The 57,671-nt window shown below is 62.9% G+C and carries 50 protein-coding genes and 1 pseudogene (2 of these 51 only partly in view); 31 read left to right on the forward strand and 20 right to left on the reverse strand.

The features are described 5' to 3' along the window. Nucleotides 1-241, forward strand: the 3' portion of a protein-coding gene (locus FJ936_RS30710; RefSeq protein ID WP_210245826.1) for a hypothetical protein. It extends 2 nt beyond the left edge of the window; only the last 241 of its 243 coding nucleotides appear in the window; the start codon is cut by the window's left edge — 1 of its three bases falls inside, at nt 1; it ends in the stop codon at nt 239-241. A 189-nt stretch (nt 242-430) separates the two neighbouring features. Here the strand turns inward: FJ936_RS30710 and mutL are convergent, their stop codons facing one another. Then, nucleotides 431-2,320: a DNA mismatch repair endonuclease MutL gene (mutL, locus tag FJ936_RS17495; RefSeq protein WP_015318340.1), complete on the reverse strand. Its 1,890-nt coding sequence runs from the start codon at nt 2,318-2,320 to the stop codon at nt 431-433. A gap of 43 nt (nt 2,321-2,363) precedes the next feature. Continuing rightward, a complete protein-coding gene (locus FJ936_RS17500; protein ID WP_015318339.1) occupies nt 2,364-3,266 on the reverse strand; it encodes a LysR substrate-binding domain-containing protein in 903 nt (300 codons plus the stop codon). Nucleotides 3,267-3,358: 92 nt separating this feature from the next. Here FJ936_RS17500 and FJ936_RS17505 point away from each other — a divergent pair, with 92 nt between their 5' ends. The 6 genes from FJ936_RS17505 (at nt 3,359) to FJ936_RS17530 (ending at nt 11,037) form a co-directional block, all read left to right on the forward strand. Then, nucleotides 3,359-4,909, forward strand: coding sequence for a trimethylamine methyltransferase family protein (locus tag FJ936_RS17505; protein ID WP_141906833.1), 1,551 nt, complete (start codon nt 3,359-3,361; stop codon nt 4,907-4,909). 44 nt (nt 4,910-4,953) lie between these two features. After that, nucleotides 4,954-6,603 (forward strand): ABC transporter substrate-binding protein, encoded by a 1,650-nt coding sequence (locus FJ936_RS17510; RefSeq protein ID WP_015318337.1) that lies wholly within the window; start codon nt 4,954-4,956, stop codon nt 6,601-6,603. A 73-nt stretch (nt 6,604-6,676) separates the two neighbouring features. Further along, entirely contained in the window at nt 6,677-8,659 is a 1,983-nt protein-coding gene (locus FJ936_RS17515) for an FAD-dependent oxidoreductase (RefSeq protein WP_140792057.1), read from the forward strand. A 52-nt stretch (nt 8,660-8,711) separates the two neighbouring features. Then, nucleotides 8,712-9,821 carry a mandelate racemase/muconate lactonizing enzyme family protein gene (locus FJ936_RS17520; protein WP_140661892.1) on the forward strand — a complete coding sequence of 370 codons (1,110 nt, stop codon included), beginning with the start codon at nt 8,712-8,714 and terminating at the stop codon, nt 9,819-9,821. Between the two features lie 126 nt (nt 9,822-9,947). Further along, complete coding sequence (locus FJ936_RS17525; RefSeq protein WP_140792061.1) at nt 9,948-10,424, forward strand: DUF3828 domain-containing protein; 477 nt, start codon at nt 9,948-9,950, stop codon at nt 10,422-10,424. A gap of 4 nt (nt 10,425-10,428) precedes the next feature. Then, nucleotides 10,429-11,037, forward strand: a complete 609-nt coding sequence (locus FJ936_RS17530) for a hypothetical protein (protein WP_141906834.1) — start codon at nt 10,429-10,431, stop codon at nt 11,035-11,037. A gap of 8 nt (nt 11,038-11,045) precedes the next feature. Here the strand turns inward: FJ936_RS17530 and queF are convergent, their stop codons facing one another. Continuing rightward, a complete protein-coding gene (queF, locus tag FJ936_RS17535; RefSeq protein ID WP_015318332.1) occupies nt 11,046-11,507 on the reverse strand; it encodes a preQ(1) synthase in 462 nt (153 codons plus the stop codon). A gap of 57 nt (nt 11,508-11,564) precedes the next feature. Between queF and FJ936_RS17540 the strand changes: the two genes are divergently transcribed. Further along, nucleotides 11,565-13,610 carry an NADH:flavin oxidoreductase gene (locus tag FJ936_RS17540; RefSeq protein ID WP_140720884.1) on the forward strand — a complete coding sequence of 682 codons (2,046 nt, stop codon included), beginning with the start codon at nt 11,565-11,567 and terminating at the stop codon, nt 13,608-13,610. Nucleotides 13,611-13,710: 100 nt separating this feature from the next. On the opposite strand, the gene FJ936_RS17545 is transcribed toward FJ936_RS17540, so the two are convergent. Beyond that, nucleotides 13,711-14,118 (reverse strand): hypothetical protein, encoded by a 408-nt coding sequence (locus tag FJ936_RS17545; protein WP_015318330.1) that lies wholly within the window; start codon nt 14,116-14,118, stop codon nt 13,711-13,713. A 175-nt stretch (nt 14,119-14,293) separates the two neighbouring features. On the opposite strand from FJ936_RS17545, the gene FJ936_RS17550 reads away from it, so the two are divergent. Further along, a complete protein-coding gene (locus tag FJ936_RS17550; protein WP_224530094.1) occupies nt 14,294-14,692 on the forward strand; it encodes a MarR family transcriptional regulator in 399 nt (132 codons plus the stop codon). A gap of 33 nt (nt 14,693-14,725) precedes the next feature. Here the strand turns inward: FJ936_RS17550 and FJ936_RS30920 are convergent. After that, nucleotides 14,726-14,902, reverse strand: a pseudogene (locus FJ936_RS30920) (polysaccharide deacetylase family protein); the annotation flags it as partial. Between the two features lie 68 nt (nt 14,903-14,970). Then, nucleotides 14,971-17,043, reverse strand: a complete 2,073-nt coding sequence (locus FJ936_RS17560) for an EAL domain-containing protein (protein WP_015318328.1) — start codon at nt 17,041-17,043, stop codon at nt 14,971-14,973. Between the two features lie 306 nt (nt 17,044-17,349). Here FJ936_RS17560 and FJ936_RS17565 point away from each other — a divergent pair, with 306 nt between their 5' ends. After that, nucleotides 17,350-18,537 carry a glycine C-acetyltransferase gene (locus FJ936_RS17565; protein ID WP_140717673.1) on the forward strand — a complete coding sequence of 396 codons (1,188 nt, stop codon included), beginning with the start codon at nt 17,350-17,352 and terminating at the stop codon, nt 18,535-18,537. 52 nt (nt 18,538-18,589) lie between these two features. After that, entirely contained in the window at nt 18,590-19,624 is a 1,035-nt protein-coding gene (tdh, locus tag FJ936_RS17570) for an L-threonine 3-dehydrogenase (RefSeq protein ID WP_015318326.1), read from the forward strand. Between the two features lie 98 nt (nt 19,625-19,722). Here the strand turns inward: tdh and FJ936_RS17575 are convergent, their stop codons facing one another. Further along, the gene (locus FJ936_RS17575; RefSeq protein WP_181171481.1) at nt 19,723-20,160 is read right to left on the reverse strand and encodes a MarR family transcriptional regulator; all 438 of its coding nucleotides are present in this window, start codon (nt 20,158-20,160) and stop codon (nt 19,723-19,725) included. Between the two features lie 87 nt (nt 20,161-20,247). On the opposite strand from FJ936_RS17575, the gene hmgA reads away from it, so the two are divergent. The 4 genes from hmgA to FJ936_RS17595 are packed head-to-tail and all read left to right on the forward strand — an operon-like array spanning nt 20,248 to nt 24,028. After that, on the forward strand, nt 20,248-21,561 hold the full coding sequence (gene hmgA / locus FJ936_RS17580; protein WP_140661899.1) for a homogentisate 1,2-dioxygenase: 1,314 nt from the start codon (nt 20,248-20,250) through the stop codon (nt 21,559-21,561). 11 nt (nt 21,562-21,572) lie between these two features. Then, nucleotides 21,573-22,460 (forward strand): MBL fold metallo-hydrolase, encoded by an 888-nt coding sequence (locus tag FJ936_RS17585; RefSeq protein WP_181171483.1) that lies wholly within the window; start codon nt 21,573-21,575, stop codon nt 22,458-22,460. After that, nucleotides 22,457-23,470, forward strand: a complete 1,014-nt coding sequence (locus tag FJ936_RS17590) for a fumarylacetoacetate hydrolase family protein (protein WP_140792979.1) — start codon at nt 22,457-22,459, stop codon at nt 23,468-23,470. Before FJ936_RS17585 ends, FJ936_RS17590 begins: the two co-directional genes overlap by 4 nt. A 21-nt stretch (nt 23,471-23,491) precedes the next feature. Then, nucleotides 23,492-24,028 (forward strand): DinB family protein, encoded by a 537-nt coding sequence (locus FJ936_RS17595; RefSeq protein WP_140662076.1) that lies wholly within the window; start codon nt 23,492-23,494, stop codon nt 24,026-24,028. 4 nt (nt 24,029-24,032) lie between these two features. Here FJ936_RS17595 and FJ936_RS17600 read toward each other — a convergent pair whose 3' ends face one another. The 3 genes from FJ936_RS17600 to hppD form a co-directional block, all read right to left on the reverse strand. Then, nucleotides 24,033-24,410 (reverse strand): type II toxin-antitoxin system VapC family toxin, encoded by a 378-nt coding sequence (locus FJ936_RS17600; protein ID WP_140792977.1) that lies wholly within the window; start codon nt 24,408-24,410, stop codon nt 24,033-24,035. Beyond that, nucleotides 24,407-24,631, reverse strand: a complete 225-nt coding sequence (locus FJ936_RS17605; RefSeq protein ID WP_140661902.1) for a type II toxin-antitoxin system prevent-host-death family antitoxin — start codon at nt 24,629-24,631, stop codon at nt 24,407-24,409. The genes FJ936_RS17600 and FJ936_RS17605 overlap by 4 nt, the downstream gene beginning before the upstream one ends. Before the next feature lie 66 nt (nt 24,632-24,697). Then, the gene (hppD, locus tag FJ936_RS17610; protein WP_140792975.1) at nt 24,698-25,810 is read right to left on the reverse strand and encodes a 4-hydroxyphenylpyruvate dioxygenase; all 1,113 of its coding nucleotides are present in this window, start codon (nt 25,808-25,810) and stop codon (nt 24,698-24,700) included. Nucleotides 25,811-25,945: 135 nt separating this feature from the next. Between hppD and FJ936_RS17615 the strand changes: the two genes are divergently transcribed. Then, nucleotides 25,946-26,413 carry an Lrp/AsnC family transcriptional regulator gene (locus tag FJ936_RS17615; RefSeq protein ID WP_041163864.1) on the forward strand — a complete coding sequence of 156 codons (468 nt, stop codon included), beginning with the start codon at nt 25,946-25,948 and terminating at the stop codon, nt 26,411-26,413. Here FJ936_RS17615 and FJ936_RS17620 read toward each other — a convergent pair. The 4 genes from FJ936_RS17620 to aztA form a co-directional block, all read right to left on the reverse strand. Continuing rightward, nucleotides 26,410-26,748 (reverse strand): TIGR01244 family sulfur transferase, encoded by a 339-nt coding sequence (locus FJ936_RS17620; RefSeq protein ID WP_015318316.1) that lies wholly within the window; start codon nt 26,746-26,748, stop codon nt 26,410-26,412. The two genes, FJ936_RS17615 and FJ936_RS17620, sit on opposite strands and share 4 nt — an antisense overlap. Before the next feature lie 149 nt (nt 26,749-26,897). Further along, nucleotides 26,898-27,839 carry a zinc ABC transporter substrate-binding protein AztC gene (gene aztC / locus FJ936_RS17625; protein WP_140792973.1) on the reverse strand — a complete coding sequence of 314 codons (942 nt, stop codon included), beginning with the start codon at nt 27,837-27,839 and terminating at the stop codon, nt 26,898-26,900. Between the two features lie 30 nt (nt 27,840-27,869). Further along, entirely contained in the window at nt 27,870-28,745 is an 876-nt protein-coding gene (gene aztB / locus FJ936_RS17630; protein ID WP_015318314.1) for a zinc ABC transporter permease AztB, read from the reverse strand. Then, a complete protein-coding gene (gene aztA, locus FJ936_RS17635; RefSeq protein ID WP_140792970.1) occupies nt 28,745-29,536 on the reverse strand; it encodes a zinc ABC transporter ATP-binding protein AztA in 792 nt (263 codons plus the stop codon). Before aztA ends, aztB begins: the two co-directional genes overlap by 1 nt. A 220-nt stretch (nt 29,537-29,756) precedes the next feature. Between aztA and FJ936_RS17640 the strand changes: the two genes are divergently transcribed. After that, nucleotides 29,757-30,101: a RidA family protein gene (locus tag FJ936_RS17640; RefSeq protein ID WP_023773346.1), complete on the forward strand. Its 345-nt coding sequence runs from the start codon at nt 29,757-29,759 to the stop codon at nt 30,099-30,101. A gap of 41 nt (nt 30,102-30,142) precedes the next feature. Here the strand turns inward: FJ936_RS17640 and hutC are convergent, their stop codons facing one another. Both hutC and FJ936_RS17650 read right to left on the reverse strand, forming a co-directional pair. Then, nucleotides 30,143-30,889: a histidine utilization repressor gene (hutC, locus tag FJ936_RS17645; RefSeq protein ID WP_181171479.1), complete on the reverse strand. Its 747-nt coding sequence runs from the start codon at nt 30,887-30,889 to the stop codon at nt 30,143-30,145. 5 nt (nt 30,890-30,894) lie between these two features. Beyond that, nucleotides 30,895-32,250, reverse strand: a complete 1,356-nt coding sequence (locus FJ936_RS17650; protein WP_015318310.1) for a formimidoylglutamate deiminase — start codon at nt 32,248-32,250, stop codon at nt 30,895-30,897. Between the two features lie 98 nt (nt 32,251-32,348). On the opposite strand from FJ936_RS17650, the gene hutI reads away from it, so the two are divergent. The 8 genes from hutI to FJ936_RS17690 all read left to right on the forward strand — a co-directional run bounded on the left by hutI (nt 32,349) and on the right by FJ936_RS17690 (nt 50,108). Then, nucleotides 32,349-33,584 carry an imidazolonepropionase gene (hutI, locus tag FJ936_RS17655; RefSeq protein ID WP_140792961.1) on the forward strand — a complete coding sequence of 412 codons (1,236 nt, stop codon included), beginning with the start codon at nt 32,349-32,351 and terminating at the stop codon, nt 33,582-33,584. Continuing rightward, nucleotides 33,581-35,122 carry a histidine ammonia-lyase gene (gene hutH, locus FJ936_RS17660; protein WP_140720858.1) on the forward strand — a complete coding sequence of 514 codons (1,542 nt, stop codon included), beginning with the start codon at nt 33,581-33,583 and terminating at the stop codon, nt 35,120-35,122. The genes hutI and hutH overlap by 4 nt, the downstream gene beginning before the upstream one ends. After that, nucleotides 35,122-35,940, forward strand: a complete 819-nt coding sequence (hutG, locus tag FJ936_RS17665; RefSeq protein ID WP_140792959.1) for an N-formylglutamate deformylase — start codon at nt 35,122-35,124, stop codon at nt 35,938-35,940. Before hutH ends, hutG begins: the two co-directional genes overlap by 1 nt. Before the next feature lie 25 nt (nt 35,941-35,965). Next, a complete protein-coding gene (gene hutU / locus FJ936_RS17670) occupies nt 35,966-37,639 on the forward strand; it encodes a urocanate hydratase (RefSeq protein WP_181171477.1) in 1,674 nt (557 codons plus the stop codon). A gap of 3 nt (nt 37,640-37,642) precedes the next feature. Beyond that, entirely contained in the window at nt 37,643-38,221 is a 579-nt protein-coding gene (locus tag FJ936_RS17675) for a HutD family protein (RefSeq protein WP_140792957.1), read from the forward strand. A 288-nt stretch (nt 38,222-38,509) separates the two neighbouring features. After that, nucleotides 38,510-47,098, forward strand: coding sequence for a glucoamylase family protein (locus tag FJ936_RS17680; protein ID WP_140792955.1), 8,589 nt, complete (start codon nt 38,510-38,512; stop codon nt 47,096-47,098). Nucleotides 47,099-47,469: 371 nt separating this feature from the next. Continuing rightward, nucleotides 47,470-49,242 carry a glucan ABC transporter ATP-binding protein/ permease gene (locus FJ936_RS17685; protein WP_015318303.1) on the forward strand — a complete coding sequence of 591 codons (1,773 nt, stop codon included), beginning with the start codon at nt 47,470-47,472 and terminating at the stop codon, nt 49,240-49,242. A 104-nt stretch (nt 49,243-49,346) separates the two neighbouring features. Beyond that, a complete protein-coding gene (locus tag FJ936_RS17690) occupies nt 49,347-50,108 on the forward strand; it encodes a heme ABC transporter permease (RefSeq protein ID WP_140792953.1) in 762 nt (253 codons plus the stop codon). Between the two features lie 3 nt (nt 50,109-50,111). Here FJ936_RS17690 and FJ936_RS17695 read toward each other — a convergent pair whose 3' ends face one another. Next, nucleotides 50,112-51,170 carry a D-TA family PLP-dependent enzyme gene (locus tag FJ936_RS17695; protein WP_140792951.1) on the reverse strand — a complete coding sequence of 353 codons (1,059 nt, stop codon included), beginning with the start codon at nt 51,168-51,170 and terminating at the stop codon, nt 50,112-50,114. Nucleotides 51,171-51,369: 199 nt separating this feature from the next. On the opposite strand from FJ936_RS17695, the gene FJ936_RS17700 reads away from it, so the two are divergent. Both FJ936_RS17700 and FJ936_RS17705 read left to right on the forward strand, forming a co-directional pair. Continuing rightward, on the forward strand, nt 51,370-52,056 hold the full coding sequence (locus FJ936_RS17700; RefSeq protein ID WP_015318300.1) for a D-lyxose/D-mannose family sugar isomerase: 687 nt from the start codon (nt 51,370-51,372) through the stop codon (nt 52,054-52,056). Between the two features lie 72 nt (nt 52,057-52,128). Beyond that, the gene (locus FJ936_RS17705; RefSeq protein WP_140617099.1) at nt 52,129-52,530 is read left to right on the forward strand and encodes a hypothetical protein; all 402 of its coding nucleotides are present in this window, start codon (nt 52,129-52,131) and stop codon (nt 52,528-52,530) included. 30 nt (nt 52,531-52,560) lie between these two features. Here the strand turns inward: FJ936_RS17705 and FJ936_RS17710 are convergent, their stop codons facing one another. Next, a complete protein-coding gene (locus FJ936_RS17710) occupies nt 52,561-54,243 on the reverse strand; it encodes a hypothetical protein (protein ID WP_141906835.1) in 1,683 nt (560 codons plus the stop codon). Nucleotides 54,244-54,375: 132 nt separating this feature from the next. Continuing rightward, nucleotides 54,376-55,008, reverse strand: coding sequence for a hypothetical protein (locus FJ936_RS17715; RefSeq protein WP_140792945.1), 633 nt, complete (start codon nt 55,006-55,008; stop codon nt 54,376-54,378). 350 nt (nt 55,009-55,358) lie between these two features. Between FJ936_RS17715 and FJ936_RS17720 the strand changes: the two genes are divergently transcribed. From FJ936_RS17720 to FJ936_RS17735, 4 genes are all read left to right on the forward strand, one after another. Further along, entirely contained in the window at nt 55,359-55,841 is a 483-nt protein-coding gene (locus FJ936_RS17720; RefSeq protein ID WP_141906836.1) for a YidB family protein, read from the forward strand. Between the two features lie 9 nt (nt 55,842-55,850). Then, nucleotides 55,851-56,327 carry a hypothetical protein gene (locus FJ936_RS17725; protein WP_140661918.1) on the forward strand — a complete coding sequence of 159 codons (477 nt, stop codon included), beginning with the start codon at nt 55,851-55,853 and terminating at the stop codon, nt 56,325-56,327. A 277-nt stretch (nt 56,328-56,604) separates the two neighbouring features. After that, the gene (locus FJ936_RS17730; RefSeq protein ID WP_141906837.1) at nt 56,605-56,847 is read left to right on the forward strand and encodes a hypothetical protein; all 243 of its coding nucleotides are present in this window, start codon (nt 56,605-56,607) and stop codon (nt 56,845-56,847) included. Next, a complete protein-coding gene (locus FJ936_RS17735) occupies nt 56,847-57,128 on the forward strand; it encodes a hypothetical protein (protein WP_140794042.1) in 282 nt (93 codons plus the stop codon). The genes FJ936_RS17730 and FJ936_RS17735 overlap by 1 nt, the downstream gene beginning before the upstream one ends. Nucleotides 57,129-57,440: 312 nt before the next feature. Here FJ936_RS17735 and FJ936_RS17740 read toward each other — a convergent pair whose 3' ends face one another. Then, a protein-coding gene (locus tag FJ936_RS17740; protein ID WP_140794040.1) for an EF-hand domain-containing protein crosses the window boundary here: on the reverse strand, nt 57,441-57,671 show its 3' end. It continues 330 nt past the right edge of the window; 231 of the gene's 561 nt are visible here — the last part of the coding sequence; the start codon falls outside the window, past its right edge; its stop codon occupies nt 57,441-57,443.

Raw genomic sequence — 57,671 nt, forward strand, 5'->3', positions numbered from 1 at the left:
GACCGGAAGCTGGAGCAAGGGCACTGATAGATATCCCGTCACCCTCAAGAAAATAGCGAGCCTGGATGACACTGGCGAGGCGAAGATCGATGGCACGGTCGAGATTTCCTTCTGGGCGCAGACAGCCACCGACAGGTTTTCGGGAATTTACACGAATACCAGCGCCGGCCTTTGCATGAAAAATGCGTGTCATCAAAAAGAGCAGCCGCAAGGTTGTCCAGGAAATTACCTTCGCCGATGACGACGCGTGCAGTGCCGGCATGCTGATGACGACCATCTATATGAACGTCGAGAAATGGGTGGAGCGAGGCAAGGACGTCATTTCCGTGAATTTTCGAGGCGGTGGCGCTGGAACCGCGGTCGATTACGTCTTCAATTCACGGACAAGGAAATATCAGCGGAGGAAATGAGGGCTGGCCGCGCAGCCGGTTCACCGCCGCCCGAACAGCCGCTCGATGTCGGCCAGCTTGAGCTCGATATAGGTCGGGCGGCCATGGTTGCAGGTACCGGAACCCGGCGTCGCCTCCATCTGGCGCAGCAGGGCGTTCATCTCTTCGGCCTTGAGCAGCCGCCCGGAGCGCACCGAGCCATGGCAGGCCATGGTGGCGGCGATCTTGTCCAGCCGTTCCTTGAGCGTCTCGACCGTATCGTTGTCGGCAATCTCGTCGGCAAGGTCGCGGACCAATTGCTGGACGTTGGTCTCGCCGAGCATCGACGGCGTCTCGCGCACGGCGACCGCACCCGGTCCGAAACGCTCGATGCCGAGGCCGAAGCGGGCGAGCGTTTCGGAATGCACGGCCAGCCGCTCGGCGTCCTCCTCCGGCAGGTCGATAATCTCGGGCAGAAGCAGCATCTGTGACGGCACCGGCCGCGCGTGCAGCGCGTTCTTCAGCGCCTCGTAAACCAGCCGCTCATGGGCCGCGTGCTGGTCCACGATGATGAGCGAATCCCTGGTCTGGGCGACGATATAGTTCTCATGCACCTGCGCGCGCGCGGCCCCCAGCACCGCGCCGAGCAGCGTCTCCGCCGCCTCGCTTTGCCCGGCGCGCGCATCGGCGCTGGCGAGCGGGCCGGCATCGAACGCGGCTTGCTCATTTTCGCCAAATCCGCCCTGTCTTGCGCCGGTGTGTTCAAAGCCCGGGCTGTCGAATTGCATGTCGAGCGGCCGCTGCGGCGAGCGCGCGGGATCGAAGCCGGCGGCGCCTGAAGCGCGATAGGCCGCGTCGTAGCTGCGATGGCCATTGGCCGGGCCGGGATGCGCATAGGACGGGCTGCCCGGCCGAAACGCTGCCATCATGCCGGCGGCACCGGTGGTGGCCGAGCGGATGCCGGCATCGGCCAACGCCTGCCGGATCGCGCCGACGATCAACCCGCGCACGAGGCCCGGATCGCGGAAGCGGACATCGGCTTTGGCCGGGTGGACGTTGACGTCGACGATGGCCGGATCGAGCGAAAGAAACAGTACCGTCACCGCATGGCGGTCGCGCGGCAGGACGTCGGCGAAGGCGCCGCGGATCGCTCCGGCGATCAGCTTGTCGCGCACCGGGCGGCCGTTGACATAGGCATATTGCTGCAATGCGTTGGCGCGGGTGAAGGAGGGGATCGACACATGGCCGGTCAGGTGCACGCCTTCGCGCATCGCGTCGATGGCAATGGAATTGTCGGGAAAGTCGGCGCCCATCACCTGCGCGACCCGGCGCAGGCTGCCGTCCGCGCTATCGTCGGTCGCCGGCAGTTCCAGCGTCGTGCGGTCGGAACCGGCCAGCGTGAAACGCACCGTGGGAAAGGCGATGGCGATGCGCTTGACGATGTCGCTGATGGCCGAGCTTTCGGCGCGTTCGCCCTTCATGAATTTCAGCCGTGCCGGCGTGGCGAAGAACAGGTCGCGCACCTCGACCGTGGTGCCGCGATTGGCCGCCGCCGGCTTGATTGGCAGGACGCGGCCGCCCTCGATGCCGATCTCTGCGGCGCTGTCGCTAGAGGCCGTGCGCGAGCGGATCGACAGCCGCGACACCGAGCCGATCGATGGCAGCGCTTCGCCGCGAAAGCCGAGCGAACGAATGTCGTTGATATCCTCGGTGAGCTTGGAGGTGCAGTGGCGTGCAATGGCCAGCGCCAGTTCCCGTTCAGGAATGCCGAAGCCGTCATCGGTGACGCGGATCAGGTTCAGCCCGCCGCCCGATGTGACGACTTCTACCTTGCTGGCCCCGGCATCGAGCGCATTCTCGACCAGTTCCTTGACCACGCTCGCCGGACGCTCGATGACTTCGCCGGCGGCGATCTGGTTGATCATCGTTTCGGAAAGCTGGCGGATGGGCATGCTCTGATCTTACACGGATTCGGTGGGCGCGCGCGAGGCCACTTTACGCCTGCGCCAGAAGCCAATCCCTGACCTTGCGCGCATTGTCGCTGAGCTCGCGGTTCTTCGGCCAGATGACGTAGAACGCGGTGCCCGTCTTCATGATGTGGTCCGTCACCGGCACCAGCAGCCCGGTCGACAGCAGCCGCTCGACAAGGTGGCGCCAGCCGAGCGCGATGCCTTGCCCCTCCATGACCGCCTGGATCACAATCGCATAGTCATTGATGCGCAAGCCACGCTCCGCATTGCGGAGACTGGCTCCGGCCGATTGGAACCATTCGTCCCAGTTCGGGGCCTCGCGATAGGGCTCTTCCAGATGAATGAGGCGGTGTGTCGCCAGTTGCTCGACGGTCTCGGGCCGGCCGAATTTCGTCAGATAACTGGGACCCGCGACCGGAAAGATCTCTTCGTCGGAGAGCGCTAGCGAGTGGTAGTCCGGCCAGTCGCGTGGCACGCCTCCGCGCACGGCAAGCGGAATGCCTTCCGCGATGATGTCGAGATCTCGGTCGCCGGTCTGGATGCGCAGATCGATGCCCGGCAATTCATCGCGGAACCGCTGCAGGCGCGGCATCATCCAGAACGAGCCGAAGGCCGTCGAGGCGGCGAGCGTCACATGGCCGCCAGTCGCCTGCAGGCGCAGGTCCTCCGCCGACTTGCGGATGTGGGAAAGGCCGAGCGAGACGTCGGCATGGAAACGCTCGCCGGCCTCCGTCAGGCTGACCTGGCGATGGCGGCGCTGGAACAGCGTGGCGCCAAGCTGTTCTTCCAACCCGCGCACGGCATAGGAGACGGCGGCCTGAGTCATGCCGAGCTCGCGCCCGGCGGCGGTGAAACTCGACAGCCGACCGGCTGCTTCGAAGACGATCAGGCTGCCGGCGGAGGGCAGGAGGTGGCGCAGGCTTCGCATAAGCTCAGCTTATACAAGAGATCAGGATTTTCCAGCGTCACAGTCGAATTTCACCTCGCTAAGTTGACCGGGATCGAAGGGATGGAGGCTCCATGAACGCACCGGCCGCTGAATTGACCGAGCAAACCCATCGCCGTGGTGGTGGCCGCCTCGGGCGCAAGGCGATGAGGAGCGCGCCGATTGCCTCGTTCCCGACCCTGGTGCGCCAGATTCCGGTCTATGAGATCGTTCCCGATGAGGCGGTGGAACTGATCCACGAGGAGTCGCTCAAAATCCTCGAAGAAGTGGGCTGCGAATTCCGCGACGACGGAGCCATCGAGCTCTGGAAGGCGGCTGGCGCCGATGTCAGGGAGACGCGCGTGCGTATCGACCGCGCGCTGCTGATGGAGCTCGTCTCGAAAGTTCCATCCGAATTCACGCTCCATGCGCGCAATCCCGAGCGCACGGTCCGCGTTGGCGGCAAGAACTCGATCTTCGTGCCGATGTATGGCGCGCCCTACATACGCGACCTCGACAACAACAGGCGCTACGGGACGCTTGCCGACCTCAACAATTTCCACAAGCTCGCCTACATGGCGCCGGCGCTGCATTCCTCGAGTTCGGTCATCTGCGAGCCGATGGAAATCGCCGTGCCGAAGCGGCATCTGCACATCATCCATTCGACGCTGAAACATTCCGACAAGCCGTTCATGGGCATCGTGACGTCCAAGGAGCGCGCCGAGGACACGATGGCGATGGCTGCAATCGTCTTCGGCGAGGAGTTCGTCCGCGAAAACCCGGTGCTGGTGGCGATCACCAACTGCAATTCGCCGCTGGTCTGGGACGCCACCATGATCGATGCGATGCGGGTCTATGCAAGCCACAATCAGCCGCTGATCCTGGCGCCGTTCGCGCTCTGCGGCGCCTCGACCGCGGCGTCGGCCGTCGGCGCGGTGGCGCAGGTCAATGCCGAGGCGCTCGCGGGCGTGGCCCTGACCCAGCTCATCCGTCCCGGTTCGCCCCAGATCTACGGCCAGTTCATGGTCACGGTCGACATGAAGACCGGCGCTCCCATGGGCGGCACGCCGGAGGCCGCCCAGATGATGTATCTGATGGGTGCGCTGGCGCGGAAATACAAACTGCCGTGGCGCACATCGGGCTTTCATGTCGGCTCGAAGCTCAACGATGCCCAGGCTGGCTATGAGGCGAACATGCTGATGCATGCAGCCATCCTCGCCGGCGCCAACTACATCTGGCATTCGGCCGGATGGCTGGAAGCGGGTCTCACTTGCGGTTACTCGAAATTCGCCACCGACTGCGAACAGCTTGTCGGCTGGTACAAATATGCCGGCGGCCTGCCTTTCGACGATTTCAAGGAAGCGATGGCAGCGATCCGCGAGGTCGGGCCGCAGGGCCATTTCCTCGGCACCCAGCACACGCTCGAGCATTTCGAGAAGGCTTTCTTCATGCCGAGCATCATGGACTTCAACTCCTACGAACAATGGAAGGCGGAAGGGGCGAAGGACCACGACACGCGCGGCCGCGAGAAGGCGCGCAACATGCTTGCCGACTATGAGGAGCCGAAACTCGACGAGGGCATTGCCGACGGTCTCAAGGATTTGATCGCGCGGCGCGAGGAAAAACTGCCTGACAGCGTTAGTTGAAAAAGCAGGCAAAGACCTCACGGGAACAACAAGGGGAGAATGACATGACGATTTTCAGAAGCAACGGCGATCGTGTGCCGCCCGCTATCGAAGCGATGGCGGCGGAAGCGAAGGCGGGTCGCATGGACCGGCGCGAGTTCCTGGCGCTGGCTAGCGCGCTTGGTGCGTCGACGGCATTTGCCTATGGCATGATCGGCCTCGCCGCGCCGACGCAAGCTGTGGCCGAGGAACCGAAGAAGGGCGGGACGCTGCACGTCTCGATGGCGGTGAAAGCGCAGAAGGATCCGCGCACTTACGATTGGGTGGAACTGGCCAATATCTCGCGTTGCTGGCTGGAGCCGCTGGTGCGCTACACCAGGCAATTCACCTTCGAGCCGGTGCTGCTCGAAAGCTGGGACATCAACGACGACGCCACCGAATACACGCTGCATGTGCGCAAGGGCGTCGCCTGGAACAATGGCGATGCCTTCAGCGCCGATGACGTGGTGCACAATGTGACGCGCTGGTGCGAGAAGGGCGTCGCCGGCAACTCGATGGCGGCCCGCGTCGGTGCGCTGATCGATGCCAAGACCGGCAAGGCCAGGGACGGCGCCATCACCAAGGTCGACGACAACACGGTCAAGCTGAAGCTCAGCGAGCCCGATATTTCGCTCATTCCCAATTTCACCGATTATCCGGCGCTCATCGTGCACCGCAATTTCGACGCCGATGGCGCCGACCCGATCAAGAAGCCGATCGGCACGGGAGCGTTTGAGTTGGTCTCTTACGACGTCGGCCAGAAGGCGGTGGTCAAGCGCCGCGAGAACGGCAAATGGTGGGGCGGCGAGGCGCCACTCGACGGTATCGAATTCATCGACTACGGCACCGATTTCAACGCCACGGTGAACGCGTTCGATTCCGGTGAAATCGACCTCAATTTCGAGTCGCCCGCCGACTTCATCGACATTCTCGACAAGATGGGGCTGCAGAAGTCTGAGGTCGCGACCGCCACCACGCTGGTTGCCCGCACCAACATCACGCACAAGCCATACGACGATCAGCGCGTTCGCAATGCGCTGCAGATGGCGGTCGACAACAACGCGGTGCTGCAGCTCGGCTATAACGGCCGCGGCACGGTCGGCGAGAACCACCATGTCAGCCCGATCCATCCCGAATACTATGCCCTGCCCAAGAAGGAGCGCGACGCCGCCGGCGCCAAGAAGCTGATGGCGGACGCCGGTCAGGCCGACTTCGAGCACGAGCTGATCACCATCGAGGACGACTGGCAGAAGAACACCGGCGACGCGATCGCCGGCCAGCTGCGTGACGCCGGCATCAAGGTCAAGCGCACGGTGCTGCCGGGCTCGACCTTCTGGAACGACTGGACGAAATATCCCTATTCGATGACCATCTGGTACATGCGCCCGCTCGGTGTCCAGGTGCTGGCGCTGGGTTATCGCACCGGCGAGGCGTGGAACGAATCGGCCTATTCCAATCCCGACTTCGACGCCAAGCTCAAGCAGGCGCTCTCGCTGATCGATGTCGCCAAGCGCAAGGAGGTGATGAAGGATGTCGAGCAGATCCTGCAGGACTCCGGCGTCATCATCCAGCCGTTCTGGCAGAAGCTCTACAGCCACACGAACAAGAAGGTGAAGAACTACGGCGTCCACCAGACCTTCGAGATGGACCTCCAGAACGTCTGGCTGGACGCCTGACGCCAGAAGTTCTGCCACACAGCGCCGGCGCTCCCTTGCGCCGGCGCAATGCCGCCGATGGGGAAGAATTTGCATGTCCGGCCGGGTCTTCAAACGTTTGTTCGAGCCGGCCACCTTGCGTGGCAAAACATTGCGCAACAGGATCGTGTTTGGAGCCCATACGGCGAACATGGCCGAGAACGGGCTGCCGACCGAACGCCATGTCGGCTACTACGCCGAACGCGCCATCGGCGGGGCCGGCATGATCGTGGTCGAGCCGATGCCCGTGCATCAGGCCGCCGTGCTTACCCGTGGCAATTTCAGCCCGTCCGATGACCGCGTCATCCCGTATTTCCGCAAGGTGACGGAGGCGATCCGCGGCAACGGCGCCGTCGCCATCCAGCAGCTCTACCATGTCGGTCAGCACGCGGACGCGGACAACTCGTTTCACCCCGGTTGGTCGCCTTCCGGCCTGCCGAGCTACCACGATTCCGACGGCTCGCATCGGATGTCCGAAGCCGAGATCGAAGAAACGATCGACGGCTTCGTCCAGGCCGCGCGCCGTTGCCACCAGGCCGGCTTCGACGGCGTCGAGGTCTGGGCGGCGTACCATTCGATGCTGGACCAGTTCTGGACACCTTGGTCGAACCGCCGGGACGACCGATGGGGCGGCAGCCTCGAAAACCGCACCCGCATGAGCCGTGAGGTGATGATCAGGATTCGCCGGGAATGCGGCGATGATTTTATCATCGGTCTCGCGATCAATGATGAGCCCGAAGTCGAAGTGGCGCTGAAGCGCGAAGCGCTGGCCGAGATCATCGACCTCCACGACCGCGATGCCTTGATGGACTATGTCACTTGCGGAACGGGTTCCTACTTCGATTTCTACAAGATCATGCCGACCTTTGTTTACCCGGAGAAGCTCGGTGCCGACCTGGCGTCCGTGCTCAAATCCACCGTGCGTCACGCGCTGATCACCGCCGAGAGCCATATCCGCACGCCCGAGAACGCCGAGAGCGTGCTGAGCGAAGGCCGTGCCGATCTCGTTTCCATCGTGCGTGGGCAGATCGCCGATCCGCATCTGGCTGCAAAGGCTGCCGCCGGCCGGCCGCAGGACATTCGCGGCTGCCTGTCCTGCAACCAGATGTGCTGGGGCCGGCGCAGCCGTGACTACTGGATCAGCTGCGTCATCAATCCTTCCGCGGGGCGGGAATGGGAGTGGGGCGGCGACCGCTTTGCTCCGGCCGGCCAGCCGAAGCGCGTACTGGTCGTCGGTGGCGGCCCGGCCGGTCTCGAAGCGGCGCGCGCCGCGGCCGAGCGCGGCCATCGCGTCACGCTGGCCGAGGCATCCGACCGCCTTGGGGGGCAGTTCCGTCTTGCCGGGCTGCAGCCGCGCCGTGCCCAGATTCTGGACCTGATCGACTGGTATGAGCGCCAGCTCGGCCAGCTCCAGGTCGATATCCGCTACGGGCAGTATGTCGAGGCCGACGATGTCGAGCGCGAAGGCGCCGATCACGTCATCGTGGCGACCGGCTCGATGCCACCGGACGGCGCTTTCCAGCGGGCCTTGCCGCACTGGGAGAGCATTCCGGGCGGCGGTCCGGTGCTCTCGGCCGAAGCGGTGATGGCGCGCGAGGCGAGGCCGGGAAAAAATGTTCTCTTGCTGGACGACGGCGGCAATTGGAAGGGCTGCGGCACCGCCTGGAAACTCGCCGAGGATGGTCACAACGTAACGCTTGTGACACCGGACGCCCTGGTCGGCAAAGAGCTTCAGCGAATGGCCGTCGATGCGCCGCTGCGACGGGCACTCGCCAAGCTGAAGGTGCGGTTTGTGACCGAGAGCGCCGTCGTTCATTGGGACGGCAGGGTGGCCAGGATCGCTTCGCTGCTCGACCGGACCGAGCAGCAGGTCGAGGCCGACGCTTTGGTATTCGCCGCCACCAGCATGGCGCAGGACAGCCTGTCCATCGAGCTCGAAAGGCGCGGAATTGCGCATACCTCCATCGGCGACTGTACCGCCTCCAGACAGGCGGCATTTGCCATTCATGACGGGCGCAAGGTGGCGCTTGGTCTTTGACCATCGCGAAAGGCGCCATGCCAGGCAAGGCATGAACGGGGCTGATGTCTGAATGCGTATCAGGTCAATCAAAGTCTATCAGATGCTTCTGCCTGTTAAAGGCGGTGCCTACCGGATGGCCAGCGACACCGTGCAGAATTTGGACAGCACGCTGGTTGAAGTCACCACCGAGGATGGACTGTCAGGCTGGGGTGAGACTTGCCCGATCGGCCCTGTTTATCAACCCCAGCATGCTCTGGGCGCGAGAGCGGCAATTGCTGAAATAGCGCCGGGACTCATCGGCGAGGACACAGCGTCCATGCGCCGCCTCGCCAAACGAATGGACGAACGGCTGAACGGTCACAACTATGCCAAAGCGGCCTTGGACATAGCTCTCCTCGACCTCGCCGGCCAGCGGCTGGGCGTCCCTGTTTCAACACTTCTCGGTGGTGCGCTCACCGATCGCGTGCCGTCATACTACTCGACGACCGTCGGTGCTCCGGACGAGACCGCGCGTATTGCCGCCGACAAGGTCAATGCCGGATATCCACGGCTTCAGATCAAGATCGGCGGGCGGGATCTCGAACAAGACGTCGCCACTGTGCACAAAGTATGGGAGGCGGTTGGCTTCAGGGCCCGCATAGCCGTCGACGCCAATCGCGGCCTGACCGCTGCCGCGGCGCTGCACATCGATCGGCTTTGCCAGGCAATCCCGTTCGTGTTCGAACAGCCTTGCAACACCATGGAGGAAGTCGCTGGTCTCAAAGGGCGCGTTACGCATCCGATCTATCTCGATGAGAGTACCGAGGATTTGAATGCCGTGCTTCGGGCAGTTTCGTCAGGTATCGCCGACGGATTCGGATTGAAGGTCACCCGTCTTGGTGGTCTGACCAAGATGGCCACGGTCCGCGACCTGTGTGCGATACGATCTCTTCCGCACAGCTGCGACGATGCCTGGGGCGGAGACGTCATCGCCGCGGCATGCGTCCACCTCGCCGCTACCGTCGAGCCGAGACGTTTTGAGGGAGCCTGGATCGCGCAGGAGTACATCGAAGGGCATACTGATCCCGCAAACCCGATCGTGATCGAGAACGGGCATATACGCGTCCCGCAGATCCCAGGGCTCGGTGTCAAGCCTGAGCGCTCCCAACTCAACGCGCCGATCGCCACTTTCGGAAACTAAGGATCGTTGGATTTGATCTATGCAAGCAGACGCGCCGCCCGGAGGAGGCTTCATGAGCCGCAAAAAAGCCGATATGCACGATGCGTGGTATTGATTGCCTTCCGCAGTCAAACATTCGGGGAATCCATGAAACTGCTGCTCGCTGCCATCCTGTCGATTGCCGCACCAGCCGCGGCATTGGCCGGCCCGGCGTCCGACGCCGTGAAGTTCTTCTATGTCCCGCAGGTCAAGTTCGAGGCCGACGCGCAATACCGCGATCGCTTCACCGAGCCGGTGACGAAACTGTTCGACCTCAACGACCAGGCGACCAAGAAGAATCCGGACCAGGTCGCCTGTATCGACTTCGATCCCGGCCTCGACGCGCAGGATTTCGACCAGAAGGCCCTTTCCAAGACACTGAAGCTGTCCGAGACGGTGGAGGGCGACACGGCGCAGGTGGTGGCGAGTTTCAGCCTTTTTCCGGACGGAGACGATTCGCAGCGCGAAATGCACTGGTCGCTGAAGAAGGTCGACGGCAAGTGGAAGATATCGGACATTGCATCGAAGACCAGCGACTGGACGCTGAGCCAGCTCGAATGCATGGCGGGCCAAGATCCGGAGTGATGCGATGGCCGGTCGCACGCTTCTTTTGTTCTCGGCCATGTGCCTGCTGGCGGCGGGCTTGAACGGCGCAGCCGCTCAGGGGCTGTTGGACGCGCCGCCGGCAAAAGCTCCGGCCGGGACCGCGCCCGACGACAGCGTGACGCCGCCGGCAACCCCGCCTGGCGGCGCCGCGGAGCCGCCGACGCCACCGGTCGCATCGCCGCCGAGCGAGCCTGCCGCTCCAATCCAGCCGGGGTCGCCGACCGCGGTGGTGCGGCCGTTCTACGATCAGGTCGGCCTGGAGGTCGATCCTGCTCAGCGCGGCCATTTCATCGATCCGGCGAAAGCCGTGCTCGACAAGAGCGATGCCTTGCGCAAATCCGGGCAGGGCGAGTGCCTGGACCCCAACATGGCGCTCGACAATGCGGACTACGACAAGGCCGAGATCGACAAGAGCCTGAAGACGCTCGAAGCGATCAATGGCGACCAGGCCAAGGTGATCGTCGCCTTCGTCGTCGCCGGTAACCCGCACCGCCTCGAATGGAAGTTCAAGAAGGTCGATGGCGAATGGAAGATAGCGGACCTTTTGTCGGTGACCGGCGAATGGGCGCTCAGCCAGTACCAGTGCGAATGATGGCCGAACTAGCCGCGCCCGCGATAGGGGGTGACGCCGGTATCCGGCAGCCAGGCGCCTTCGGGCGGAGCGCCGGTCTGCCAGAACACATCGATCGGAATGCCGCCGCGCGGATACCAATAGCCGCCTATGCGCAACCAGAGCGGCTTGGTCGCGGCCACGATGCGGCGTCCGATCATCACCGTGCAGTCTTCATGGAAGGCGCCATGGTTGCGAAACGAGGTCATGAACAGCTTGAGCGACTTCGATTCCACCAGGGCGGCATCGGGTGCGTAGTCGATGACGATGTGGGCGAAATCCGGCTGTCCGGTCACCGGGCAGAGCGAGGTGAATTCCGGGCAGGTAAAGCGCACGATCGCCGGCGGCCCGTCGCCGCGCGAAAACGGCACGGTTTCCAGGACCGCGGCTTCGGGGCTCTGTGGCGTCTCGACGTGCGTGCCGAGCTGGGTGAGATTTTTGGTATCGATCATATGCGGTTTCCCTTGGATTTGCCGCTCATTAGCACAAATTAAAACGGCAGGAAGACGATGACCAGCAACGACCCGCTTCTCCAACCCTACCAGCTCAAGCATTTGACGCTGAAGAACCGGGTGATGTCGACCAGCCACGAGCCGGCTTACTCGGAGGACGGCATGCCGAAGGAGCGCTACCGGCTCTACCATGCCGAAAAGGCCAAGGGCGGCATGGCGCTGACCATGACCGCCGGCTCGGCGATCGTTTCGCGCGACAGCCCGGCTGCCTTCGGCAATCTGCACGTCTATGACGACCGCATCGTGCCGTGGTTGGCCGAACTCACCGATGCCTGCCATGAGCATGACTGCAAGGTGATGATCCAGATCACCCATCTTGGCCGCCGCACGGGTTGGAACAAGGCCGACTGGCTGCCGGTGCTCTCGGCTTCGCCGGTGCGCGAGCCGGCGCATCGCGCTTTCCCCAAGACCATCGAGGACTGGGACATCGAGCGCATCGTCGCCGACTATGCGTCGGCCGCCCAGCGCTGCCAAGCGGCCGGGCTCGACGGCATCGAGTTCGAATCCTACGGCCATCTGATGGACGGCTTCTGGTCGCCTGCCACCAATCATCGCGATGACGAGTATGGCGGTTCGCTCGACAACCGCCTGCGCTTCACCAACATGGTGCTCGATGCGGTGCGGGCGGCGGTCGGCGAGAAATTCGTCGTCGGCATCCGCATGGTCGCCGACGAGGATTTCGACAAAGGCCTGTCGAAGGAGGAGGGCGTCGAGATCGCCAGGCGGCTGGCCGGCTCCGGCAAGCTCGATTTCCTCAACATCATCCGGGGCTCGATCGAGACCGACGCGGCGCTCACCAAGGTCATTCCGGTGACCGGCATGCGGTCTTCGCCGCATCTCGATTTCGCCGGCGAGGTGAGGGCGGCGACGAAATTCCCGACCTTCCACGCGGCGCGCATTTCCGATGTCGCCACCGCGCGCCATGCGATCGCCACCGGCAAGCTCGACATGGTCGGCATGACACGCGCCCATATCGCGGATCCGCACATCATCAAGAAGGTGATGGAGGGCCGCGAGCACGAGATACGTCCCTGTGTCGGCGCTACCTATTGTCTCGACCGCATCTATGAAGGCGGCGAGGCGCTATGCGTTCACAATGCGGCGACCGGCCGCGAGGCGGATATCCCGCACGTCATTGTCAAGACGGAAGGGCCCAAGCGGAAAGTGGTGGTCGTCGGCGCCGGCGCTGGTGGGCTGGAGGCGGCGCGCGTCGCAGCCGAGCGCGGTCATCAAGTCACCATCCTCGAGGCATCATCACAAGCTGGCGGCCAGGTGCGTCTGGCGACCCAGAACCCGCGCCGCAAGGAATTGATCGGCATCATCGACTGGCGGCTGGCCGAACTCGACCGGCTCGGCGTCGAGATCCGCTATGACACCTGGGCGGAACAGGACGATGTTCTGGCGCTGGCGCCCGACGTCGTGGTGATCGCCACCGGTGGCCTGCCGCAGAACCCGCCGCTGGCCTCCGGCGACAATCTCGTCACCTCGAGCTGGGACATCGTGGCCGGCAGCGTCAAGCCGGCCGAAAATGTGCTGCTCTACGACGACAATGGCGGCCATCAGGGCATGGGCGCGGCCGAACTGATTGCCAACAGCGGCTCGAAGCTGGAACTGGTTTCGCCGGAACGCTTCTTCGCCCCCGAAATGGGCGGCATGAATCACGTACCCTATGTCAGGGCCTTCCAGGAAAAGGGCGTCACCGTCACCATCAATACCCGCCTGCGCTCGGTGCGGCGCGAGGGCAATCAACTGATCGCGGAACTCGCTTCGGATTTCGCCGATGGCTGGCGCGGAGAGCGCAGGGTCGACCAGGTGGTGGTCGAGCACGGCACGGCGCCGCTCGACGATCTGTATCTTTCGCTGAAACCGCTGTCGAAGAACGGTGGTGCGGTTGACTATGAGCGTCTGGCCAACGGCGGCGACATTTTTCCCAAGCGCAACGCGGATGGCGGCTTCGTGCTCTTGCGCATCGGCGACGCGGTTGCCTCGCGCAACATCCACGCCGCCATCTATGACGGGATCAGGTTCGGGATCAGGATTTGATCACGATCGGGTGGCGCGCAACGACCTTTGCAAGGAGAGCCACCTGCCGCTCTGGTCCGTTGCGCGCCGCGCATGATCGGCTTTCACCGGCCGTGCGATTCTAAAACATCTTGGCGGTCGCCATGCAGAGCACGGTGATGACCAGCAGCCCGCCGGCTATGCGTTCGCCCCTGGTCATTTTCGCGCGCAGCGCCGTTTGGGTCGCGGCATCGGCGCCGGCAAGCTGCCTGCTGGCGGAGCCCACAAGCGCGCCTTGCACGCCGGCGGCGATCAGCGCCGTCAAAATGCCGAGCGCCAGTATCTTTTCCATCGAGCCAAAAGCACCCTCATGAAAGAAATACCAGAGCAGCAAACCGGTCAGGAAAGCCAAACCGGCCGCGCCCATTTGCGGCCGGAAGAACCGCTCTGCCCGGATGTCCGGATCGCGGCCAACCGCGATGGTCGTGCCGGCCCAGAAGACGCCGGCCATGACGTGCAGGCCGATGACGGCGATATAAACATATTGCATGACCGCATTCCTCTCATTCGCCCACCGCCTACGCGCCGCAACCATGCTGCGATGCCATCAATAAGGCAAAATTAGATATCTAACGGTTAGATGTCAACCATGAAGCCAAGTTTCACATTCCCACTGCTTGCTCTACTGTCAGATCATGACACCATTTGACCGCCCGCCGGTCGGCATGAATCTCGGCCGAACCGCCAAGCTTGTCGCCCAGGCCTTCGACGCTGCCTTGGTTGAAGCAGGCGGCACATTGCCGGTCTGGCTCACGCTGCTGTCTGTCAAGTCGAGCGAGCTTGCCAATCAGCGCGAACTCGCCGGCATGATAGGCATCCAGGGCGCGACGCTGACCCATCATCTCAACGCGATGGAAGCGCAGGGCCTGCTGACGCGGCGGCGCGATCCCGTTAACCGCCGGGTTCACCTGGTCGAATTGACGGAGACGGGAGAAGCGCTGTTCGAGACGTTGCGGCAAGCGGCACTCGTCTTCGACAAGCGGCTTCGCAAAGGACTGTCCGACGAGCGTCTGGCGGAATTTGCGCAGGTGCTTGCGGCGTTGCGGAAAAACGTAGAGAGCTAGGAATGCCGGCCTGTTGGACGCACTGGCCTCGGCATGCATACCGACCATGAACAGCGTTGCCGGAACCTGCGCGGCCTCCAAGACGTCGAGGATGTTGCTTGTACCGTTCAGCGGACCGTCGTCGAAGGTGAGATAGATGGTGCGATCCGCGCCATGGGCAGGCAACGCCGACATCAACATGGCTGCCAGGGCAAGCCGAAAGAATGTCATGGGGCCGCTATCCCCTCGCGATCAGGACAGGCCGCCATTTCCGCGGCTGCTTGTCAAGGCTGGCCGGGTTACGCCAGGCTTCCCTGCAATACCGTCAGCCTGGCTTTCTTCGGCATGCGGGCGGTCAGCCATTCGAGCGCCTTGTCATGCGGCATCGGGAAGGCGATGGAATAGCCCTGTACCTGGTCGCAGCCGATCGCCATCAGCGAGTCGAGCTCGGCCTCGGTTTCGGCACCCTCGGCGACGATGGAGATGCCCAGCCCCCGGGCAAGTTCAGTGATGGCGCGCACGATCTTGGAGTTGTCGCCATTCTCGTGGATGTTTTGCACGAAGCGACGGTCGATCTTGAGCCTGTCGATCTCGTTGGGATTGACGTGGCTGAGCGAAGCATAGCCGGTGCCGAAATCATCGAGTTCCAGATGCACGCCGGCCGCTCTGATATGACGCAGCTTCGCCGCGATGCCAGTCTTCTCGTCGTCCAGAATGACGGATTCGACGATTTCCAGCGACAGTTTCTGCGGCGGCAGTCCGGCTTTCTCCAGCGTATCGAACAAAAACGCATCGAAATCATGCTCGCGCAACTCGGTACCCGAGACATTGACCGCAAGCCGGCCGAAGGCAATCCCGGCACGGTTCCACTCGGCGGCCTCGTTGATCGCCTTGCTGATCACGATGCGGCCGATCTCCGGCATGAAGCCGCATTTCTCGGCGACCGGGATGAATTCGCCCGGCGAGATCATGCCGCGCTCGGGATGATTCCAGCGCACGAGCGCTTCGATGCCGCTGATGGTGCCGTCGGTCAGCGAGACCTGCGGCTGGAAATAGACCTGGAACGCCTTTTCGGAAATGGCGACCTTGATGTCATGTTCGAGCTGCTTGCGGTAGTCGAGTTCGCGGCGCAGTTCCTCGGAAAAGAACGAGAAGTTGCCGCCACCCATTTTCTTGGCGGAGTAGAGCGCCAGATCGGCATGGACGAGCAGGTCCTGCGCGTTGTCGGCATCGATCGGATAGACCGCGATGCCGCCGCTGGCGCCCGGGAGAATGGTGGTGCCCTGGAACACGATCGGCTCGTTGATGTGCACCAGGATGCGCCGTGCCAGCATGTTGATGTCCTCGGTGCTGCCGGCCCCGTTGAGGATCATCACGAATTCGTCGCCGCCGAGCCGCGCGCACAGATCCGAGGCGCGGCAGGAATCGCGCATGCGCTGTGCCGTCACGACCAGGACATAGTCGCCGGCGGCGTGGCCCAGCGTATCGTTGATCTGCTTGAAGCGATCGAGGTCGAGCTGGACTACGGCCAGGCGCTCGCGCCGGCGATGCGCGCCCTTGATCAGCGTCTCGAAATGGTCGGTGAGGAAGGTGCGGTTGTGCAGGCCGGTCAGGCCGTCATGCACAGCGATGAAGGCCATCGAATTGCGCGCGTCTACCAACTCACGCGTCTTGCGCAGGATCGCGTTGGACATCGGCCTGAAGATGAACAGCGCCACCAGCAGGATGACGCCGAGTGTGGCGTAGAACAGCGTGCGGTGGAGGGAGAGCAGCTTTTCGGAGCGCTCGTCGGCATCGGCGCTGATGCGCTGGCCGAGCGCGGCATAGCCCGACAGCGTGGCATTGGCGACCGAGGCATCGAGATTGACGCGTTCGGCGCCGCCCTTGTAGCCGCCATTGTCGCCAAGATTGAGCTGCGATTCCAGTGCGGAGACCAGCCGGTCGCCATTGGCGATCAGGCCAACCGAGAAATAGTCCAGATGAAAGGGCTTGGCGAAAAGCACGCTCTGGATCGACTTCGCATCGAGCTTGGCCGGCGATTGCGGATCCGCGCCCGTCTGCTTGAGCAGCAGATCGTAGTTCGTCTCGAACTCCGCCGTGGCCTGCTTCAGCGCGCTGACCAGCGCCGGCTGCTTGTCGCGCGAGGCGGCGCCCGTTGCGTTGGCCAGGAAGACGATGCGCTGCGACAGCGTCTTCTGCGTACCGACGATGTCGAGCAAGGTGTTGTTGTGCTGCTGCGTGGCCATCGTCTGCTGCAGCAGGACGAAGGAGGCCGCGACCATGGCGGCAATGATCAGCAGCGCCAGCCAGTAGCCAGCCTTGATCAGCAGTATGAGCTTGCCTGAAACGGTTTGCACCGGCTGCTGAGACATGTTCGGGGGCGGTCCTCTCGCCAACGGATTTATGCGAGCACCATTGAACTGCAAACGTTAACAGGACTGGAAATCGACAACCGGTCGGCGCGGACGAGAGGCGGAAAGATCACGAAATGGTTATCGGGTTCTTTCGCGGCCGGCCCGCATTTGAGCATTCGTCGGCCCATGCATTTCCGGGTGGCCACCTGGGCAATGTCGGAACGTCCCAGCTGATGCTGCCCGGCCACCTGATCCGGTCGCTTTTGCGATGGATTTTTTGTGCGGGCGGGACGACAGTCTGCCGAAGTCAAACGGGGCCCGATCATGACCGCAGCATTTCTCTCCCATATCGACAGCGAGCTTGCCGGGTTGAGATCCGCCGGGCTCTACAAGTCCGAGCGGGTGATTTCCTCGATGCAGTCGGCTGAGATCGAGGTCGGCGGCGAGAAAGTGCTGAACTTCTGCGCCAACAACTATCTCGGCCTTGCCGACAGCGCGGAGCTGCGCGCGGCGGCCACGCAGGCGCTCGACCGCTACGGCTACGGCATGGCCTCGGTACGCTTCATCTGCGGGACGCAGGAAGAACACAAGCAGCTCGAGACGACGATCTCCTCTTTCCTCGGTTTGGAAGACACCATCCTCTACGGCTCCTGCTTCGACGCCAATGGCGGCCTGTTCGAGACGCTGCTTGGCGAGGAAGACGCAATCATCTCGGATGCGCTGAACCACGCCTCGATCATCGACGGCGTCCGGCTGTCGAAGGCCAAACGCTTCCGCTACGCCAACAACGACATGGCCGATCTCGAGGCGCGATTGAAGGAAGCCAAGGATTGCCGCTTCCGGCTGATCGCCACCGACGGTGTGTTTTCCATGGACGGCATCATCGCCAATCTCTCAGGCGTCTGCGATCTGGCCGAGAAATACGACGCCATGGTCATGGTGGATGACAGCCATGCGGTCGGCTTCGTCGGCGAAAATGGGCGCGGTTCGGCCGAGCATTGCGGTGTCGAGGGCAGGGTTGACATCATCACCGGCACGCTCGGCAAGGCGCTCGGCGGCGCTTCGGGCGGCTACACCTCGGGCAAGAAGCAGGTGGTCGACTGGCTGCGCCAGCGCTCGCGGCCTTATCTCTTCTCCAACACGCTGATGCCGGCGATCGCCGGCGCCTCGATCAAGGTGTTCGAGCTGATCCGCAATGGCGACGGATTGCGCGAGCGCCTATATGCCAATGCGGCGCGGTTCAGGTCCCAGATGGGCAAGCTTGGCTTCACGCTGGCCGGGGCCGACCATCCGATTATCCCGGTGATGCTGGGCGATGCCACATTGGCGCAGGAGATGGCGGCGCGCATGCTGAAGCGTGGTATCTACGTCATTGGATTCTCATTCCCTGTGGTGCCGAAGGGCCAGGCCCGCATCCGCACCCAGATGTCGGCGGCGCACTCCAGCGCCGACATCGACCGGGCCGTGGAAGCGTTCGGAGCGGTCGGCAGGGAATTGGGCGTGATTTCCTGAAGGGCCGGTAGCGAAAAGCGATTCCGGATCAAGAGATTCAAGGGACAAGAGAATGTCGAACATGATGAAGGCACTGGTGAAGGCCAAGGCCGAACCGGGCATCTGGATGGAAGAGGTTCCGGTGCCGGAGATCGGCCCGAACGATGTGCTGATCAAGATCAAGAAGACCGCAATCTGCGGCACCGACGTCCACATCTACAACTGGGACCAGTGGGCGCAAAAGACGGTTCCTGTGCCGATGGTTACCGGCCACGAATTCGTCGGCACGGTCGCCGACTTTGGTGCCGCGGTCACCGAATACAAGGTCGGCCAGCGGGTGTCGGGCGAGGGACACATCGTCTGCGGCCATTGCCGCAACTGCCGCGCGGGCAGGGGGCATCTGTGCCGTAACACGCTCGGCGTCGGCGTCAACCGTCCCGGCGCCTTCGGCGAGTACCTGGCCATTCCCCAGCACAATGTGGTGCCGATCCCCGACGACGTGCCGGACGAGATTGCCGCGATCTTCGATCCCCTGGGCAATGCGGTCCACACGGCGTTGTCCTTCGATCTGGTCGGCGAGGATGTGCTGGTCACCGGCGCCGGACCGATCGGCATCATGGGCGCGCTGGTGGCGCAGTGCGTCGGCGCACGCAAGGTTGTCATCACTGACATCAACCCGGTGCGCCTGGCGCTGGCCAAAAAACTCGGCGTCCAGCATGTCGTCGACGCTTCGCAGGAGAAGCTGCGCGACGTCATGCCGGCACTCGGCATGACGGAAGGTTTCGATGTCGGGTTGGAGATGTCGGGCGCCGCGCCCGCCTTCCGCGACATGATCGACACCATGAACAATGGCGGCAAGATCGCCATCCTCGGCATCGCCCCGACTGGTTTCGAGATCGACTGGAACAAGGTCATCTTCAAGATGCTGCACTTGAAGGGCATCTACGGCCGCGAGATGTTCGAGACCTGGTACAAGATGATCGCCCTGGTGCAGGGCCCGCTCGACGTCTCGGCGCTCATCACGCACCGCATCGGCATCGACGATTTCCAGGCCGGCTTCGATGCGATGCGCAGCGGCAGTTCCGGCAAGGTGGTGATGGACTGGTAACCGCGCGCATAGCGCCATCCGGTCTGCGCGAGGCGCCCCCTCTGTCCTGCCGGACAGAGGGGACGCTGTCCCGCCAGCCTATCCCCATTCTTTCAGCGCTACTTTTCTTCCAACGCCTTCTCCAGCGCCGCCACCCCACGCACAATCGCCGCACGTTCGTCCACGCCAAGTTTCGCCAGCAGTTCCCGCTCGAAACTCTGCGCCAGCGGCACCATCTCGCGATAGGCTGCAAGCCCGACTTTGGTAAGCGTCAAGTGCTCGACGCGGCGGTCGTTCTCGTCAGGTGTTCGTACCAGCCAGCGCCGCCGTTCTAACTCGGCCACGGCGCGCGAGACCTTGGTCTTGTGCATGGCCGACTGCTCGCCAAGTTCCGTCGCGGTCATCGTGCCGCGCTGTCCCAATCCCGACAACGTGCGCCATTCGGGCCGGGTCAGGCCATGGCGGTCCTTATAGACCTTCGAGAATTCGCGGCTGACCGCATCTGCAAGGCGGTAGAGCCGGTAGGGCAGAAAGCTTTCGAGTTCGAGAATGTCCATTGTCCGCATCCGGGAAAAACGGAAGATTGATAGTTACATTTTCAATGGTTACAAATGAAACCAATTTGGTCAATCCGGGAGGAAGCAATGGCCTTTTCCTATATGCCGGGTTTCGGCAACGACTTCGAAACCGAAACCTTGCCCGGCTCGCTGCCGCAGGGACGAAACTCGCCGCAGCGGCCGGCCTACGGCCTCTATGCCGAGCAGCTTTCAGGCTCGCCCTTCACCGCGCCGCGCGGCACCAATGAGCGCTCCTGGCTCTATCGCATCCGGCCGAGCGTCAAGCACACGGGCAGGTTCAAGGCGGCGAGTTATCCCCTGTGGAAGAGCGCCCCCAATGTCGGCGACCACGAGCTGGCGCTTGGCCAGTACCGCTGGAATCCGGTGCCGATGCCGAAAGAGCCGACCGACTTCATCAAGGGTATGCGCACCATCACCACCGCCGGCGACGTGCTTGGCCAGACCGGCATGGCTGCCCATGTCTATGTCGCCAACCGCTCGATGACCGACGATCATTTCTTCAATGCCGACGGCGAGCTGCTGATCGTGCCGCAGGTGGGCAGCTTGCGCTTCATCACCGAGATGGGCGTCATCGAGCTTCGGCCCGGTGAAATCGCCGTGCTGCCGCGCGGCCTCGTCTTCAAGGTCGAACTGGTCGACGCCGAAGTGCGCGGCTATGTCTGCGAGAATTACGGCGCCAAGCTGACGCTGCCTGACCGCGGCCCGATCGGCGCCAATTGCCTGGCCAACCCGCGCGACTTCAAGACGCCTTGCGCCTGGTTCGAGGAGAAGGAGACGCCGTGCCGGCTGATCGTGAAATGGTGCGGCAATTTTCACGTCACCGAGATCGGCCATTCGCCGCTTGACGTCGTTGCCTGGCATGGCAACTACGCGCCCTATAAATATGATCTGGCGACCTTTTCGCCGGTCGGTGCGCTGCTGTTCGATCACCCAGATCCGTCGATCTTCACCGTGCTGACGGCGCCGAGCGGCGAGGAAGGCACCGCCAACATCGATTTCGTCATCTTCCCGCCGCGCTGGCTGGTGGCGGAAGATACGTTCCGGCCGCCCTGGTACCATCGCAACATCATGAGCGAGTTCATGGGCCTGATCCATGGCCAGTACGACGCCAAGGAGGAAGGTTTTGTCCCCGGCGGCATCAGCCTGCACAATCTGATGCTGGCCCATGGCCCGGATGCGCCTGGCTTCGAAAAAGCCTCGCGCGCGGACCTGAAACCGGTCAAGCTCGACAACACCATGGCCTTCATGTTCGAGACCCGCTTTCCGCAGATGCTGACCCGCTACGGCGCCGAACTCGAAACCCGGCAGGACAACTACATCGATTGCTGGGCCGACCTGAAGAAGCGGTTCAATGGCACGCCCGAGGGCGACTGGTCTTGAGCGGCAAGCCAATGCCAGACCGGTTGGTGCTGCTCGGGTCGAGAGGCGGTCCGGCACTGCGGCCGGGCGGGCCTTGGCCGAGTTCGTCGCTGCTCGAGATCGGTGGGCGAGCCATCGTCGTCGATTGCGGGCTCGGCGTGACGCGCGGTCTGGTCGATGCCGGTGTCAGCCTGAAGGCGCTCGACCTGATCTTCATCACGCATCTGCATTCCGACCATGTGCTGGAACTCGGGCCGCTGATCCACACCGCCTGGACGGCCGGATTGGCTACGCCGGTCACCGTGTTCGGCCCGCCTGGGCTTGGCCACTACTGGCGGCGCTTTTGTCAGGCGATGGAATTCGACATCGAGATCCGCATCGCCGACGAGGGCCGCCCCGATATTCGCGAGTTGGTTTCTGTCGACGAATTCGGCCAAGGGCATGTGGTCGAGCAGCGCGGACTGAAGGTGACGGCGCTGCGCGTCGACCATCCGCCGGTGACCGATTGCTTCGCCTTGCGCTTCGAGCATGGGGGAAACAGCGTGGTGTTCTCGGCCGATACTGCTTTCTTTCCGCCGCTGGCCGATTTTGCCGATGGCGCTGCTATCCTCGTCCATGAAGCCATGCTGGAAGAAGGCATCGAGCGGCTGGTTGCCAGAACCGGCAATGGCGCGCGGCTCAGGGAACATCTGCTCGCCAGTCACAGCTTTGCCGAGGAGGCAGGCCGTATCGCCAGCGATGCCGGCGTCACAAGATTGGTGCTCAATCACCTCATTCCAGCCGACGATACCGAGATCGGCGAGGTCGACTGGATAGCCGCTGTCAGGAAAACATGGGCTGGCGACTTGACGATCGCTCGCGACGGCCTTGTTGTGGAGTTAAGCGGCGCCAAGGCCGCATCAGGAGAGGGAACCGCATGAAGCTTGCCACGCTGAAGGACGGAACACGCGACGGAAAACTCGTCGTCGTTTCGCGCGACCTGACGCAATACACGGACGCCTCGTTCCTGGCGCGCACGCTGCAGGCCGCACTCGACGACTGGCGCAGGATCTCGCCGCATCTCGCGACCATAGCGGAATCGCTGGAGAACAATGCGATGCCGGCGGCCCGTTTTCACGAGCATGACGCGCATTCGCCGCTGCCGCGCGCCTATCAATGGGCCGACGGCTCGGCCTATGTGAACCATGTCGAACTGGTGCGGAAGGCGCGCGGCGTCGAGATGCCGGCAAGCTTCTGGACCGACCCGCTGATCTACCAGGGTGGCTCGGATTCCTTCGTTGCCCCGCGCGATCCGATCCGTCTAGCGGACGAGGCCTTCGGCATCGACATGGAAGCCGAGATAGCCGTCATCGTCGACGATGTGCCGATGGGCACCAGCCACGATGAGGCGCGCGCCGCGATCCGCCTGATCACGCTGGTCAACGATGTCACGCTGCGCGCGCTGACCGGGCCGGAACTGGCCAAGGGATTCGGCTTCTTCCAGTCGAAACCGTCCTCCGCCTTCTCTCCGGTCGCGGTGACGCCGGATGAGCTGGGCGATGCCTGGGACGGCGGCAAGGTCAATCTGCCGCTGCTTGCCGACATCAACGGCAAGCCGTTCGGCCGCGCCGATGCCGGTGTCGACATGACCTTCGATTTTCCGGCCCTGATTGCTCACGCCGCTCGCACAAGGCCGCTGGTGTCAGGCACCATCATCGGCTCGGGTACGGTGTCCAACAAACTCGACGGCGGCCCGGGCAAGCCGGTCTCTGCGGGCGGAGCCGGTTATTCCTGCATCGCCGAACTGCGCATGATCGAGACCATTGTGTCAGGCGAGCCCAAGACACCTTTCCTGCGCTTCGGCGACACCGTGCGCATCGAGATGAAGGACAGATCAGGGCATTCGATCTTCGGCGCCATCGAGCAGAAGGTCGAGAAATACCAGCGGTAGGCACAATGAGAGGTTTGAGTGATGGACCTGCTGGATCATCTGCGTCGCATGGCGAAGAACAATCTCTGGTCGAACGACCGGCTCTATCGCGCCGTGCTTGCGCTGAAGCCCGGTGAATTCGAGGCCGAGCGCACCAACTTTTTCCCGTCGATCAAGGCAACGCTCAACCATGTCCTCGCGGTCGATCATCTCTATCTCGATTTTCTCGAAGACGGCGGCCTCGGTGCGGCTGCCTACGATGACTTCGTGCCTTTCGATGCCGCGCCGGAGCTTTACCTGGCTCAGCTTGCGGCCGACCGGCGGCTGATCGCCTTCTGCGATGGCCTGTCGAAGGCCGATCTCGATCGCAGCGTCGTCACCGACCGGCGCGAGGACGGCATGATCCCGGAAAAGACCGGCGATATCCTGGCGCACGTCTTCCTGCACGACATCCACCATCGGGGCCAGGTGCATGCCATGCTCGCGGGTACCTCCGTAGCGCCGCCGCAGCTCGACGAGTTCCTGCTCGATTATGACGTTAAGTTGAGAACAGCGGAGGTCGAACGGCTGGGATTATGAAACGTCATGCCAGCGCGACGTCATAGAGAGCAAATTGCTTGTCCGCTGTCAGGATGGTGAGATTCTCGACCTGCGCTTGGGCGATCAGCAGCCGGTCGAACGGATCGCCATGGTGGCGGGGAAGGCGGCCGACAACATGCGCATGCTGAAACGTGATGGTCAGCGGCTGGAATTGCATTCTCGGGAGTAACGCCGGCAGGTCGTCCGGAATGTCGAGTTTGCCGATCGATCGCTTGATCGCGATTTCCCAAACGCTTGCCGCGCTGGCGTAAACAGTCGCGTCCGATGCAAGGACAGCCCGGTGCTCCTCGCCGAGTCGAGGGTCGTCCTTAATAGACCAAAGGATAATTTGCGTATCGGCAAGAAAGGAGCCGGCAGTCATTTGACGTATTCGTCCCATTCGGGACCGAGTTCGTCAAAATCGTCCGCTATCCAAATCTTGCCCTTTAAGGCGCCAATACGGGGCAGGAGATTTTCGCCGAGCGGTGGCACCAGCCGAGCCGCGATCTTGCCGTGACGTGTAAGCACGATCTCTTCGCCAGCTTCCGCACGGCTGATCAGTTCCGACAGTTTTGCCTTGGCTTCTGCAATGGAAACATTCATGGGCTCGACCTCTTATGACCAAAATTTAGGTCATAATTAGTCGAGCCGCAAGCGGAGCCGGAGAAATTACTCTGCCGCCTGAACCTTGATCACACCGCGCTTGATCTGGTCCTGCTCGATCGATTCGAACAGCGCGCGGAAATTGCCTTCGCCAAAGCCTTCGTCGCCCTTGCGCTGGATGAACTCGAAGAAGATCGGCCCGATCACGGTCTTCGAAAAGATCTGCAAAAGAATCTTGGTCATGCCGCCGTCGACCACACCTTCGCCGTCGATCAGGATGCCATGCTTCTTCATCCGCTCGATCGGCTCGTCATGGCCGTTCACGCGGTCATACGACATGTCATAGTAGGTCTCGGGCGGGCCGGGCATGAATTTCAGCCCGTTCTCCGCGAGCTTGTCGGTGGCGGCGTAGATCTCGTCGGTTCCCACCGCGATGTGCTGGATGCCTTCGCCATTGTACTTCTTCAGATATTCGGCGATCTGGCTGGTTTCATCCTTGGACTCATTGAGCGGAATGCGGATCTTGCCGCAGGGCGAGGTGATCGCCCGGCTGACCAGGCCGGTGATCTTGCCGTCGATGTCGAAGAAATGGATCTGCTTGAAACCGAACAAATTGCGGTAGAAATCCCACCATTTGTCCATCTGGCCGCGATAGACGTTGTGGGTCAGGTGGTCGAGGAAATAGAAGCCGACGCCTTGCGGCTTGGGGTCGCGTTCGCCGAGCCACTCGAATTCGGCGTCGTAGGCCGAGCCCTTCTTGCCATAGCTGTCGATGAAATAGAGCAGCGAGCCGCCGATGCCGACGATAGCAGGCACGTCGAGCGCCTTGTCGTCGCCTTCGTAAGGCGTGGCGCCCTTCGAGACGGCATGCTCGAAAGCGTGCTTGGCATCGACCATCCGCCAGGCCATCGAGGCAGCACAGGGGCCGTGCTTGTCGGCGAATTTCATCGCATGCGAGCCGGGCTCGGCATTGACGACATAGTTGATGTCGCCCTGGCGCCAGACGGTGATGTCCTTGGTGCGATGCCTGGCTACCGCGACATAACCCATGCGGGCGAACAGCTCGGCCAGCTTCTGCGGCTCCGGATGCGCGAATTCGACGAACTCGAAACCGTCGGTGCCGGCGGGGTTGTCTTTGCTGATCGTGGCGGGCGGGGCGTCGTGCGGGAAAGGACCCATGATATCCTCCGGAAGCTGCTCGGCCTGAAAAGCCGTTCGAAACCATAATAGCGCGGAGCCCACGCACGGTGCTTGCATTCAAACGCTTGAAATGGTGATGTCATGCGCGAACCGTGCATGATGAAGGCAAAAGTCATGGATGACGCGCGCATTGACCAGTTCGACCGCAAGATAATGGCGCTTTTGCAAGGCGACGCGCGGCTCACCAACAACGATCTCTCCGAGCGGGTGAACCTCTCTGCCTCGCAATGCTCGCGCCGCCGCCAACGGTTGGAGGAGGACGGCTACATCAAGGGCTATCGAGCGGTGCTCGACCGCGACAAGCTCGGTTTCTCGCTGGTCAACGTCATCTCGGTGACACTGGCCACCCACAATCGCGACAATGCGCGCCGCTTCGGCGAATTGGTGGCACGGCTGCCCGAGGTGCAGGAGGCTCACGCACTGACCGGCGAGATGGATTACATCCTGAAGGTCGTAACGCCAGACCTCAAATCACTGTCGGAATTCGTCAACGGCGTGCTCCTGCCGCACGAATCCGTGCAGCATGTGAAGACGGCGATCGTGCTGGAGACGCTGAAGGAGACCGGCGCGCTGCCGATTTAACCCTTCGACTGCTGGATCAGCCCGTACAGATTGGTACAGCGGGCGCCGGAGCGGCAATAGGCGAACACCGGGCCGTCGAGCTCGTCGAGTGCCTCGGCCTGGTCGTCGACATTCTCTCGCGTGATCTGGCCGCTGATCACCGGAATGTAGCGAAAGGCGAGGCCAGCGGCCTCGACCGCGGCCTTGAGCGTGTCCGCCGAAGGCTGTCCCGGCTGCTCATCATCAGGCCGGTTGCAGATCACGCTCTTGAAGCCAGCTTCCTTGATGGCGGCAACGTCCTCGGGCTGGATCTGGCCCGAGACCGAATAGTCTTCGCTGATCTGGCGGTATTCCATGGCTCGTATCCTCGCGATCTCTTTGACGGCAGTCTTGCCACTCCGGGAGGGGGGCGGCAATCCGCATCGAAGGAATTCTCTGCCAAATAGGCATCGCGCGCCAGAAAATCCAACCGGGCCGATACGGCCCGGCTGGCCGCAGATCAAACTCAGCTGCCGAGAATGGCGCCTTTGATCTGGCGGATGTTGTTGTGCATCATGTCGATATAGGTCGAGCCGGGGCCGTCGGGCTGCGACAGCGCGTCCGAGTAAAGCGTGCCGCCGACCTTGATGCCGGTCTCGCTGGCAATCTGCTCGATCAGGCGAGTGTTGGTGATGTTCTCGACGAAGATGGCCGCGGCCTTGTCCTGCTTGACCTGCTCGACCAACTTGGCGACATCGGCGGCCGACGGCTCGGAATCGGTCGAGATACCTTGCGGGGCGAGGAAAGTCAGGCCGTATTCGTGCTCGAAATAGCCGAAGGCGTCATGCGAGGTGATGACGACGCGCTTTGCCTCGGGGATCGACTGGATCGCCGCCTTCACTTCGCCTTCCAGCGCGTCGAGCTTCTTGGTGTAGGCGGCGGCATTGGTCTGGTAGCTGACGCAGCCGTCGCTGTCGGCCGCACAGAAAGCTTCGGCGATATTCTTCACATAGATCCTGGCATTGGCGATCGACTGGAAGGCGTGCGGGTCGGTGACCGTCTTGCCGCCGCCGGTGCCGGCGCCTTCGGCCGCGTCGGCGTCGGCAAATTCAGGCTTGAAGTCGATCGGCGTCACACCCTTGGTCAGCGTGACGATCGAGGCCTTGGTGGCGCTGGCATCGACCAGCCGCTGCAGGAAACCTTCGAAATGCAGGCCGTTGACCAGCACGATGTCGGCCTTGGCCATGGCGACCGCGTCGGCAGGGCTTGGCTCATAGACATGAGCGTCGCCGTCCGGCCCGACGATCGTGGTGATCGCGACGCGGTCGCCGCCGACGTTTTTGGCCAAGTCGGCAATGACCGTAAAGCTGGCGACCACTTTCAGCGGCGCCGCCAAGGCCGATGATGCGCCAAAGGCGGTTAATGTTATAACGCTCAATGTCAGGGCGGCGTGGATCGTTTTCAGCATAAGCGGGGTTCCTTCTAGGGGTGAGGCGGATCAGGCCGTTCTGTGACGGTGATGGATGATGCGACCGCGCAGGATGCCGCGCGTGCCAAACAGGATCGAGGCGAAATAAACGACACCGGCCGACAGGATGATGGCCGGGCCGGAGGGCAACGACGCATGATAGGACAAGAGCAATCCGGCAATGCAGGAGGCAAAGCCGATCAGCACCGCCAGCACGCACATCGGCTCGACGCGTGCGGTCCAGAATCGCGCGGCTGCCGCCGGCAGCATCATCAATCCGACGGATAGCAAAGTGCCGAGTGCCTGGAAGCCGCCGACGAGATTGAGCACGACGAGGCCGAGGAAGATGAAATGCACCGGGCTGCCCATGCGGCTGACCGAACGCAGGAACAGCGGGTCGAGGCATTCGGCGACCAGCGCCCGCCAGAAGATGGCCAGGCTGGCCAACGTCACCGCGACGATGCCGGCAATCAGCATCAATGCCTCGTTGTTGAGCGCCAGCACCGTGCCGAACAGCACATGCATGAGATCGACGCTGGAGCCGCGGATCGACACCATCAGCACGCCGATGGCGAGCGAAATCAGATAGAAGGCGGCCATCGAGGCGTCCTCGCGCTGGATGGTGAAGCGCGAGACAGCGCCAGCGCCGAGCGCGACGATGACGCCGGCGATCAGGCCGCCAATGGTCATAGGCAGGATTTCAAGGCCATAGAACAGGAAGCCGGCGGCCGCCCCTGGCAGGATGGCATGCGCCATGGCGTCACCCGACAGGCTCATGCGCCGCAGCATCAGGAAGACGCCGATGGGGCAGGCGCCGAGCGACAGCATCAGCGAGCCGAACAGCGCCCGCTGCATGAAGCCGAAATCGGCGAAGGGAGCAATGAAGAGACTGTAGAGCGCGTCCATCAGGCGGCCCTCGGTCCGGCGCCATGGTGATGATCATGATCATGGCCATGAGCGTGCTCGTCAGGCTCGCACCAGGGGGCGTTCTCTTCCCAGGCTTCGTGGAAGCGGCGCGCGCGCAGCAGGTTCTCAGGCTTCAGCGTCTCCCGGGTATCGCCCCAGGCAACCGGCTGGCGGGCAAGCAGCAGTGTTTCGGGAAAATTCTGGCGCACCAGGTCCAGATCATGGACCACCACCATGATGGTGCGCTCTTCGCCATGCCAGCGCTTGATCAGGGCAATGAGGTCACCGACCGTCTTGGCGTCGACCGCGTTGAAGGGCTCGTCGAGCAGGATCAGGTCGGCATCCTGCAACAGCACGCGGGCAAACAGCGTGCGCTGCAGCTGGCCGCCCGACAGCGTGTCGATCGGCCGCTTCTCGAAGCCGCCGAGACCGACGGCCATCAATGCTTGGCTGACGGCTTCGCGATCTTCCCTGGTATAACGGCCGAGCATGCCGCGCTTCGGCCACAGGCCAAGCGAGACCAGATCGACAACGCGGGCGGGAAAGGAGCGATCGAGTTCCGACTGCTGCGGCAGATAAGCTGCCCGCACGCCCGACGCGCGGATGACCTCGCCGGCCATTGGCTTCAGCACGCCGACAATACCCTTCATCAGCGTCGATTTTCCGGAGCCATTGGCCCCGACCACGGCCGTCAGCGAACCCTTGCGGATCGTGCCATCGAGGTGATGGATCGCGGGATGGCTGTTGTAGCCCAGCGTCAGGTCACGGAAGGTTAGGCAGGTCTGGGTCATATCGTTCCGTTGGGAAGTCGAGCCTGGCCGCGATAGTGGCCGTTGGATATGTGATGTTATTACATTAGTCAACAGGCCAATCCGGTGGATTTGCGACCCGGCGGCTCAACTTGCCGTGAGTTTCTTCCGCGCTGGTCCAAGGAGATTTGGCGCCGGCGGCCTTGCCCGAAGCCCACGCCGACTCTAAACAGGCGCAACCCTCAAACGAAGGAACCTCGCAATGAGCATTCGTCGCATCGATGTTGGCCCGCGCATGAGCCAGATCGTCATACACGGCAACACCGTCTATCTGGCCGGCCAGGTCGGCGAGCCCGGCGGCAACGTCGCCGCGCAGACCCGCGACATCCTCGCGACCATCGACGAATTGCTGGCCAAGGCCGGCACCGACAAGACCAAGATCGTCCAGGCGATCATCTGGCTGGCCGACATGGGCACCTTCGCCGAGATGAATTCCGAATGGGACAAATGGGTGCCGCAGGGCCACACACCCGCTCGCGCCACCGGCGAGGCGAAGCTCGCCGGCCCCGAATATCTGGTCGAGATTATTATCACGGCTGCGCTGTAAAGCGGCTGTAGGTGCCGATCTTCCCCAAGCGGGAGATCGGCTTACCCTTGCGACGGCGTGAACCTTGCCACCAGCGTGTGGCTTTCCGCCGGATAGATGAAGCGCACGTGTGTAACCGGGTGCTCCGCGCTCCAGGTGCGGCGCTCCACGACCAGGCAAGGCGCGCCAGGATCGATATCGAGCACGTCGGCGATAGTCTCATCGGCGGCCATGGCGCGTATCCGATGTTCGGCCTCGCTCCACGGCACGCGGCCGATCAGCCATGGACCCGCCGCGATTTCCAGAAACTCTTCGTCCCCGGCTTCCGCGACCGCCGAAAGATTGATCAGACGTTGCTCGAGTGCGAATGGCCGTTCGCCGGCAAAATGAAGGCCTTCGACCGCCAGCACCGAACCCGCTGCGGACAATCCGAGCAACGCCCTGTCCTCCACGTTGCTGCGCCGCCTCAGGCGTTCCAGCCGTTCGTAGCGATAGGGCAGGCCGAGCGCCTCGACCTCGATCCTGATGTCGTGAAGCTCCAGCACCGCTGCCTGCGATTGCGGCTGGCGGACAAAACTGCCCGACCGGCGGCGGCGTTCAATCAGACCTGCCTTGGCCAACTGCGACAGAGCCTTGTTCACCGTCATGCGTGAGCATTTGTATTCGGCGGTCAGCTCATGTTCGAACGGGATACGGTGGCCGGGCGCCCAGGTGCCGGACAGGATCTTTTCGCGGATATCGGACAGGATGCGCTGATGCAGCGAGACGGTCTCGCTGTCGTCTATGTCCGTCCGTTCAGCCATGCTCATCTGCGTTAACCCTCGGAAAGCGCAGTCATCACGCTGCGAAACCGTGCGGCGATAGCCCCGCGCTTGGCGTGTCTGCCAGCGCTGACCTGTTTCTTGCCATGCACCCAGACGCAATCGACCTTGCTGCCATTGGCAAAGATCCAGGCATCGAGGATCGCGTCGCCGGTCTTGCCAGCCAGCGAGGGATTACCGACGTCGAGCGAGACGAGATCGGCGGATGCCCCAGTCGCGATTTGCGAGGCGCCGGCACCAAGGGCGACGCCACCGCCGTCAAGCGCTGCGTCGAACAGGGCGCGGCCTGTTGAGCCGCCGGCTACCGCAAGCACATTGCGGGCGCGGTGCGCGAGGCGCTGCGAATATTCGAGCTGGCGCAATTCGTCGGGCAGGCCGATCAGCACATTGGAATCGGAGCCGATGCCGAAGCGGCCGCCATGCTCCCTGAACAATGGCGCGGCAAAGGTGCCGTCGCCGAGATTGGCCTCCGTGATCGGGCAAAGGCCGGCAATGGCGCCGGTCTTCGCCATGCCGATGGTCTCGGCATCCGTCATATGGGTGGCGTGAATCAGGCACCAACGCTGGTCGACAGCGGCAGCCCCAAGCAGAAATTCGACCGGACGCGCGCCGGACCAGGCAAGGCAGTCCTCGACTTCCCTGACCTGTTCGGCGATGTGGATGTGGATCGGTCCGTTTGGCGCCATGGCGGTGACTTCGATCAGCTCTTCAGGCGTCGCGGCGCGCAGACTGTGCGGCGCGACGCCGACGACAGCTTGATTCAGCGCGCGAACCGATTCACGGCTTTTCTCCACAAGCCGGGCGAACCGATTCACATCGTTGATGAATCGGCGCTGGCCCTCATTCGGAGCTGCGCCGCCGAAAGAGGAGTGGGCGTAAAACACCGGCAGCAGCGTCAGGCCGATACCCGTTTCGCCAGCCGCGGCAGCGATGCGCTCGGCCATCTCGGCTGGGTTGGCATAGGGTTGTCCATCCCGATCATGGTGCAGATAATGAAATTCGCCGACGCGGGAAAAACCGGCCTCCAGCATTTCGACATAGAGCTGCGCCGCCACCGCCTCGACCTGGTCGGGAGTCATCGACAGCGCGAAGCGGTACATCACCTCGCGCCAGCTCCAGAAACTGTCGGCGGAGGGGCCTCGCAACTCGGCAAGGCCGGCCATGCCGCGCTGGAAGGCGTGGCTGTGCAGGTTGGGCATGCCTGGCAGCAGAATGGAATGGCGTTCATCACCGGGCAAGGCGGCGGCTTCAGGCTCCACGGCCGTAATGCGCCCATTGGCAAAAGTGATCCGCACATTGTCGTGCCAGCCGTTAGGAAGAAGCGCCTGTTCCGCAAAGATATCGGTCACTTTTCTCTCCGCTTTCCGGTCTCGTATGTGATGATGGCACTTGCAGTGCGTTTCAATATGTATATACATAATCGCCACCGATTGAAACGGAAAAGATGATGGCCGTAGAGAGCAGCAAAAACCACGCAGGGGGGCTTCGCCTGTGGCGCAATGCGCGTTTGGCGACCATGGCTGAAAATTCTGCCGGATTGGGTATCGTCGAGCATGGTGCGCTCGCCGCGCGCGACGGCCGCATTATCTATGCCGGTCCGCAATCCGAGATGCCCTCGGCTTTTGCCCAAGGCGAGATCATCGATTGCGAGGGCCGCTGGATTACGCCCGGCCTGATCGACTGCCACACCCATCTGATCCATGCTGGCAACCGCGCCAACGAATTCGAGATGCGGCTGGCCGGCGCCACTTATGAGGAAGTCGCCAGGGCCGGCGGCGGCATCGTCTCGTCGGTCAAATCCCTGCGTGCTGCCAGCGAGGGCGACCTGGTTGCCCAGACGCTGCCGCGCCTCGATGCGCTGATTGCCGAGGGCGTAACCACAGTGGAAGTAAAGTCGGGCTATGGCCTCGATCTCGAAAACGAGAAGAAATCGCTGCGCGCCGCGCGACAGCTGGGCAATGAACGCCCGGTGACGGTTCGCACCACATGTCTCGCAGCCCACGCGCCGCCGCCCGAAGCCAAGGGCGACAAGGATGCCTTCATCGATCTCGTCGCCAAAACGATCCTTCCCGGCGTCGTCGAGGAAGGCTTGGCCGATGCCGTCGATGGGTTCTGTGAAGGCATCGCCTTTTCGCCGGAGCAGATGGCGCGCGTTTTTGATGTCGCCCAGGCGGCTGGCTTGCCCGTAAAACTTCACGCCGACCAGCTGTCCAATCTGCATGGCGCTGAACTTGCCGCCCGCTATGGCGCGTTGTCGGCCGACCATCTCGAATATACCGACGAGGCAGGCGCGGTGGCAATGGCCAAGGCGGGGACCGTGGCGACGATCCTGCCCGGCGCCTACTACTTCATCCGCGAGACCAAGAAGCCACCGATCGGCCTGTTTCGCCAGCATGGCGTCAGAATGGCTGTTGCCACCGACAACAATCCCGGCACCTCGCCGCTGACCTCGCTGCTTCTGACCATGAACATGGCGGCCACCCTGTTCGGCATGACGGTCGACGAATGTCTTGCTGGCGTCACCCGCGAAGCCGCGCGTGCGCTGGGGCTGCTCGGCGAGACCGGCACGCTGGTATCAGGCAAATCCGCCGATTTGGCGATCTGGGACATCGAGCGCCCCGCCGAACTCGTCTACCGCATGGGCTTCAACCCGCTGCATGCCCGCATCTGGAGAGGACAATGACCGAACTGACCCTGAAGCCCGGCAATGCGACGCTGGCCGACTGGCGCGCCATATACCGTGGCGCCGTGCCGAAACTGGACGATGCCTGCCGTCCGAAAATCAAGGCGAGTGCCGAAGCTGTCGCGCGCATCGTTGCCAAGGGTGAGCCGGTCTATGGCATCAACACTGGTTTCGGCAAGCTGGCCAGCGTGCGCATCCCCGCCGACGATCTCGAGACGCTGCAGCGCAACATCGTGCTTTCGCATGCCGCGGGCGTGGGCGAGCCGATGCCCGTTGCCGTTGCCCGGCTGATGATGGCGCTGAAACTTGCGAGCCTCGCGCAGGGCGCCTCCGGTGTGCGCTCGCAGACCATCGAGCTGCTTGAAGCGATGCTGGCCAACGACGTCATCCCGGTCGTGCCGGCGCAAGGTTCCGTCGGCGCCTCCGGCGACCTTGCCCCGCTGTCGCATATGACGGCGGTGATGATCGGCGTCGGCGAATGCTTTACTCCGCATGGCCGTTTCCCGGCCAAGGTTGCCTTCGTCTCGCACGGGCTGGAGCCCGTGACATTGGGTGCCAAGGAGGGCCTTGCGCTGCTCAACGGCACGCAGTTTTCGACGGCCTATGCACTGGCCGCTTTGTTCGATGCCGAGGTGCTCTACCAGTCGGCGCTTGTCGCCGGCGCGCTTTCGACCGACGCGGCCAGGGGTTCCGACGCGCCGTTCGACCCGCGCATTCATCTGTTGAGAAAGCACCGTGGCCAGATCGAGACCGCTGACGCGCTGCGCGATTTGATGGCCGGCAGCGCCATCCGCGAGTCGCACCGGGTCGGCGACGAGCGTGTGCAGGATCCCTATTGCCTGCGTTGCCAGCCGCAAGTGATGGGCGCCGCACTCGATGTCCTGCGCAAGGCCGCCGATACGCTCGAAACCGAGGCCAATGGCGTCACCGACAACCCACTGATCTTCGCAGAAGACGATACTGCTCTGTCCGGCGGCAATTTCCACGCCGAGCCGGTGGCTTTCGCCGCCGACATGATCGCGCTGGCCGTCTGCGAGATCGGCTCGCTGTCGGAACGCCGCATCGCCATGCTGGTCGATCCCGCGCTGTCAGGCATGCCCGCTTTCCTGACGCCCAAGCCCGGTCTGAACTCCGGCTTCATGATCCCGCAGGTTACGGCGGCCGCGCTTGTCTCGGAAAACAAGCAGAAGGCCTATCCGGCCAGCGTCGATTCCATCCCGACCTCGGCCAACCAGGAAGACCACGTCTCGATGGCCGCGCATGGCGCACGCCGCCTGATCGGCATGGTCGAGAACGCAACCGCGGTGATCGGCATCGAGTTGCTGGCCGCCGCCCAAGGCTGCGATTTCCATCAGCCGCTGGCGTCGAGCGCAGCGCTGGAAGCCGTTCGCAAGCTGGTTCGCGCCGAGGTGCCGCATCTCGATAACGACCGGCACTTCCACCCCGACATGGAAAAGGCGATCGCCATGGTGCGCAGCGGTGCGGTTGTGAAAGCCGCGAGCGCGGTGGCACTGCCCTCGATTGCCGGAGCGGCGTGATGACGGCCACCCCTTGGCTCACGGTCACACGCGGCACGGCGCCGCTGCTGGTGTCGATCCCGCACACCGGTATCGACCTCGCCGGCCTCGAAAACCGGCTGGTCTCGCCTTGGCTCGGCCGTCGTGATTGCGACTGGTGGATCGACAATCTCTATGATTTCGCCGCCGGTCTCGGCGCCACTGTCGTGCACACCGCGATCTCGCGCACCGTCATCGACGTCAACCGCGATCCATCCGGCGCCTCGCTCTATCCCGGCCAGGCAACCACCGGCTTGTGCCCGACCGAAACCTTTGACGGCGACCCGCTCTACCGCGACGGCGAAGAGCCGGGGCCATCGGAGATCGACGAGCGCCGGCTGAAGTTCTTTGCACCCTATCACGCCGCCTTGCAGGCCGAGATCGACAGGTTGCGCACCTTGCATGGCAAGATTGTCCTCTATGACTGCCATTCGATCCGCTCGGTGCTGCCACGCCTGTTCGAAGGCACGCTGCCGGTGTTCAATCTCGGCACGAATGACGGCAAGAGCGCCGATCCGACGTTGCAGGCGATGGTCAACCAGATCATGGCCGAAACCGGCGAGACTTTTGTCGTCAACGGACGCTTCAAGGGTGGGTGGATAACGCGCCATTTCGGCCAGCCGCTACAGGGCGTGCACGCGCTGCAGATGGAGCTCTCCAATCGAGGCTATATGCGCGAGCCCGAGGGGAAGGGCACGCCGGACAATTGGCCGGTGCCCTACGACGCCGCGTTCGCCGCTCCGATCCGCGCCACGCTGACGCGAATTCTTCAAACCGCCATTGACTGGGCCGGGCACTGACGCGCCGCCTCGTCCGAAAGGGACAATGATGAACAATCCCCGTCACAACATACGCGAAGTGCGCGCCCCGCGCGGCGACAAGCTCAGTGCCAGGTATTGGACCACCGAAGCGCCGCTGCGCATGCTGATGAACAACCTGGACCCGGACGTTGCCGAAAACCCCAACGAACTGGTCGTCTACGGCGGCATCGGCCGGGCGGCGCGGACCTGGAACGATTTCGACCAGATCGTTGCTTCGCTGAAGATGCTTGGCGAGGACGAGACGCTGCTGGTGCAGTCGGGCAAGCCGGTCGGCGTGTTTCGCACCCACCCGGACGCGCCACGCGTGCTCATCGCCAACTCCAATCTGGTGCCGCACTGGGCGACCTGGGAGAAATTCAACGAGCTCGATAAAAAGGGCCTGATGATGTACGGCCAGATGACGGCCGGCTCCTGGATCTACATCGGCACGCAAGGCATCGTGCAGGGCACCTACGAGACCTTCGTCGAGGCCGGCCGCCAGCATTATGGCGGCAATCTCAGGGGAAAATGGATATTGACCGGCGGCCTCGGCGGCATGGGCGGCGCGCAGCCGTTGGCCGCCGTCATGGCCGGCGCCTGCTGCCTGGCGATCGAATGCAATCCCGACTCGATCGATTTCCGCCTGCGCACCCGCTATGTCGACGAGAGAGCCGAGACGCTCGACGAAGCCATGGAAATGATCGAGCGCTGGACCAAGGCCGGCGAGGCGAAGTCCGTCGGCCTGCTCGGCAACGCTGCCGAGATCGTACCCGAAATGTTCCGTCGCGGCATCCGCCCCGACATGGTCACCGACCAGACCTCGGCCCACGACCCTATCAACGGCTATCTGCCGAAGGGCTGGACGATGGCCGAGTGGCGCGAAAAGCGTGTCAGCGACCCCAGGGCGGTCGAGAAGGCGGCTCGCGCCTCCATGCGCGAACATGTCGAGGCGATGGTGGCGTTCTGGAACGCCGGCGTGCCGACGCTCGACTATGGCAACAATATTCGCCAGGTCGCCAAGGATGAAGGGTTTGAAAACGCCTTTGCCTTCCCCGGTTTCGTGCCGGCCTATATCCGTCCCCTCTTTTGCCGCGGAATCGGCCCGTTCCGCTGGGCAGCACTCTCCGGTGATCCAGAGGACATCTACAAAACCGACGCCAAGGTCCGCGAGCTCACCCCCGGCAACACCCATCTGCACAATTGGCTGGACATGGCCCGCGAGCGGATTTCCTTTCAGGGGTTGCCGGCGCGCATCTGCTGGGTGGGCCTCGGCGACCGACACAGGCTGGGTCTCGCCTTCAACGAGATGGTGGCCAAGGGCGAACTGAAAGCGCCCGTCGTCATCGGCCGCGATCACCTCGATTCCGGTTCGGTCGCCTCGCCAAACCGCGAGACGGAAGCGATGAAGGACGGTTCGGACGCCGTGTCCGATTGGCCGCTGCTCAACGCGTTGCTCAACACAGCTTCGGGCGCCACCTGGGTGTCGCTGCATCATGGTGGCGGCGTCGGCATGGGTTTCTCGCAGCATGCCGGCATGGTTATCGTCGCCGACGGCACGCCGGATGCTGCAAGGCGCCTGGAACGGGTGTTGTGGAACGATCCGGCGACCGGCGTCATGCGCCACGCCGATGCCGGCTATGACATCGCGATCGAATGCGCCAAGGAGCACCAGCTCAACCTGCCTGGCATTTTGGGCTAAGCCATGCGCGTTCTTCGTGCCGCCGACTACCGCGTCATGCCGTGGAAGAACGGCGGCGGCACGACGACCGAGATCGCCGTCTCGCCGGATGGCGCTGGGCTCGACGATTTCGAATGGCGCGTCTCGATGGCCCGGGTTGAGACGAGCGGGCCGTTCTCCAGCTTTGCCGGCATCGACCGCACCCTGTCGGTTCTGGAAGGCGAGGGGATCGTGCTTGACGTCGCCGGCCGTCCGCCCGAGCGGATGACGGCGGCTTCCCAGCCGTTTTCCTTTCCAGCCGACCAGCCGACAAGTGCCGCGCTGATCGCCGGCCCGATTACCGATCTCAACGTCATGACCCGCCGCGGCCGCATGTTGCATCAAGTCGAACGCTTGCCGGTTTCGGCGCCTGTGGAAATCTCGACCGAGGCCTGTTCCACCCTCATCCTTTGCCACAGAGGCCATGCCATTTTCGCCGGCGCCACGCCTATCCGCCTCGAGCCGCTCGACACCCTGCTGCTCGGGCCGGATGTGCCTATCTTGCGGGTTGAGCCCGCCCCGGATGCGACCCTTTTCGTGGTCCGCATAATCAGGGCCGCCTGACGGGTTTGCCGCCAACGGTTACCGCCTGTTTCCAAACATGATCGTGATGCCGGCGAAATATAGCGTACACTGACGATGGCATCACGAAAAAGCCCGAATCCTCTCCGTCGATCGGTCCCGACGGGAGCGAGGGGCGCTCGTCTTTGAGTTGGTCGAAAGATGACGCTCCGTCGTGGTGCGGAAACAAACTTTCGGCATAGGGGTTGATGCAGCCGATTGCATTTGAACCGGTTTTAGGGCCATTGCCGTGGCGGTGACGCCGCTGAGTGCCCGCTTACGGAATTTTCAATGAATATTCAGACGAACCCAGCCCAGATCGAGAAGACAAGCGCGAGCTTCCCGGCCATCACGGAAGAGCCGATACGATCGGTATTCCTGCCGGAGGAACGGCTCCGGCTGCTCGGCGAGAGCCTGGCCAAGGGCGATCTGACGGATCTGTTCGGCTTGATCCCGTTCGACTTCCAGGCCCGCATCCGTGACAGCGCCAAGAAGATCCTCGAAGTCTACCGGTCGACCAATGCCGCGCAGGGGAGGGGCGAAACCATCACGCCGGCCGCGCAGTGGCTGCTCGACAACAACTATCTGATCGAGGAAACCATTTTCCAGGTCAAACGCGACCTGCCGCGCCGCTTCTACCGGCAATTGCCAACGCTGAAACTGCCCGACGGCGGCACCGTGCCGCGCGCATTGGCTCTGGCCTGGACCTATGTCGCGCATTCCGACAGTTCCGTCTCGGCGACCATGTTCAAGTCCATCGTCCAGGGTTTTCAGTCGGTCGAGCCGCTGAAAATCGGCGAACTCTGGGCACTGCCGTCCCTTTTGCGCTTCGTGCTCATCGAAAACCTCCGCCGCCTGGCGGTCAGGGTCAACCGCACCCGCCAGATGCGCCAGATCGCCAACGACGTGGCCGATAAGGTGCTGGCGACCGACGACAATCCGGACCGGCAGGCGATCCTTGCCAATTTCAGCGCGCATGCACAGGACACCACCTTCGCCACTCAGCTGCTCTATCGCCTACGTGACGGATCGCAGAATGCCGGCAAGGCGCTGGAGTGGCTGGAAGGCGAACTCGAAAAGACCGGCTCGGATGCCGAGGAAATCATCATTTCCGAGCACCAGACGCTGTCCAGCGGCAATGTGACCACCGGCAACATCGTTCGCGGCCTGCGCCTCATCAACGACGTCGACTGGACGGTGTGGTTCGAAGGCGTCAGTCGCATCGATACCGTGCTGCGCGAGCGCACGGATTTCGCCGCGCTCGACTTCTTCTCCCGAGATCAATACCGCACCGCGATCGAGGAGCTGGCACGCCGCTCGAACCTGTCGGAGTACCGTGTCGCCGAAAAAGCCATCGAACTGGCCGGCCATGCTGTGGGTGAAACCGCCCCCGAGAGCGGCGAAGGGGTTGATGCCCAGGCAGCATCCGTTCACACCGATGTCGGTTTCTATCTCGTTGGCCCGCGTCGGCTGGAACTCGAAAAGACGATCGGTTATCGGCCCACGATCAGCCAGATCGTCAAGCGGACCTTCGCCAAGACCGGATGGCTTGGCATCGTCCTGCCCGTCTTCGCCCTGACCGTCCTGCTGCTCGTCCTGTCGGGCAACGCCCTTTCCAACCTCGGCCTGTCGGTGCCGTCGATCGTGCTGATGCTGGCTCTGTTTGCCGTGCCTGCCAGCGAAGGCGCGCTCGCTTTCTTCAACACCGTGGTCTCGCTCTTCCTCAAGCCGACACGCCTGATCGGCTATGACTACCGGCACGGCGTGCCGCCAGAGGCGCGCACCCTGGTGGTCGTGCCGTCCCTGATCGGCTCGCGTGACGATGTCGAGGAAAACATCCGCAACATCGAAGTGCATTACCTTGCCAATCTGGCGGACGAGATCCATTTCGCGCTGCTTTCGGATTGGCCCGACAGCAAGATCGAGATCGATGCGGCCGATACCGAGATCTTAGACTTCGCCCGTGCCGAAATCGCCCGCCTCAATGCGCGCTATCCCTCCGAAGGCGCGCCGCGCTTCTACATCCTGCACCGCCGCCGGCTCTACAATGCCGCTCAAGGGTCCTGGATGGGTTGGGAGCGCAAGCGCGGCAAACTGCACGAACTCGATCTCTTGCTGCGCGGCGACAGCGATACCACCTTCCTGCCGCTCGAAGTGCCGCTGCCGGAAAAAGTCGTCCATGTGATGACGCTCGACGCCGATACCCGCACCACCCGCGATGCGGTATCGAGCCTTGTCGGCAAGCTTTGCCATCCGCTCAACCGTCCGCATTTCGACGCCACCAGGCGCGTCGTCACCGCCGGCTATACCATCCTGCAGCCGCGCATCACCGCTTCGCTCACCAGCGGCGACGAAGCTTCGTTCTTCCAGCGCGTGTTCTCGGCCAATCGCGGCCTTGATCCTTATGTCTTCGCTGTTTCGGACCTCTATCAGGACGTCTTCAGCGACGGGTCCTTCACCGGCAAGGGTCTCTATCATGTCGATGCCTTCGAGGCCGCCTTGCAGGGCCGCATCGAGGAAAACACCATTCTCAGCCACGATCTGCTTGAAGGCGCGCTGGCGCGCGCCGCGCTGGTCACCGACGTCGAACTGGTCGAGGATTACCCGACCCGCTACTCCGTCGATGCCTCGCGCCACCATCGCTGGGCGCGCGGCGACTGGCAGCTTTTGGGATACATCTTCAACCCGCGCTCCGGCGTTCCGGCCCTGTCGCGCTGGAAGATGGTCGACAATCTGCGCCGCTCGCTGACGCCGATCTTCTGGGTGATGGCGGCGATCGCCGGCTGGACCTTGCTGCCCTTCACGCAGGCCGCGCAGTGGCAGGCCTTGCTGATCCTGAGCCTGTTCATGGCGCCGACCTTCGACGTCGTCAACGCCATCCTGCCCAAGAGCGGCGACCAGACGCCGCGTGGCCATTTCTCGGCGCTGGCGCGCGACGTCGCCTTCGGCACCGCCATGGTGGCGCTGAAGATCGTGCTGATGGCACATAACGCCTGGATGATGGGCGATGCCATCGTGCGCACGCTCTACCGGCTGTTCGTCAGCCGGCAGAACCTCCTGGAATGGCGCACCGCCTCGCAGGCGCACAAGGCCGGCGACAACGATGTCGGCTCCTATTACGGCATGATGTACGGCGCCGTGATCATCGGCTTTGTCGGCCTAGCCATTCCGGTGCTGGCCGATTCCACCGGTGCCTTCGTCGCCTTTTTCTTTGCCTTGTTCTGGATCGGCTCGCCGGCGATCGCCAGCTGGATCAGCCGCTCGGCTGAAACCGAGGATCGGCTGCGCATATCGCAAGCCGACATCCACACGCTGCGCACCGTGGCGCGCCGTACCTGGCATTATTTCGAGAGCTTCGTGACGGCAGAGCATCACAATCTGCCGCCGGACAATTTCCAGGAGAGCCCCGCGCCAGTCGTGGCGCCGCGCACCTCGCCGACCAATATCGGCGTCTACTTGCTCTCGGTCGTCTCGGCACGCGATTTCGGCTGGATCAGCCTGTCCGATGCCATCACCCGCATCGACGCCACCATGACCACCATCGAGAGTATGCCGCGCCATCGTGGCCATCTCTTCAACTGGTACGACACCACGACGCTCAAGCCGCTCTATCCGCTCTACATCTCGGCTGTCGACAGCGGCAATCTCGCCGGCCACCTGGTGGCGGTGGCGGCTGCCTGCGCCGAATGGGCGGAAGCCCCGTCCGTCCACTTGCAGGGCGATTTCGAGGGTATCCTCGATACGGTGACCATCCTGAGCGAAAGCCTCGATGAACTGCCCGACGACCGCCGTCAGTTGCGCCCGTTGCGCCAACGCCTTGTCGATCGCCTCGACGGCATGCGTCGCGCGGTTGAGACGATCAAGGCACAGCCGGAAATGGCCTCCATCCGCACCATCAACCTGGCGGTGCTGGCCGGCGAAATCCGCAAGCTCGCCACCGCCATTCACACCGAAGCCGCATCGCCGCAAAGCGACGTCATCGTCGACTGGACGGCACGGCTCGAAACCACCTGCGAGGCGCACGTCCACGACGCCCACAGCGACGAGAACGCCGTCGAGGCTCTGCGTGCCAAGCTGCTCACCTTGCGCGAGCGCACCCGTCGTTTCGCCTTCGAGATGGAGTTCGCCTTCCTGATGCGGCCGGAGCGCAAGCTTTTGTCGATCGGCTACCGGGTCGAGGAACATCAGCTCGACGAAAGCTGCTACGACCTTCTCGCCTCCGAGGCGCGGCTGACCAGCCTGTTCGCCATCGCCAAGGGCGATCTGCCGACCGAACATTGGTTCAGGCTTGGCCGCCCGATCGTCGAGATCGGCTTCCAGGGCGCGCTGATGTCGTGGTCCGGCTCGATGTTCGAATATCTGATGCCGCCGCTGGTGATGAAGGAGCCGCAAGGCTCGATCCTCAACCAGACGAGCAAGCTGATCATCAAGCGCCAGATGCAGTATGGCCGGCAGAAGAATGTGCCGTGGGGCATTTCGGAAGCGGCCTACAACGCCCGCGACCGGGAACTGACCTATCAGTACACCAATTTCGGCGTGCCGGGGCTTGGGCTGAAGCGTGGCCTTGGCCAGAACACGGTGATTGCGCCTTACGCGACCATCATGGCGGCGCAGTTCAACCCGCGCGAAGCGGTGCAGAATCTGACCCGGCTGCGCGAGATCGGCGCGCTTGGCCGTCATGGCTATTACGATGCGGTCGACTTCACGCCGCAGCGCGTACCGGAAGGCACCAACCACGCGGTCGTGCTGAACTACTATGCCCACCATTCGGGCATGTCGATCGCCGCCGTCGCCGACGCCATCTTCGAAGGTCGCCTGCGCGATCGCTTCCACAGCGATCCGGTCATTGAATCGGCCGAATTGCTGCTGCAGGAGAGGGCGCCGCGCGACATTCCGACCGCCACCGTCCGCACCGAGGCCGACGAGCGCTCCAAGGACGAGACCGAGACCGAGAGTCCTGACACCCGCATCGTGCTCGATCCCGCGCGAGCGCTGCGTTCGACCAATGTGATGTCGAATGGCCGCTATTCGGTGATGGTGACCGCGACCGGCTCCGGCTACAGCCGCTGGGGCGATCTTTCCGTCACCCGCTGGCAGCCCGATCCGGTCGAGGATCGGCTTGGCTCCTACATCTTCCTGCGCGATGCCGCCACTGGCGACTGGTGGTCCGCGACTTCGGAACCCAGGCGCGCGGCCGAGGAAAAGACGCAGGCCCTGTTTTCCGATGACAAGGCGAGCTTCGTGAAGCTGGTCGGCACGCTGCGCTCCGAAGTGGAGTGCATCGTCATCTCCGAGGGCAATGGCGAAGGCCGTCGCATCACGCTCTACAACGAGAGCACATCCGACCGTCACATCGAGGTGACGTCTTTTGCAGAACTGGTCCTGGGTTCGGAAGCTTCCGACAACGCGCATCCGGCCTTCTCGAAAATGTTCGTGGAAACGGAAATCGCCGCCAACAACGGCGCGATCTTTGCCACGCGCCGCAAGCGTGAAACCAGCGAACCGGATGTGACGCTGGTGCATTTCGTCACCGATCCGTCGGGACCGGCGCGTGACGCCGAGGCCGAGACCGACAGGCGCGCCTTCATCGGCCGTGGCCGCACCATCGTCGATGCCGCCGCCTTCGATCCAGGCGCCAGGCTTGGCGGCCATTCCGGCTTCACGCTCGATCCCATCGCCTCGCTGCGTCGTCAGGTGCGCGTGCCCGCCAACAAGAAAGTATCGCTGACCTTCTGGACCGTCGTCGGGGCAAACCGTGCCGAGCTGGAGGAGGCGATAAGCCGGCTAGACCATCAGGAGAGCTTTGCCCGGCAGGCGATGCTTGCCTGGACGCGTAGCCAGGTGCAGACCCGCCATATGGGCCTCAGTCTGACCGACGCGGCCAATGTGCAGAAACTGGCGCGCTATCTGATCTATCCCGACCCGTTTTTGCGGCTGCCGGCCGAGTCCATCGCTTCCGGGTTAGGCAAGCAGTCGAGCCTGTGGCCGACCAGTATTTCGGGCGATTACCCGATCTTCCTGGTCAGGATCGGCGACGTTGCCGATCTTGAGATCGTTGCCCAGGCGTTGCGCTTCCAGGAATATATGCGCACCCGCGGCATGATGATCGACTTCGTTGTCGTCAACGAGCAGGCTTCCTCCTATGTCCAGGATCTGCAGCGCGCGGTCGAGACGCTGTGCGAAAACAGCCGCTTGCGCGGCAAGGAACTCGGACCCCGCCAGCACATTTTCGCGGTCCGCCGCGACCTGATGGAGGAAACCACCTACAAGACGCTGCTCGCCGTCGCCCGGGTTGTGCTGCATACACGTAACGGCACCATCTTCGACCAGATCGAACGGGCCGAGGCGGCCGCGCTGCAGGCGCGCGATGGCCTGCAGCCGGCAGGATTGCCGGGTTCGCGCGAAATCGCGGCGCTCGCACCGCAGATGCATGCATTTGCCCCGCAGGCTGTGGCCGACGTCAGCGCCGATGGCTCCGGCCTTAGCCTGTGGAATGGTTTCGGTGGCTTCGACGGCGACGGGCGGCACTATGTGGTGCGCCTGGCCGGCCGGCGCACGACGCCGCAACCCTGGATCAACGTCGTCTCCAACGCGTCGTTCGGCTTCCACACCTCGGCCGAGGGAGCGGCCTTCACCTGGAGCCGCAACAGCCGCGATTACCAGCTGACGCCATGGTCGAATGATCCGGTGTCCAACCGGCCGGGCGAGGGCGTCTATATTTACGACCAGGCCAGCGGCAAGGCGTTCTCTCCGCTCGCAGCGGTGGTGCGCGATCCCTCGATGACCTACGAGGCCTGGCATGGCCAGGGCTTCTCGACCTTCCGCTCGAAGCGCGGACCGTTGTCGATGGACCTGACCAATGTCGTCGATCCCATCGATCCGGTGAAGATCACGCGGCTGCGCATCCAGAATTCCGGCCCGGTACCGGCTCGGCTGCGTGTCTATGCTTACGCCGAATGGGTGCTTGGCGGGCATCGGTCGCGCACCGCGGCAACCATAGTGCCGTCCCGCGATGGAGCCACCGGCGCGTTGCTGGCGCAAAATCCCTACGGGCTCGATTTCAGCGAGCGGGTGGCCTTCCTCGCCGCCGACACCGGCGTCCACTCGGTGACGTCAGACCGGGCCGAATTCCTCGGCCGGCACGGGTCCAGCGAGCTGCCACAGGCGGTGCTGAGCGGTTCGGCCCTGTCGGGTCGCGTCGAGGCCGGAGATGATCCTTGCGCGGCGATCGCTCGCGACGTCGAGATTCCGGCCGGCGCCGACGTCACACTTATCTGGCTGCTCGGCGATGCCGATTCCGCGGCGCAGGCGAGCGCGTTGGTGCAGACGCACCGGGGCAAGGACTTCGACCAGCGCCTGGCCGACAATGAGCGCGAATGGCGCGCCTTCCTCGACACCATCCAGGTCGAGACGCCGGACAAGGCACTCGATGCCATGGTCAATCACTGGCTGCCCTATCAGAGCCTTGCCTGCCGCATCCGCGCCCGCTCGGCCTTCTACCAGGCAAGCGGCGCCTTCGGCTTCCGCGACCAGTTGCAGGACACGCTCGCCTTGCTGGCGCACGACCCGACGCTGGCGCGCGACCAGATCCTCAACGCCGCGCGGCGGCAGTTCCCGGAGGGCGACGTGCAGCATTGGTGGCTGCCGCGGACCGGCGCCGGCGTGCGTACCCTGATCTCCGACGACGTGGTGTGGCTCGCCCACGCCACGTCCCGCTATCTCATGGTGACCGGCGACGCCGCCATCCTGAAGGAGCAACTGCCTTTCCTCGATGGACAGGCGCTGGGTGAAGGCGAGCACGACGCCTTCTTCACCCCGGAAATCTCGAAGAAGACGGTGTCGCTCTACGACCACTGCGCGCGAGCGCTCGACCTTGCCATCAAGCGCAGCAGTCCAGCCGGCCTGCCGCTGATCCTTGGCGGCGACTGGAACGACGGCATGAACCGCGTCGGCGAACACGGCAAGGGCGAGAGCGTGTGGCTGGGTTGGTTCCTGTTGAAGACGCTGGGCGACTTCGCCGCGGTCGCCAAGACCGAGGGCGACACCAAGCGCGCACAGGCCTGGGCAAAGCATGCCGACGCGCTGAAGCGGGCACTCGAAAGCACGGCATGGGACGGCGAATGGTACCGGCGCGGCAGTTTCGATGACGGTACGCCTTTGGGCTCGCGTACATCGCAGGAGTGCAAGATCGACTCCATCGCCCAGTCCTGGAGCGTGCTGTCGGGCGAGGGCGACCCGGCGCGGTCGACCACGGCCATGCAGCAGGCGACGAAGCTGCTCGTCGACGACCGTCTCAAGATCGTCAAACTGTTCACGCCACCCTTCTCGAAGACACAGAAGGACCCCGGCTACATCAAGAGCTATCCGCCTGGCGTGCGCGAGAATGGCGGCCAGTATACCCATGCGGCGACGTGGTTCGTCATTGCGCTGGCCGAGATGGGGCAGACCGATGAAGCTTATCGCTGCTTCTCGATGCTGAATCCGGTCAACCACGCGTTCGACGAGGCCTCGGCCGAGCACTACCGGGTCGAGCCCTACGTGGTGGCGGCCGATATCTACGCCGGGGACGACAAGGGAGGTCGCGGCGGCTGGACCTGGTACACCGGGTCGGCGGGCTGGCTTTACCGGGCGGCGGTCGAAGGCATCCTGGGCATCGAACGGCGCGGCAAGCAGATCACATTCCGGCCGAAGCTGCCCAGCCACTGGGATGGCTACCAGGCTTCACTCAAGATGCTGGGCGCCGAGATCAAGGTCCAGGTCATTCGCGACAAAAAGGCCAAGACGATCTCGCTCGAAGTCAATGGTTCGAAGACAAAATCGACGTCCTTCGCACCCAAAGCTGGTGACCAGACCGAGGTCGTGGTCAAGATACCGGCATGAAATCAGCCATTTAGTGATTAGATCGCGCGTCCTCCGGGACGCGCGACGCCGTGCATTGTTTACTTGCGCGCGGGGTGCCGACGACGTTGGCCAGCCGCCCGGGCGAAGTCATGCCGGCCTGCCGTGATTAAAAATGTGGCACAGCTCGACCACTGCCATGATTTTGCCGCAAGGCTGACATTTCACCTTTTATCTCAAACTGTTAGGTGATCACGCCAGATTTCGTATCGTCGTCATCTTTTGTTCGCTAAATGGGAACGGAAGAGATAGACGGGCATTGTTTTGCGACGCATCAACCGTTACGTGTCAGGAAATGGTGCGGTGCACAATATTGGTATTGGGCACAATAGAACGTTGGCGGAGTAGCTGAAGTGTCACTTCTGCAGATCTATTGGAGAGCGCTGGGGTATCTGGCTGCCGACAAGAAGCGCGTCGCGCTGATCTGTTCGGCCAACGTCGCTCTTGCAGCCATCGCGATCCTTGAGCCGATCATGTTCGGCCGGGTCATCGACGCGATTTCCGCGCACGGTTCGGTTTTCTCCACGCTCGCCGTGTGGGCCGGCCTCGGCGCCTTCAATGTCATGGCTTTCGTCCTGGTAGCGCGCGGCGCCGACCGGTTCGCGCACGCCCGGCGCAGCGAAGTGCTCTGTCAGTCGTTCGAGCGCGTCATCACCATGCCGCTCGCCTGGCATCATCAGCGTGGCACCTCGAATGCCCTCCACACGCTGCTGCGCGCCGTCGAGACGCTGTTCAGCCTCTGGCTCGAATTCATGCGCCAGCATTTGTCGACCGCTGTCGCGCTCGTTCTGCTGGTTCCCACGGCGCTCAGCATGGATGTGCGCATGTCGATGGTTCTCCTCGTGCTCGGCGTGCTCTATGTCGGCATCGGCCGCCTGGTGATGAAGCGCACCAAGGAAGGCCAGGCCGCGGTCGAGCGCCACTATCACAAGGTGTTCGCGCATGTGACGGACTCGGTGAGCAACGTCGCCGTGCTGCAGAGCTACAACCGTCTCGGTTACGAAGCCGAGGCGCTGCGCGGCTACGTCAAGAACCTGCTCGACGCGCAGAACCCGGTGCTCGACTGGTGGGCTATCGCCAATGCGCTCAATCGGCTGTCGTCGACGATCTCGATGATGGTGGTGCTTCTGATCGGCGCTTATCTGGTCACTCATGGCCAGCTGCGCATCGGTGACGTCATCGCCTTCACCGGCTTCGCCACGCTGCTGATCTCACGGCTCGACCAGATGTCGGCTTTCGCGAACCAGATTTCGGAAGCTCGCGCCAAGCTCGAGGATTTCTACAAGCTCGAGGACTCGGCCGCCGATACCGCCGAGCCGGATGGTCTGCGCGACCTTGCCAACGTCACCGGCCATGTTCGTTTCGAGGATGTCAGCTTCGAGTTCGCCAATTCGGGGCAGGGCGTCAGCGACGTGTCCTTCGAGGTGCAGGCCGGCCAGACCGTCGCCATCGTCGGACCGACGGGTGCGGGCAAGACCACGCTCATCAACTTGCTGCAGCGCGTCTTCTCGCCGTCCAGTGGCCGTATCCTGATCGACGGCATCGATACCCGCACGGTGACGCGCAAGTCGCTGCGCCATTCGATCGCCACCGTGTTCCAGGACGCCGGGCTTTTGAACCGCTCGATCGAGGACAACATCCGCGTCGGCCGCGCCGATGCGACCAACGACGAGATCCATGCCGCCGCCACCGCGGCCGCGGCGCAGGATTTCATCCTAGCCAAGAGCAATGGCTACGACACGGTGGTCGGCGAACGTGGCGGCCAGCTCTCGGGCGGCGAGCGCCAGCGCATCGCCATTGCCCGTGCCGTGCTGAAGGATGCCCCGATCCTGGTGCTCGACGAGGCGACCAGCGCACTCGACGTCGAGACCGAGGACCGCGTCAAGGAAGCGATCGACGAATTGCGCCGCGACCGCACCACTTTCATCATCGCCCACCGCCTGACCACCGTCCGCGACGCCGATCTGGTCGTGTTCATGGACAAGGGCAGGGTGGTCGAGATGGGTGGCTTTGCCGAACTGTCGCTGCGCAACGGCCGCTTCGCCAGCCTGCTGCGCGCCGGCGGCCTGCTCAACGACGAGGAAGTCCGGCGCCTCAGCCGGTCGGTGCAGGGCGAGGCCGCCTGAGCCGTTAACGGTTCCGCCTTCTCCCGAACGGGAGGAGGCAAGACCAGAGCTGCGACACCGCCGCTCGATTGCCCCAAACGCATCGGCGGTCTATGTAAAGTCGCATGAGTGACATCACCTCACGCCTGAGCGGCTTGACCGATCTCGCCAATCCAACGCGGTTCGTCGGGCTTGCAGACAAGCTTGTGCCGTGGCTGGCGGCGCTCGCCGCGCTCACCCTCGCGATTGGCCTCTATATGAGCTTCACCGCGCCCGAGGATTTCCAGCAGGGTATCACCGTTCGCATCATGTACATCCACGTGCCTTTCGCCTGGCTCGCCATGATGTGCTACACGCTGATGGCGGTCTCCGCGCTTGGCACGCTGGTCTGGCGCCATCCGCTGGCCGATGTCGCGCTGAAATCGGCAGCACCGATTGGAGCGGTGTTCACCGCGCTGGCGCTGATCACCGGTTCGATCTGGGGCAAGCCGATGTGGGGCACCTGGTGGGTGTGGGACGCCCGCCTGACTTCTGTCTTCGTGCTGTTCCTGATGTATCTCGGCATCATCGCGCTGACCCGTGCGCTGGATGATGCCAGCCGCGCCGCCTGGGCCGCCGCTATCATCACGCTGGTCGGCTTCATCAATATCCCGATCATCAAATTCTCGGTCGACTGGTGGAACACGCTGCACCAGCCTGCCTCGGTGTTCCGGCTCGGCGGCCCGACCATCGACCCGAGCCTGCTCTGGCCTCTGCTGGTGATGGCTGGCGGGTTTACCGTGCTGTTCTTCGCGCTGCACCTGATGGCAATGCGCACCGAAATCCGCCGCCGCCGGGTGATAGCCATGCGGCGGGTGGCAGCGCGGCAGGCGGAGCGTCCGGTCTAAACCTCATGTCATCAGCCCGCGAGCCGCCACTGGCAGCGTTTCGAGAACCTTCTCGCCGTCTATCAGATTGACCTCGTTGAACAGGTTGGTGACGACGCAGCAGTGGTCCGGCACCACGCGCACGCGTTCGCCAATGCGCAGCCTGCCGTCGCCGGAAAGCGTGACCGTGCCGTGCTCCTCGCTCAGCCCCGTCACCCGCGCTCCGGGGACGCCCATCAACTCTCCAAAATCCTTTAGCCCTAGCGTATCGCTGGACAGGGCCTTGCTGCCGCTATCGAGAATGGCGCGCGTCGCTGTCGGATGGCTGACCACGGTCGCAAGCACCGTCAGCGCGCAATCGTCCAACGTGCCAGCGCCTTTGGCGACCTGGTAGCGATCGAGATAAATGTAGGTTCCCGGGCGATACTCCGTGACGACGGATGCGTCGACGGAGCGCCACATATCAGGCGTGCCGCCGCTGGAGATGCGCTCGCAGGCAAGCCCCGAGGCAGCCAGCGCCTGCTTGGCGTCTGCAAGCCAGGCTTCGGCTTCAGCCGCGCGGCCGGCGGCCGGATAGGTCATCAGTCCGCCGAAGGTGAGGCCACCAGCCTTGTCGATCAGCCTTGCCAGCGCCACCGCTTCATTGGCTGTCTGCACGCCGCAGCGACCCATGCCGGTGTCGCATTCGACCAGCACGGACAGAGGATGGCCGGCATCGGTGAAAGCTGCCGCGAGCCCTTCCAGCGTGTCCATGCTGTCGGCCGTGACCGACAGGGTCACGCGGCCATGCAGCGCCTTCAGCCGCTCGAGCTTGGCGCGCCCCAGGATGTTGTAGGGAAGAAATATATCGGTCAGCCCGGCGTCGGCCATTACCTCGGCCTCGCCGATCTTCTGGCACGTGATGCCGACGGCGCCTGCCGCCATTTGCTTCTTCGCCCAATAAGGCAGCTTGTGCGTCTTGATGTGCGGCCTGAGCTTCAGTCCGTTCTTGTCGGCATGAGCCTGTGCACGAGCAATGTTGGCTTCGGCGCGTGCGACGTCGATCAGGATCGAAGGCGTATCGAGGTCATGGATGGTCGGCATCGGCTATCCCTGTGCAATTCGCAAGGGGTTATGAGCCTCAAAGCAAGCGATGTCACGCGGCCAGCGGGCCGCGATCTGTTGGCCATGACTGGCGCGCGAAAGGCTCGAACAGGCAGGGCTCGATCAGGCAAGGTGGATCGACACCGCACCGGCGTTCGGCTATGCGATTGTCGGAAAAATCGACACGAGGGTCATCATCATGAAACGCTCCGCCATCAACGACATCATCCGCGAAGCCGACGCTTTCATCCGCTCGTTCGGCTATATCATGCCGCCCTTCGCCTACTGGTCGCCGGAAGAGATGAAGGCGCGCCAGGTCGATTCCTCGGCCATCTTCACCTCGCGGCTCGGCTGGGACATCACCGACTACGGCCAGGGCAAGTTCGACGATCTCGGCCTGTTCCTTTTCACCGTTCGCAACGGCCGCTACGAGGACATGAAGAAGGGCATGGGCATGCTCTATGCCGAGAAGATCATGATTTCGCGCAAGGAGCAGATGTCGCCGATGCACCGCCACAACATCAAGGCCGAGGACATCATCAACCGCGGCGGCGGCAAGCTGGTGCTTGAACTGTTCATGCATGATCGCGACGGCGGCATCGACCCCAAGGCCGAAGTATCGGTGCCGGTCGACGGAACCATCCACAGGCTGCCGGCGGGCGGACTGTTGAAGCTTGATCCGGGCCAAAGCGTCACGCTCTTGCCCGGCGTCTGGCACGCCTTCTGGGCCGAGGGCAAGGATGTCCTGATCGGCGAGGTGTCGACCGTCAATGACGATCGCACGGACAACGTCTTCCGCGAGCCGATCGGCCGTTTCGCCGATATCGAGGAAGACACACCGCCGTTGCATCTATTGGTGGCCGACTATGACAAATGGCTGGGCTGACGGCATCCGTCCTCAACCCCGCTTTGACCCCGATTTGCGGGGCCAGCACCCAAGCCCGAGGAGAAATAAGTCTTGAAATCAGCTCTGGTTCTAGCCATTGCCGCCTTGGCGGCGCTCAGTTTCGGTATGCCGGTCCAGGCGGCGGGCTTCACCAATATCGTCCTTTCCGCGACGAAGGACGGGGGAACGCCTCAGAGCAACTTCCCTGTCGAGACACCGGTGATCTACGTCTCGGCTGACCTTGTGGATATCGCGCCAACCTCGAAAATCACATTCTCCTGGGTTTCGGTTGATTCCCACGGTGCCGCGCCGGAAAACTATACGATCGACAAGGTCGACCTCGACGTAGGAGCCAACAATCAGGCTGATTCACAACTCACCAAACCAACGGCGGGATGGCCGGAGGGCACCTATCGGGTTGATTTGGCCATTGATGGAACGGTTGCTGAATCGGTACCCTTCAGCATTCCATGATTGAACTGCCCGGGAAGGGTGCGATGGGCATCAAGGACAACAGCTGAGTGCCGATTGCACGCCCGTCCGGCACAGGCACGATGAGCTGATCGGCACATCGGCCTTGGCCAGCGCCGTAGCGAGTTTTGCCTGCAGTACAGGCAGCTCTTGGCTCTCGCAGCGCCCCAAACATTCCACCAGCCCGTGCAGCGCCCAGACATTGTCCGGGTGCTGGGCGCAGCGCTGCACATTGCCGCTCAGGCCGAGATCGTCGCGATAGACCTGCTCCGCCTCTTGCGCGTGGCCCTGGTCGAGAAGCAGCGCCGCCAGCGCATGGCGCGGCGGGTGCATCCATGCCCAGGGCTCGGTGTAGGACAGATTGTCGTCCAGCTCGACCGCTTGCCTGAGATGGCCATAGGCCTGCTCGTGCCGGCCCTGATGGTAGGCAAGCTCGCCGTCGAGCAAGGCGGCACCGACGGCAAGCGAGGCGCGGGCCGGGTTGCTGAGAAAACGCCGCTCGGCTGGAATGCCTTCGAGATGCTGGTGGAAGCGTTCACGCTCGCGCTCGGCGTCGGTGAATTGCCTCAGCGTCGCATGCGCCACGCCCTTGGCATAATGCTGCATGGCCGCGGTCAGCACATAGAGGCCGGGCTCTTCGGTTGCCGGCTCGTCGATGATTTCCCGCCAGCGACCGAAGCGCACCAGCACGTGCGATTTCATCGCATGATAGCCTTCCACGGTCTGGGTGAGTTTGGGCCGATCCTGGATGGCGACCACGTCACGCGTCACCAGGCTGCGCACCTTGTCGGCGGCCCACAGCGCCGGCTGGTACTGGCCCGACAACATGCAGGTGAACATCATCAGGTGCAGATCGTGGCAGCAGCCGAGGAGATAATAGGTCGGTTCATTGGCGTAGGCGATATAAAGGTCGTTGGCCCGAACCGCCTTTTCGCTGGCGAGCTTCGCCTTCTCATACTCGCCGCACAGCACATAGATATGCCCCGGCATGTGGTTCATGTGCCCGGCATCGGGGCACATCTCGCCGAGCAGATCGGCCGAGCGCATGCCGCGCTCCGGCTGGGTCGACATTTCCAGCAGATGGATGTGCAGGTGGACGATCGCCGGATGCTGGGCGGTGCCGGCCTCGTCTGCGAGCAGGATTGACCGCTCGCAAACCTCCAGCGCTTCGACGACGTCGGAATTCGGCGCCGGTTCACCGGTCTTGAGATTCCACAGGCGCCGCACCGTGCGCATCATCAGCGCCTCGACGAGAAGCGCCATCACATCATGATCGTCGGGAAAATTCTGATAGACCCGCCGCATCGCGGCGGCATAGGCGTCGTTCCATTGCTCGAATTCCTGTGGCGTCACCCGGTGCGGTTTCCGGAAGCGGCAGGCCAACGCCTCGATCAATTGTCTTTCGACCTCGCTCGCTGCAGCCGCACTGGCGCGCGCGAGCTGGACATGCTCGAAGCAACGCTTCGTCGCGCTGTTTGCCTCGGCCTCGCCATGCTCCTTCCAGGTCAGATTGTAGAAAGGCCCGGCTGCATAGGCGATGCCCCAATGAACCATCGGGCAGTCCGGATCGGTCTCCAGCGCCATCTCAAAGCACTTGATGCCTTCCTCATGGTTGAAGCCGTAGCACCAGTTCAGAGCGATATCGAACCAGCGCTGGGTCTCGGTGGAGCGGGTGGAGATCGGGCGGCGGTAAGCGCCGAGATTGAAGCGATCCATGGGTCTCATTCAAGTTCGGTTCGCCGCGAGCCAAGCCCTGGCCAGATTCTTCGCCATCAATGTGTTCCGAAATTCGTAGCCATGGCAACACCATGGTTTTGGGGTGAATGTGAAGAGCGGCAGCGTGCCGTTCTAGTCGGTTGCCTCGGGCGCCGCTTCGTCTTGCCAGCCGCCTAACTCCGGCAGGTCGTCAAGCCAACTTTTCTCGGTCATTACGGCATCGCCGGCCCGCGGTGCGGCCTCGGTGGCGTTTTGAATCAGCCAATCCACCCACTTCCGATAGGCAACCGGGTCCATCCGGGGCGGCAGCACCTTGGCCTTCAGCAGCATCCTCTTGCGGAAGCTGGTTTGCCTGCGCAGTTTGGTCGTCGTGAACTTGATTGCCTTGCCTTGGTATTCAACCGTCCAGCGGTCGCCCTCATGACCGACAAGCCTGTCTACGGCGAAACCGGCATCGACCGGTCTCTCCCGCCAGGGAAGCTCGATGGCGTTCCTCCTCAGATCGAGAGCCCATCGCCTGAAGTTGGCCCCGGGACGCTGGGGCGGCAGCACGCCGGCCTGTTCGAGCATCTTCCGTCGGAAGGTAGGCTGCTTCTTGAACTGACCGGTCGTCAGCTCGATGCGATGTCCACGGAATTCGACATGCCAGCGGATCCTCCCATTGCCGACATACTTCACCAGCCTGTCGATAAAGAACTCGCCATCGGCAAGCACCACGCAGCCCTGTTTGATGCCTTCGACAATGAACTCGGTGTCAGTGACCATCAGGCGGCCTTGCAGGATTTGTTCGCGAAGCGTGGCGACAGCGATGTGCCGGATTTATGCACCAGAAAAGTGTTCCGGTTCCGATTTTCGCTAAGTGACCATTTTCATCGAAAAATGCTTGGCTGGGGTTCCTTGAAGCTTTTCGAACTTTCTGGGTCGCGCCTCAGCCTGAATTGCGGGTGCTTATGGACAAAGTAGGATACTAGATTCGGGTTTGTGAGGCATCGACTTCCTGGCGCGTTGCCCACCTCATGTGCACGTCCGGAGGTATCCACCTGAGGTTTGGTGGCCAATGCGGAACTTTTGGCAGGCCGAGAGCTTCTCCAAGCTCGAGACCACAGGAGGAACGAGTGGCCAATCTTGGAAGACTTGCGATCGCTATGCTGGGGGTCTTGGCTTATCAAAACCGCGACAGGATCGCAGAGATGATCCGTGGAGCGGGAGAGCGCGATGCAAACAATCCGCAAGGGGGGATACTGGACCAGGTGTCCAGGGGCGTTGCCGGCACCGCGGTTGGCGATATTCTCGACCGTTTTAAAAATGCAGGTGCTGGCCCGAAGGTGGACTCCTGGGTTGGCACCGGGCCGAACGAGCCGATCGAGCCTCATGAGGTGGAAAAGGCTATTGACGCGCAGACGCTGGAGGCACTTTCAACGCAGACTGGCCTCTCGCGCGAGGAGCTCATTGCGAGGATCACCAGGGATCTGCCGGACGCCGTTAACCAGATGACCCCAAACGGCAAGCTGCCAGCAGATCACCGAACGAACGACTCGGTCGAGCCGACCCTACTAGACGACGTGCCACGGACAGGGAGCGGGACGCCGAAGCAATAGGAACAGGCTATGAGATATGGTCCCCATATTCTGCTGAGTTTACTTGTCACCATGGTGCCCACGTCGCTGCTCGGTGCTCAGGGATGGCAGGGCTTCGGGATCAAACATCTCGGCTTCGTGTTCGATGTCCCCCCGGGGTTTGTACTTACCCAGCGCTCCGACCAAGGGGCAGCCTTCGAGGGCAAAAACAAAGCGTTTCTCGCAGTATGGGGGGCGCAACTCGGTAAGGCGAGTTTTCGCACCGAGATAGAGCATCGCATGGCAGTGAATGAGCACGACGGCTGGAGGTTGACCTATAAGCGAGTGACGCCGCAATGGGCCAGCTATTCTGGGCTGAAGGACGGCCAGATACTGTATGTCCGGGCCGTCAAAGTATGCGACGGCCGCGCGGCATTGTTTACGGCCACCTATAGTCGTGACGAAAAGCTCCCCTACGATCCCATTGTCGTTCGCATGGTAAGATCGCTAAGGGCCGATGGTTGTTAACCAAGCTGTATACGACCCGGCTGGATGGCGCTGCTTGCATGTCCTGCTGGTAGGGCATCGCATCGATCTCCAGAGGCCAGTCCGATCAAAGCGACGTCAACGGTTCTACGCCTCCTGGTTGTCCACGCTTGAGAGTCACGGCCCTGGACGCGACCGCTCGCCGGCGAGGCCCTTCGCTGCCGGCATCCGTCGAGACGGGTACGCGTGAGCACGGCATCGAAGCTCCAGGAACAAAGTGGTTCCGCTAATGTTGGGAGAAAAATTAGCGGAGACTAATATGAAATTCTTACCCGTTCTGGAACCGTGCGACACATGGGCGGTATTCGACACCACGAGCGACGAACCGGCCGAGTTTGCAGGTGAGTGCCTCATTGGTCTGACAAAGGCCGCCGCTATTTGGCTCTCGGCAAGAGCCAGCGACGATGAAAGAAGAAACCGTTGCCGGCATGCATCGAGCATCAGCGTACTGGGTAGCGGTGGGTTTCTTCAGCAGCAACCGCGTGAACAGTCGTGGGGGTGATGAGTGACGAGGCCATGGCCGCCATATTGGCCTCACGCGATGATGAAGTGCAGGTCCTCGGTGTATTCGACGCAGCGAACAAGAAAGAAGCCGCCCTTGAACTTCGCCGTCTTGGAGAGGCAGTTCACTTTTTGGCCAACGCGTGGGTATTGGGCTACGACGTTCGTTCTGCGATAATCTTTCATGGAGTTGCGGGAGCGCCAAACTTGAGGGCGAAACAATGTGAGCAACTTTGGGCGAAACATGGCGCGCTGCTGGTAAAGTCGGACTGCAGTTCTTGAGGGGCGGCTTGTCGGTGACAGACTGGCCCGACTGTGTCTGCGAGTCCTAACGGCTGGCCCGGCCTCGCTCGATCAGACTGCTTTACGGATGACCGCCTTGAACGGATCCATGTGAGGACATCTGGCCGGATGCCCCGATCAACTTGACCTCAGGTCACTGGATGGACGATTGGGAACCGGCAGCGTGCTCGGGGGGAGAACGCGCCGGCGGCCGTATTGCCTCTCCCCAAAGCGCCTCATGGCGCCTGTGGTGTTCGCCAAACTCCGAGCCGCTTTTTGACTAGCCGGATTTCAAGCTAAGACACTAGCCAATCACGGCATTTCTTCACGACCGCCAGAGCCATGCGAGAAGGACTGGATTTCATCCATGTCGATCTTCCCGTCACCGTTCTGGTCGATTGCAGAGAAGATTCTGCCGACAGCCTCCTGGACCTCGTTCTCGGACAGCGATCCGTCACCATCCGTGTCCAGAAGCGCCAGTACAAGTCGCATCCCGGTGCCGCGCATCATGCGAGGACCATGATTTCCGACCATTCCATGCTC

The organism is Mesorhizobium sp. B2-4-13 (assembly GCF_006658535.1).
In the GTDB taxonomy this organism is placed as follows: domain Bacteria; phylum Pseudomonadota; class Alphaproteobacteria; order Rhizobiales; family Rhizobiaceae; genus Mesorhizobium; species Mesorhizobium australicum.

Coding starts and splice junctions, on each gene's coding strand:
- mutL (WP_015318340.1), bottom strand. CDS start 2,320: ATGCCCATCCGCCAGCTTTCCGAAACGATGATCAACCAGATCGCCGCC.
- FJ936_RS17500 (WP_015318339.1), bottom strand. CDS start 3,266: ATGCGAAGCCTGCGCCACCTCCTGCCCTCCGCCGGCAGCCTGATCGTC.
- FJ936_RS17505 (WP_141906833.1), top strand. CDS start 3,359: ATGAACGCACCGGCCGCTGAATTGACCGAGCAAACCCATCGCCGTGGT.
- FJ936_RS17510 (WP_015318337.1), top strand. CDS start 4,954: ATGACGATTTTCAGAAGCAACGGCGATCGTGTGCCGCCCGCTATCGAA.
- FJ936_RS17515 (WP_140792057.1), top strand. CDS start 6,677: ATGTCCGGCCGGGTCTTCAAACGTTTGTTCGAGCCGGCCACCTTGCGT.
- FJ936_RS17520 (WP_140661892.1), top strand. CDS start 8,712: ATGCGTATCAGGTCAATCAAAGTCTATCAGATGCTTCTGCCTGTTAAA.
- FJ936_RS17525 (WP_140792061.1), top strand. CDS start 9,948: ATGAAACTGCTGCTCGCTGCCATCCTGTCGATTGCCGCACCAGCCGCG.
- FJ936_RS17530 (WP_141906834.1), top strand. CDS start 10,429: ATGGCCGGTCGCACGCTTCTTTTGTTCTCGGCCATGTGCCTGCTGGCG.
- queF (WP_015318332.1), bottom strand. CDS start 11,507: ATGATCGATACCAAAAATCTCACCCAGCTCGGCACGCACGTCGAGACG.
- FJ936_RS17540 (WP_140720884.1), top strand. CDS start 11,565: ATGACCAGCAACGACCCGCTTCTCCAACCCTACCAGCTCAAGCATTTG.
- FJ936_RS17545 (WP_015318330.1), bottom strand. CDS start 14,118: ATGCAATATGTTTATATCGCCGTCATCGGCCTGCACGTCATGGCCGGC.
- FJ936_RS17550 (WP_224530094.1), top strand. CDS start 14,294: ATGAATCTCGGCCGAACCGCCAAGCTTGTCGCCCAGGCCTTCGACGCT.
- FJ936_RS17560 (WP_015318328.1), bottom strand. CDS start 17,043: ATGTCTCAGCAGCCGGTGCAAACCGTTTCAGGCAAGCTCATACTGCTG.
- FJ936_RS17565 (WP_140717673.1), top strand. CDS start 17,350: ATGACCGCAGCATTTCTCTCCCATATCGACAGCGAGCTTGCCGGGTTG.
- tdh (WP_015318326.1), top strand. CDS start 18,590: ATGTCGAACATGATGAAGGCACTGGTGAAGGCCAAGGCCGAACCGGGC.
- FJ936_RS17575 (WP_181171481.1), bottom strand. CDS start 20,160: ATGGACATTCTCGAACTCGAAAGCTTTCTGCCCTACCGGCTCTACCGC.
- hmgA (WP_140661899.1), top strand. CDS start 20,248: ATGGCCTTTTCCTATATGCCGGGTTTCGGCAACGACTTCGAAACCGAA.
- FJ936_RS17585 (WP_181171483.1), top strand. CDS start 21,573: ATGCCAGACCGGTTGGTGCTGCTCGGGTCGAGAGGCGGTCCGGCACTG.
- FJ936_RS17590 (WP_140792979.1), top strand. CDS start 22,457: ATGAAGCTTGCCACGCTGAAGGACGGAACACGCGACGGAAAACTCGTC.
- FJ936_RS17595 (WP_140662076.1), top strand. CDS start 23,492: ATGGACCTGCTGGATCATCTGCGTCGCATGGCGAAGAACAATCTCTGG.
- FJ936_RS17600 (WP_140792977.1), bottom strand. CDS start 24,410: ATGACTGCCGGCTCCTTTCTTGCCGATACGCAAATTATCCTTTGGTCT.
- FJ936_RS17605 (WP_140661902.1), bottom strand. CDS start 24,631: ATGAATGTTTCCATTGCAGAAGCCAAGGCAAAACTGTCGGAACTGATC.
- hppD (WP_140792975.1), bottom strand. CDS start 25,810: ATGGGTCCTTTCCCGCACGACGCCCCGCCCGCCACGATCAGCAAAGAC.
- FJ936_RS17615 (WP_041163864.1), top strand. CDS start 25,946: ATGGATGACGCGCGCATTGACCAGTTCGACCGCAAGATAATGGCGCTT.
- FJ936_RS17620 (WP_015318316.1), bottom strand. CDS start 26,748: ATGGAATACCGCCAGATCAGCGAAGACTATTCGGTCTCGGGCCAGATC.
- aztC (WP_140792973.1), bottom strand. CDS start 27,839: ATGCTGAAAACGATCCACGCCGCCCTGACATTGAGCGTTATAACATTA.
- aztB (WP_015318314.1), bottom strand. CDS start 28,745: ATGGACGCGCTCTACAGTCTCTTCATTGCTCCCTTCGCCGATTTCGGC.
- aztA (WP_140792970.1), bottom strand. CDS start 29,536: ATGACCCAGACCTGCCTAACCTTCCGTGACCTGACGCTGGGCTACAAC.
- FJ936_RS17640 (WP_023773346.1), top strand. CDS start 29,757: ATGAGCATTCGTCGCATCGATGTTGGCCCGCGCATGAGCCAGATCGTC.
- hutC (WP_181171479.1), bottom strand. CDS start 30,889: ATGAGCATGGCTGAACGGACGGACATAGACGACAGCGAGACCGTCTCG.
- hutI (WP_140792961.1), top strand. CDS start 32,349: ATGGCCGTAGAGAGCAGCAAAAACCACGCAGGGGGGCTTCGCCTGTGG.
- hutH (WP_140720858.1), top strand. CDS start 33,581: ATGACCGAACTGACCCTGAAGCCCGGCAATGCGACGCTGGCCGACTGG.
- hutG (WP_140792959.1), top strand. CDS start 35,122: ATGACGGCCACCCCTTGGCTCACGGTCACACGCGGCACGGCGCCGCTG.
- hutU (WP_181171477.1), top strand. CDS start 35,966: ATGATGAACAATCCCCGTCACAACATACGCGAAGTGCGCGCCCCGCGC.
- FJ936_RS17675 (WP_140792957.1), top strand. CDS start 37,643: ATGCGCGTTCTTCGTGCCGCCGACTACCGCGTCATGCCGTGGAAGAAC.
- FJ936_RS17680 (WP_140792955.1), top strand. CDS start 38,510: ATGAATATTCAGACGAACCCAGCCCAGATCGAGAAGACAAGCGCGAGC.
- FJ936_RS17690 (WP_140792953.1), top strand. CDS start 49,347: ATGAGTGACATCACCTCACGCCTGAGCGGCTTGACCGATCTCGCCAAT.
- FJ936_RS17695 (WP_140792951.1), bottom strand. CDS start 51,170: ATGCCGACCATCCATGACCTCGATACGCCTTCGATCCTGATCGACGTC.
- FJ936_RS17700 (WP_015318300.1), top strand. CDS start 51,370: ATGAAACGCTCCGCCATCAACGACATCATCCGCGAAGCCGACGCTTTC.
- FJ936_RS17710 (WP_141906835.1), bottom strand. CDS start 54,243: ATGGATCGCTTCAATCTCGGCGCTTACCGCCGCCCGATCTCCACCCGC.
- FJ936_RS17715 (WP_140792945.1), bottom strand. CDS start 55,008: ATGGTCACTGACACCGAGTTCATTGTCGAAGGCATCAAACAGGGCTGC.
- FJ936_RS17725 (WP_140661918.1), top strand. CDS start 55,851: ATGAGATATGGTCCCCATATTCTGCTGAGTTTACTTGTCACCATGGTG.
- FJ936_RS17730 (WP_141906837.1), top strand. CDS start 56,605: ATGAAATTCTTACCCGTTCTGGAACCGTGCGACACATGGGCGGTATTC.
- FJ936_RS17735 (WP_140794042.1), top strand. CDS start 56,847: ATGAGTGACGAGGCCATGGCCGCCATATTGGCCTCACGCGATGATGAA.